The organism is Polyangium sp. y55x31 (genome assembly GCF_029946505.1).
Classification (GTDB): Bacteria; Myxococcota_A; Polyangia; order Polyangiales; family Polyangiaceae; genus Polyangium.
In genome coordinates this window covers 1-54957 of record NZ_JARZHG010000056.1, presented here as the reverse complement: position 1 = coordinate 54957, position 54957 = coordinate 1, and the positions used below count along the sequence as shown (strand labels likewise).

Genomic DNA, 54957 nt, shown 5'->3' with positions numbered 1-54957 from the left:
CGGCACGTTCACCGACTCGACCACGTGATCCTCGTTCGTGAGCTGGCCGTCGCCGTTCACGTCTTCGACGGCCATGTAGAGCGTCGCGGCCGGATCCTTCACGGGCAGGAAAAACGGCGTGAGTGCGGCTGCGTCGACCTCGGTCGGATCGACGCCGGCCGAGAACGTGATGCGGATGAAGGACGCGTCGTTCGGGGGGAACGTGGCGAACTCGAAGTCCGACGGCACCACGACTTTGCGCGGATCCGTGTTGCCCGCGACGCTGTCGTTCACGGCCGACGGGTAGAACACTGGGCGCTCGAGCGGGAGCACCTGCGCGAGCGTCACGCCCACGCCGAGCACGCGCACGCCGACTGCTGGGATCACGAGGTTTCCCTTGCCGTCGGGCTCGCCGACGTCGATCTCCGTGTACTTCGGCGCCGCGCCCATGAGCACCTCGGCCGCGTTGTCGATCGCGCCGCCGCCCACGTCGCCGGCCGTCGGCAGGTTCGAGATGGAGAAGGCCGGATCGAAGTCGCCGTCGCGATCATAGAACCCGCGGAACTGGTATGTCCCGCCGCTCAGCGGCGCGATCGTCCACGTCCCGCTCGCCGTGATGTTCGGCGCCGAAGGATCGGGGCAGCGGCGCTTGCCGTCCTTGTCGAAGACGAGTTTGTCGCGGATGCTCGAGAAGAGTACGTCGCCCGGGATCGCGTCGATGCTCCCGGCGCCCGTGCCGAGGCCTGAGGGCGGCGGCAGGAGGCGCTTGTCGAACGCGAGCACGATGGCCGCGCCGACGACCCGGCCGTTCTCCGTGCACGGCGGCGGGCCCGCGTAGGTCAGCGTTCCTTCGACGACGCCCGCCGGACCGCTGAACCCGGGGATATCCGGGACGAAGGTGTCGGGATCGCCGCACCCGGCGAGCGCGAGGAGCAGCAGGGCAGGGAAGGGAAGCGCGAGGGAGCGGCGCATCCAGGATAGGGGACCTCATCGACGCACGGCCGTCAAGCCGCGGCCGGTTTGTCGCTCGCGGCGCTCAGCCGACCGCGCGCTTCGACATGGCGTCGAGCACCTCCTGGATCTCTGGGAACCGGCCTGCCGACTGCTTGGAGAAGATCAGCTCGCCGTCGACGATCACGTCGAACTGACTGGGCTTGCCGATCTCGAGCTTGCTGTCGACGTCGAACGCATCCTTGATGGCGGCCGCGAAACTCACGGCCCGGGGCTTGTAGTTTCAGACGTGGCAGTACTTGATCACGACGTTCATGGACGCCTCCTCGGGAATCCATGGATGGCGGCGCGGGCGAGCGCAAGGGGCAAGGCGCTTCACGCCGAGGAACGATCGTCCCGCGCGAGCCAGAGAGCGAGGGCGACCGCGAAGGCGAGCGCCGTGGCCGCGACGATGACGCCGCGCGCGCGCTTGCCGCGGGAACGTGCGCGCGGTTTTTCGCGAGGGTTCTCTGCTGCGGGAAGAAGATCGGGCTTGGGCGCGGTGAACGAGAGCGTGCCGGGCTCGCCGTCCGCGGGCAGATCCTCGCGATCGAAGAGCGCGTCCTCGGCGAGCGCGCGTCGCACGTCCCGGTCGAGCCAGTGCGAGATCCACAGCCGTTTGCCTTCGGGCAGCCCGAGCGCGCGGCGCAGCTCGGGCGTCATGGCCCGCGCCACGTCCTCCGCTTTTGCCTCGAAATCGTGCAGCAGACGCGCTGACGTGGGCGGATCTTTCCACACGTATCGTGAGGGCCCGACGAGCACGAGGTGCGTGCGGCGCGCGGGCGTGCGCGGCGGTTTGAAGGCGAGATCCGCGGAGAACTTCCAGCCCTCGTCCGTCCGCGGGAACTGCCGCGCGCGGAGGATCGTGACGACACACCGCGCGAGCTCGCGTGTCGACTCGTCGGCGTCGCGCTCGCCTGGAGATCGCAACGAAGCCGTGTCGCCTTTCGGCCGGATCGAAGCCTCGATCGTCAGCTTCGTGGCCTCGGGGCGATGTTCGAGGAACCGCTCGTAACAGTCGAGGATCGGCCCGCTCCGCGCGCGGAGGACACGCGCGATCGCCTCGCCGCTCGGCGCCACGGCCTTCGGCTCGGCGCGCACCGACTCCACCACGAGCGGGAGCACCGCGCCTTCCTGCGCATCGTCCGGAGGCGGCTCCGCGCGCGCGGGCTCGCGGCGCGCGACGATCACGCGCGGCGTGACGAACGAGACGTGCGCGGCCGGCGTCATGATGTCCAGCGAGCCGCCCGGCGGCGTGGACACGTCGAGCACGGCGAACGAAAAATTCCGATCGACGTAGCTCTTCGTCCACGCCGCGTCGAACGGCTGCTCGCCCGCGGAGGGGCCAACGACGAAGCCCGAGAGCGTCGATCGATCCATCCCCCACGCCGCCGGAGGCGCTGACACGCGACCGCGGGTGCGTCGCTCGTACGGCTCGACGAGCGCATGCACGAGCGCCGCGAGATCGAGCTTCGGGAGAGGTTCGATCGTCGGCGTGCTCGGCGTCGGCAAGCCGAGGAGCACGCGCGGCGCGGCGGGCGCGAGGCGCGCGGCGAAGAGCACGTGCTCGAGGCCGCTCGCCTCGTCGTGGCTCACGATCACGTAGTCCTCGTGCACCACCGGAGGAGGCGTCGCGCCGCCCACGGCCACCGCGCTCGCCGGGCAAGCGACGGCCACGATCGAGAGCGCGACGAGCGGCGCGAGCGCCCTCATGACGCCGGGAACCAGCCGTGGCGCCCTTGCTGCTTCAGATCGTTCATCGTCCGCTGCATCGCGCTTCGTACGCGTTCGAAAAGATCTTCCACCGCCTCGGGATCCTCGGCCGCGGAGGGCGGCAGATCGGCGCGGATCGGCGCGAGGATCCGCGTGTGGATCTTCACGGGCGGCGGCAGGTGCGGCAGCGGAATGCCCGCGATGATCCCCCACGGCAGCGCCACGCCGAGCGGTGCCACGTTCGATCGCGCGAGCAGCGGCAGCTTGAGCGCCTCGGCGATGCGCCGCCCGTCGGTCCAGATGTAGAGCGAGTGATGCGCGCCCACGCTCACCACGGGCACGATCGGCACCTGATGCCGCAGCGCCGTGCGCACGAAGCCGCGGCGCTTGCCGAACTCGATCTCGTACCGTCGCGAGTACGGCTTGCACGCGTCGAGATCGCCGCCCGGGAACACGAGCACCGCCGCGCCTCGATCGAGCGCGCGCGCCGCGTTGTCCGGGCTCGCCGCGATCGCGCCCGAGGCGTTCAGCCACGCGCCCGCGCCGGGGAAGCGGAACGGCACGTCGTGCATCAGCCCGTACGAGAGCCGAGCGGGCGAGTAAAGCCTCCAGAACGCGAGCATGTGACAGAACATGTCCGGCGTTCCGGTCATCGCGTTGTGGTTGCCGACCACGAGCGCGGGACCATCCACGAACGGCTCTTCGAGCTCGGTCTCGGCGCGGAAGTAGTGGTCGTAGAGCATGCCGAGCAGCGGCATCGCGCGCTCGATGAAGCGCGGATCGCGGGCCCCGAGATCGTTCGGGCGCACCTTCACGCGCGCCTTCTCGGCGAGCGCGGCGAGCCCGTCTTTCAGCACGTCGACGGGAGGGACTGGCTCATGTGGAACGACGAAAGCAACCACGCATTCCTCGTATACCGAAACCAACAAAAGCGTGCCAAGACCCGCGCCCGGCTCCGGCATCGAAAGCCGTCGCGCGCCTCGCCCCTTCGTCCTTTTTTCCTCGAATTCGTGCGACGATGGCTCGTCGATACCCCGGCGCCGCGCCCCATCGCGCGGCAGGAGGATTCATGATGTCCGCGCGTTCGATCTTCGCCGTCGCTTGCTCGTTTCTCGCGCTCACCGTGTTCGCTTGCGCCAAAGGCTCGACCGGCGGCGGCTTCGGCGGAAGCGGCGGCGAAGGAGGCGACGACTGGGGGGGTCCAGGACCCGGATCGAGCTCGAGTAGCAGCAACTCCGGCTCCGGCGGGAGCGGAGGCGGCGTCGGCGGCGGATCGGGCACGTGTGACAACAAGGGCGTTTGCGGCGACTGCGCCGAGTGCTCCTCGAACACGGGGAGCTGCGTGAACGCGTACAACACGTGCAACGCCAACACGAGCTGCGTCAACCTCTCCGTTTGCCTCGGCGACTGCTTGTCCGGCGACACGGCGTGCGTCGACAACTGCGCCTCGACCTACTCGGCCGGCATCGACGACTTCGTCGCCTACCAGGACTGCATCATCTGCGTCGATTGCCCGATCGACTGCGACGCCGCGACGTACATGTGCCCCTGACGAGCCTTCAAATCCCTTCCAGACGCACCTTCTGGCCGGCGCGCACCCCGTGCCGCCGGCAGTACCCCGCGTTCACCTCGATCACGTAACGCGACGGACACGGCACCGAGAACGTCGAGTCGTTCATCGTCGGCGTGTTCTCCTCGATCCCCACGATCGTCCCGTCGGCGTCGACGAACAACATGTCGAGCGGGATGCACGTGTTGTGCATCCAGAACTGGTGCACCTCGTCCCGATCGAAGACGAAGATCATCCCGCGCTCCTCGTCCATGTGCTTGCGGTACATGAGCCCGCGGGAGCGCTCTCGATCACGCTGCGCGATCTCCACGGAGACCGTCTCGTCCTTCGCGTCGGTGAACACCACCTTGCCCTCGCGCAGCACGGGCGGCTTCGCGAGATCGTCGGGCGGACACGCCGGATCGGGGCCCTTTTGCGCGAGCGTGCGCTTGGGTTTGTCCTCGGTCGGGTGGATGCACCGCGCCTTCGAGGGGCGACTTTCCGAGGCCTGTGCTTCTTGCCCGATCGGCTCGGGGCGCACGTCGCGCGAGGGCGGTACCGGCTCCTCCACGCGCGGCTCGCAGGCCACGACCAGAAACCCGAGCGACAGGGCGATGCGCAGCTTCGTGACGGGCATGGCTCGGGCCCCTTCGTAGCACGATGCGAGCCCGCGCTTGACCTTCGCCTCGCCTCGCCGCAAGGGAAAGATCTCCTATGAAACTTCCCTCGATCCAAAGTCCCGCTTTCGCCGCCGTCGCCGCGGCTTCTGCCCTGGTCGTCACCGCCTTCGTGAGCGGCTGTGAGTCGAGCCCTCCCGAGCCCACGGCGGCGCCCGAACGCAAGCCCGAGGCCCAGACCCAGGCCAAGGAAGCGCCCGGCCAGCCCGAGAAGTCCTCCCGGCCCCGCATCCAGCTTCCGAAGCCCACGAAAAAGAAGGTCTCGGCCAAGCCCGTCGCCGAGGTCAAGCCGAGCGAGGACGATCCGATCAAGGGCAAGTGGACGCTCGCCGACGCCACGAAAGGCCTGCCCGCGGGCAAGAGCCTCGTGGCCACGATCGAGACGGACCAGGGCAGCCTCGAGTGCACGCTCTTCGAGGACAAGGCGCCCATCACCGTCGCCAACTTCGTCGGCCTCGCGCGTGGCCTTCGCCCGTGGAAGACGCCCGAGGGCAAGTGGGAGAAGAAGCCCGCCTACGACGGCACGATCTTCCACCGCATCATCAAGGGCTTCATGATCCAGGGCGGCGACGCCAAGAAGAACGGCACGGGCGAGGCCGGATACGTGATCCCGGACGAGATCTGGGAGGACGCGAACCACGATCGTCCGGGCCTGTTGTGCATGGCGAACCGCGGGCCGAACACGAACAGCGCGCAGTTCTTCATCACGGATGAGGCGGCCTTCCACCTCGACGGCGGCTACACGATCTTCGGCGAGTGCGCGCCGGTGGACGTCGTGCACAAGATCGCCTCTGTTCCCGTGGTCCGCGAGAAGCCGGAGAACCCGCCCGTCATCAAGAAGGTCACCGTCGCCCGCAAGTGATCTTTTCTGCGCCGATCCCGCCTCGTCTTCGCGGCGCGCGCGAAAAAATTCGGTTACGCTTCCGCCATGCAGAAGCGGCTTATCTTGGTGGCCGCCGCGCTTGGCCTCGTCGTCCCGGCCGCGGGTCTCGGCGGGTGCGGCAGCTCGATCGTGCGGGAGACAGAGGGCCAGGGCGGGGGCGGCGGCGAAGGCGGAGACTCGTCGAGCAGCTCGGTGACAGGCCCCGTCTGGGACGCGGGCAAGGACGCGTTCGACGAGTACATCGATCCCGGCTGCCCCTCCACGCCGGCGCCGATCGAGGACTTCCAGTGTGATCCCTTCGATCAACTGAACAGCGGCTGCTTCCCCGGCGAGGGGTGCTTCATCTTCGTCTCGTACCCGGACGAACCCTGCGGCCAGGAGATCTACGGCGCGTTCTGCTCGCCCGCGGGCTCCGGCGTGCAAGGCGATCCGTGCGGCAGCAATACGGGCCTCTGGTGCGCGGCGGGGTTTGCCTGTGTCGTGACCGGCTCGGGCACGCAGTGTGTTCAGCTCTGTCCACTCGATGGCAACGATGGCTGCCCGTCCGGCCTCGTGTGCGAGCCCATCGACGTCGAAGGGTTCGGCGGATGCCTGTGAAGCGTTTGCGGAAGGCGCGCGGCGGACGAAACCTGATCGGCCTGTCGCTCGCCGCGCTCTCGGGCACGTTCGTGGCCGCGGGGATCGTGGCGAGCGGCTGCGGCGCGCGCACGCCGCTCGACGTCGGCCCGCCCCAGCCACCTTGTTTCGTCGACTCGGACTGCCCCGGCCACAAGAACCTCTGCGAGCCCGTCTACTGCGACCTCGCGGCGGGCGCGGAGGCAGGTGCCCCGCGGAACGGCGGCCTCTGCGTCGACCTCCCGCCCATCGTCTGCGACGACAACGATCCCTGCACCGACGACGCGTGCGTCCCGAAGACGGGGCAGTGCACGTACGAGATCGCGACACGCGACAACGACGGCGACGGCTTCCGCGGCCCACGTCCCGGCATGCTTCCGGGTGAGCCGAACGCGTGCGGCGACGACTGCGACGACAAGAGCGAGCTCGCGTATCCGGGCGGCACCGAGGTCTGCGACGGCGTCGACAACGACTGCAACGGCGTCGTCGACGACGGCGCCGCGTACATCCCGCTCCTCAACGAGCCCATCCGCCTCTCGGGCGACATCGCGCCCGCGGGTCCCGGCGGCCTCGCGTGGAGCGGCACCTCGTACGCGGCAGCGTACACGGGCACCATCTCCGGCTTCTCGATGCGCCTCAACATGCTCGCACCGACGGGCGTTCCGCTCGGCTCCGAGGCGCCGATCGTCTTCCAGAACGGCGACAACGCCGGCGGCCCGATCGTGTGGGTCGGCGATCGGTACGGCATCGCGTGGCAAGATCGCCGCAGCGGCGACTACGAGGTGTACTTCACGCTCCTCGACGAGAGCGGCGCGAAGGTTCTGCCCGACACGCGCCTCTCCTTCGCCGACGGTTTTTCGATCAACGTCTCGCTCGGCTGGACCGGCGGCGAGTTCATCGTCGCATGGCAGGACGAGCGTGACGGCCTCTTCGACCTCTACGCGCAGCGCCTCTCCATCGACGGCGCTCCGATCGGCGGCAACGTCAAGCTCACGCAGGCCATCAACGTGGGCAACGAAGCGCCGCAGATGGCGGCCGGCCTCTCCTCGATCGGCGTCGCCTGGGCGCCCGGCGACGCGCTCCAGCACTTCATCCAGTTCCAGGTCTTCAACCAGGATCTCACGCCGCGATCGCAGGCCGTCTCCCTCACGCAGGGCACCAGCGACTCGGTCTACCCCACGGTCGTCTGGAACCAGGATCGGTACGTCGTCGCGTGGTTCGACAAGACCGCGAACCCCAAGGCCATCTACGGCGCCGTCGTCGACGAGGACGGGAACATCCTCGTCCAGCCCAAGGCCCTCACGAACCCCGGCGCCTTCCGCTCGCGTTACCCGAGCCTCAAGGCCCTCGGCGATCGCGTCCTGCTCGTCTACGCCGACGATCGCGACCAGAACGACGGCTACGAGCTCTACGCACTCATGCTCGATCAGGAGCTGAACCCTTCAGGCTCCGAGCAACGCGTCACGTTCGCCAAGAAGGACAGCATCTACCCGATCGCCACGTTCGGCCCCGACGGCAACGTCGGCATCCTCTTCCGCGACGACCGCGAAGGCCAGCAGCACGTGTTCTTCACACGGCTCGGCTGCATCGTGCCCTAGAGACAGGCGATTCTCGGGGAGGCCGCGTCGCCGGGGCGCTGCCCCGGACCCCGCGGGGGCTATCCGCCCCTCGACCCGGACCAGGGCAAGCCCTGGACCTTTGGTGGAAGAACTGCGCGATGCGCAGTTCTTCCAACGGCCGGTGGCAAGACCATGAAGGTCGTCGCATGCAGCGGCACGTTGCCCGTTGAAACGTCAGCGCTGCGGTCTTGGTTGGCAGGGTCGTCGTGATCTGGCCTGTTCGATGAACTGCGCATCGCGCAGTTCATCGACCCCGAGTCCAGCGCTTGCGCTGGTCCGGGTGCAGGGGCGGACAGCCCCTGCTGGGGCCTGGGGCAACGCCCCAGCGCAGCGGCCCAAGCTCAGCTCGGCCGACGCCGGAACGCGCCGGCCTTGTGCACCTTGCCCGGCAGCGGCCGACCGAGCACCCGCTCGGCAACGTTGCCCGCCTCGATGAGTTTGTCGAGGTCGATCCCTGTCTCGATCCCCATCCCGTGCAGCATGTACACGAGGTCTTCCGTCGCCACGTTCCCCGCGGCGCCCGGCGCGTATGGACAACCCCCGAGACCTCCCACCGACGCGTCGAAGTCACGCACCCCGAGCTCGAGCCCGACGAGGATGTTCGCCAGCGCCGTCCCGCGCGTGTCGTGCAGGTGCAGCGCGAACTGATCCACCCGCATCGCGTCGAGGCAACGCAGCACGATGTCGCGCGTCTGCTTCGGCGTCCCCACGCCGATCGTGTCGCCGAGCGACACCTGGTAGCAGCCGAGATCCAGGAGCTTCTTCGTGATCTCGACGCTCCGCTCCGCGGACACCGGGCCCTCGTACGGACATCCCCACACCGTCGACACGTACCCGCGCACCCGCAGACCAGCCTCGATCGCCGGCGGCACGATCTCCGAGAACACCCCGAGCGTTCGATCGATCGACTTGTTGATGTTCTTCTGGTTGTGCGTCTCGCTCGCGCTCATGAAGACCGCGATCTCGCCGAGGCCCGTGGCGAGCGCGCGCTCGAGCCCTTTCGCGTTTGGACAGAGCGCGCTGAAGCTCACGCCCTCGGGCGGCCGCATCTCGCGCGCCAGATCCTCGGCGTCGGCGAGCTGCGGCACCCACTTCGGCGACACGAAGCTCGTGATCTCGAGCCGCTTCACGCCGGCTGCGACGAGCGCCGCGACGAGCTGCTTCTTCGCTTCGAGTGGCACGACGACCGCCTCGTTCTGCAGGCCGTCACGCGGGCTCACCTCGTAGACCGACACCCGATCGGGCGCGTGGGCGAACAGATCGTGCGGGGCGACGCTCGAGCTCGAGGGGCGATCCGTCATGGGGTGACCATTGTTCGGCATGCGCGGGCGTCGTCAACGCCCGCGCGCGCTAGCCGTGCACGAGGCGCAAATGCCTCGATTTCGGGCTCGGGTTGAACGGCACCGGGTAGGTGCCCGAGAAACAGGCGGCGCAGTATCCGTTCTCGGCCGCTCCCCCGCTGCTCGGCGAGGCCGGCCCGTTCGGCGACGCCCCGTTCTGCTCGCTGTTCCGCACCGACGTGATGAGCCCTTCGAGCGACAGGTATCCGAGCGAGTCCGCGGTCACGTACTTGCAGATTTCGCCCTCGGTGTGCGTGGCGGCGATGAGCTCGGCGCGCGTCGGCGTGTCGATCCCGTAGAAGCAGGGCCAGCGCGTCGGCGGGCTCGAGATCCGGAGGTGCACCTCGCGTGCCCCGGCGTCGCGCACCATCTTCACGATCTTGCGGCTCGTCGTGCCCCGGACGATCGAGTCGTCCACGATCACGACGCGCTTGTTCGCGAGCGCCGCGCGGTTCGGACTGAGCTTCAGCCGCACCCCGAAGTGCCGGATCGACTGCTGCGGCTCGATGAACGTCCGGCCCACGTAGTGGCTGCGGATCAAGCCCATCTCGAAGGGCGCGCCGGCGCGCTCGGCAAAACCCACGGCCGCGGGCACCCCCGAGTCGGGCACGGGCACCACCACGACGTCGCCGGCCGCATTCCCGCCCGGGACAGGCGCCTCCTCGGCGAGCTTGCGCCCGAGTGCCTTGCGCACCTCGTACACGCTCGCGCCTTCGATGAGCGAGTCGGGCCGCGCGAAGTACACGTGCTCGAAGATGCAGAGCTTGCGCGCGCGCGGGGCGAAGGGCCGGAGCGATCGCGTCCCGTTCGCGTCCACGATCACCATCTCGCCCGGCTCGATGTCTCGCACGTACGTCGCGCCGATCAGATCGAACGCCGTCGGCTCGCTGGCGATCACCACCGCCTCGGCCCCGCCGTGCGCCAGCCGCCCCATGCAGAGCGGGCGGAAGCCCATCGGATCACGCACGGCGATGAGCTCGCGCTCCGTGAGGAACAGGATCGAGTACGCGCCCTCGACTTGCCCGAGCGCCTCGGTGACGCGGCTCTCCACGGTCGCCTGCGTGCTCGCGGCGATGAGGTGCACGATCACCTCCGTGTCGCTCGAGCTCTGGAAGATGCTCCCGCGCGCTTCCAGTCGATCACGCAGCGCCTCGTAGTTCGTCAGGTTCCCGTTGTGCCCGACCGCGACCGAGCCGCGCGCGTAGTCCACCGCGAACGGCTGCGCGTTGCGGATGTGCGAACCGCCGGCGGTCGAGTACCGCACGTGGCCGATCGCTCGGTCGCCGCGCAGCGCCGCGAGATCCGTCGGGGAGAACCCTGCTTGCACGAGGCCCATCGACCTGTGCGGCGTGAGCCGCTCCCCGTCGCTCGTGACGATCCCCGCCGCCTCCTGACCTCGATGCTGCAACGCGTGCAGCCCGAGGTAGGTGATGTTGGCGGCCTCGGGGTGGCCATAGATGCCGAACACACCGCACATGCGGCGTCTCTTTAGTACGAAAGCGGGAGCCGGCCACGCGAGGTGGCCTTTGCGGGGCGGGGAGGGGTGGAGAGGGCGGAAAGGCCGGGAGGAAACAGCGCTTGCGGGCGAGCGCTACTTCTTCGCGATGCCCCAGACCTTCGTGATGATGTCGCCCTCGAAGGGATCACCGTGGCACGTGCCGCACTCCATGTCCTTCTTGTCGGCGCGCGTGAGCTTGTCCTCGTACTGCTCGTCCATGAACTTCTCGAGCGCCTTCTTGTCGGAGTGATTGAGGTTGTGCTCGTTGCCGTCGTGGCACGTGTCGCAGAAGACCGCGCCGCCCTTCTCGTCGCGCAGCGCGACGACGAAGTTCTTCCACATGCCGCGCGTCACCTTGATGTTGCGCGTCTCGGCCTTGTAGTCGCCCTCGACGTGGCACCCGTTGCAGTCCTTGTAGCCGAGCGCCTTCTGGAAGAGCGGCATCAGCTTCTTCTTCTGCGCGAGGGCGATCTTCGGCAGGTCCTGGAGCTTGTCCGGGGCGAGGCCGATCTTCTTGATGTCCTCGAGCATCTGGCTCTGACGGATGTTCGTCGACGGCTTGCCGGAGGGAGCCGGAGGCGTCGCGGCCGTCCCGCCCGTGCCCGTGCCTTCGGGCTTCGCGTCGCCGGCGGGCTTCGCGTCACCGCCTTCGGGCTTCGCGTCGGTGGCGCCGCCCGTGTCGGCGGGCTTGTCGGTCGTGGTCCCGTCCGTCTTCTGATCGTTGGCGGTGTCGGGCGGAGGCGTCGAACCGCCGCCGCAGGCCGCGGCGACGCCCGAAAGGGCAAGAACGAAGGCGAGAGCGAGGTGTTTCTTGGCAGCCATGTTGTCTAGGCCAGACACTACACGACACGGCCGCGCGGACGGAAGTCCTCGGCGCGAAACTCGCGCCTTCGCCGTCAGAATTTGCCCGTGACCGTGAGGAACGTGAGCTTGTCGTTCGTCTCGCGGAGCCGTTGCGTCAGCATCCGAACGAAGCTCCAGAGAACCTCGTAGGCGAGGTCCTTGTGCAGGAAGAGGAGGTCCTCGAAGGCGTCCTTGGGCACCGTGAGCAGGCGGCAGCGCTCGTGGACGCGGGCGTCGGCCGAGCGCGGCGCCTCGTCGAGCAGGCTCATCTCGCCGAAGACCGAGCCCGGCCCGAGCACCGCGAGCGCCTCCTCGCCCATGCCGGGCACCTCGCGGCTGATGCGCACCTTGCCTTCGATGATGATGTAGAGCTTGTCGCCCGGATCTCCGTGCTGGAAGATCTTCGTCCCGAGCGCGTGGGACTCCTCGTTTGCGACGCGCGAGATCAGCTCGAGCGCCTGGGTGGTGAGCCCCTCGAACAGGGGCACCTTGCTGAGCTTCTCGATGCGTTCGGCGACGTCCACGTGTCCGCGGAGGATAATGAGGCGCCGCGCGGAAAGGAAGCGCGGCGACTCGGTCCCGGCGGATCGCGGGCCGCGCGTGAAGACCGTCAGCGCGTGAAGCGCACGCGGATCGGCGGCGTCGCGGCCACCATCGGGGTCCCGGTCCGGTCGAGCGCAGGCGTGTACCGCCGCGACAGTGCGCAGAGGCGCGCGGCGCGGCCGAAGCCGTAGCCCGGATCGTTCACGACCTTCACGGACTGCGGCGAGCCGTCTGCGCGCACCGTCACGATGATCGACACCACGGCCTGATCGATCTGCTCGGCGTCGGCCTCGGGCGGGAAGGGGCAATCCCAGGCCGAGCTACCCACGAGGCCCGCGGCCTTCGACATGTCCGGCCCCGTCGGCGCGGGCGGCGGTCCACCTTTGCCCGTGCCCGTGCCGCCTTCTTTCCCGTCGAGTGAGGCGGACTTGTTGTATGTCGGGGCCTTCCCGGTCCCCGCCGCGCTCACCATCCCGTAGCCCGGCCCCTCCCCGGTGCCGCTCACGAAGCCTTGCCCCGTCATGTCCACGGGCTCTTCTTCGTCCGGCTCTTGCGTGAGCACCTTCGCAGCCTGCGAGGGCGGCGGCGGCGGCTCCGGATCCTTGTCGGGGACCTCTTCTTCCGGCGCCTTCTCGGCCTTCGGCGCGGGCACCGGCGGCGGCGCCTCGGGCTCCGGCTCGGGCTCCGGGGGTTTTTCCTCGGGCTTCGGTTTGTCCTCGTTCTTCGGCGTCAGATCGATGTCGTACTCGGTCCAGAAGAACTCGTGCAGACCCTGACGCATCTCGACGACCGCGCGCCGCATGTCGAAGAGGGCGGTCATCGCACGCGCGGAGGCGTAGCCGTGCGAGAGCAGCGCGAGCACGAGCCCGATCGCCGTGCCCGTCTTCGCCGCGCGATCACCGAGCGCGACGACGGGCGCGAGCGGATCACGGTCGCGCTCGGCGGTGTGGTGGAACGGGCCTCCCCCCATCACGACTCTGTTCGCCGCCGAGCTCATGATCGATGTATCTCCAAGGTTCGGGCGTGGAGCTCCGCGTGGCCTGGCGGAGCCCCTCAAGAACGAAACGAAGCTATCACGGCGTCACGGGCGTGGGCGGCGGGGCCGGAGCCGCCTTGCCGTCCTCGGCGGGCACGGGCGTCACGCCGAAGGCGATCTTCGTGATCCCCGCGCGCTTCAAGAGATCGAGCGCGTGAAGCACGCGGCCGTGCTGGACCGTCTGCTCCGCGCGGATGACGGCGCGCAGATCGGGCGTCTTCGCCTGCGCCTCCTTCGCTTGCGGGAGCACGGCGTCGTCGTTCGGAAGCTTCTTGCCGTCGACGACCATGTCTCCGTTCGCGCGGAGCTCGACGCTGAAGACCATCTGCACTTCTTGCCCCGACGCGGCCTTCGGCAGGTCGAGCGGCAGGGCCTGCGACACGATGATCTTCGCCGTCACCATGAAGATGATGAGGAGCACGAGGGTGATGTCGACGAGGGGGGTGACGTTGATCCCCTCGACCATGTTGTCCTCGTTGTTCGAGCTCGACGCGGCCATCAGCCGTTCTCCTCGCTGGACTCGTCCTCGTCCTCGCCCTTCTTCGCGGCCTTCTTGTTCTGCGCGCCGTTCGTCTTCGCAGGCTTCGCCGCCTCGGACTTCCTCGCGGTCACGGCGAGGGCGATGTCCTCGACTGCCTCTTCGAGCGCGCTCTCCTTCTCGCCGTGCAGGTGCGCGAGCAGGACACGCGTCAGTGCATCGGTGTTCGCGATCGTCGAGCGGATGAGCCGCTGGAAGTAGTTGTTCGCGGCGACGGCCGGGATGGCGACCGCGAGGCCGACGGCCGTGGCGACGAGCGCCTCGGCGATGCTCGACATGACCTGCTGCGGGGCCATCGCCGCGGAAGCCGCCTGCGCCATCGGCTTCTCGGCGGCCTTGCCGAGCGCGTCGAACGCGCCGACGACGCCGATGACGGTGCCGAAGAGGCCGATGAACGGAGCGTTGTTGCCGAGGGTGCCGAGGTAGGCGAGGCGCCGCTCGAGCTTCATGCGCTGGAGGGCGAGCGCGCCGGCCATCGCCTCTTCGGCTGCCTTCGGCCCGCGATCGGCCTCGACGAGGCCTGCCTTCACGACGGCCGCCTCGGCCGAGGGCGAGGCCTCCATGCGCTTCTGCGCGGCCTCGATCGAGTCCTTCAGCGCATTGCGCAGGTCCCGCGCCAGCACGACCACGTCGTCCCGCAGCGACCAGAAGAACCAAGCGCGCTCGAGGATGATCGCGACGCTCACCACGGAGAGCCCGATCATGAGCCACATGACCCAGGCAGCGCCGAAGCCGACCATGATGCGCTGCAGCCACTCGATGAGATTCATCTTCCGGTTGTGCCTTTCAGTCGTGGGCCCTTGCAGCCCGGGCTTTGGATCTTGTTCACGCGCCCTCTCGACGAGGCTCGAGGCGGGCGCGAAGTGGCGCTAAGCGGAATCGGAAGGCTCGGAGGAGGACTCGTCGCCTTCTTCGCCATCGTCCGCGTTGCTGGCGCGTAACGTCGCATCGGCGATCTGACAAGCGGTGGCGAGGACCGTTGTGGCGTAGCCACCCTTCGGTAGCACAAAAGAAACGGTGAGCCCGCCGGATGCGTCAATCGGCCGCACCAGCATGTCGGCGACCATCAGCCGCAGCGGCCGCCGGGTGCCCTCGCCGAGGGCGCGGAAGGCATCGAGTCGGCTCGCGTCGGGCAGCACCGTGGCGAGCACCTCGCGCTCGATGTCCCGCGGCACGCCCTCGGGCCAGCGCATCTTCGCGCCGAACATCGGCCCGGTCGGCGAGATGGCCCCGGCCTCGGCCCGCGCCTTCGCGTCTTCGAGGTCCCGCCCCTCCGTCGGGACGGCAAAGATCCCGCCGGAGTCGTGCTTTTTCGCGATGTCCCCCGGCAGCACCGCGGCCCAGGTCCCGGCCTCTACCCGCCGCGCGAGCACCTGATTGAACAGCATCGACTGCAGGGCCGAAAACAAAAGCCGCTGGTCGCGCCGATCCCGCGGCCCCCGCTCCTCGCCGCGCAGCCAGGCGAGCGCCCGCGTCGGGTTCTGACCATCTCGCCCGAACCGTTGCGGTCCAAACGAGTTCGGCACACCCACCCGGCCCGCCTCCGTGAGCCGCTCCGCGACCCGGGCCGCGTCCTCGGGCGCGAGACCTCGCAGCGTGATCGTGAACCGGTTGCCCACGAGGTGCCCCGGCTTGAGCTTGTTCCCGTGTCGGGCCGCGGAGAGGATCTCCACGCCCGGCAGCGACACCTGCGCGAGCTTTGCCTCCGCGTCCTCCGCGATGGGCACCTGGATCGAGATCGTCTGCGTGGTGATCGCGTGCCGGTCCTTCATCCCGGCCCAGCCCGTGCTGCGCGGGTCGGCGCCGAGGGCGCGGGAGAGATCACGCACCACGTCGGGCGTGTTTTTGCCGGTCTTGCGCAGGGTGACGTAGAGGTGCTCGCCCTTGCCGCTCGGCGCGTACGCGGGGATCTCCTCGACGACGAAGTCCTCGGGGCTCGTACGGATCGTGGCGATCGGGAGGGGCGCCTGCATGGGCGGCAGAGGTTGACCGAAAACCGAGGCCCGTCCAAGCGGCCACGGCGGATTTGCCCTCGCCGGAAGCTTTCGGTATGAGTCGACGAGGCGGCTCGTTCGTCCTTCGTGGCGCCATGCGACCCTTCGTCTTTTTCCGCTCTCCTCCGGCTCTCGGGCTCGCGGCCGTCGCGCTCCTCGCGGCGACCTTGCCGGCGCCCTCGGAGGCCGAGGCGAAGGGAAAGAAGTGCCCCGAGGGCATGGTGAGCGTGGCTGGCAAGTACTGCATCGACACGTACGAGGCGCACGTCGTCGAGATCGTCGGCAAGAACAAGACGAAGTCGCACTCGCCGTACCAGCCGGTCTCCGGCCTGCGCGTGAAGGCCGTGAGCAAGAAGGGCAAGGTCCCGCAGGCGTACATCAGCCGCGATCAGGCCGAGGAGGCGTGCAAGAACGCGGGCAAACGGCTCTGCGCGGACGACGAGTGGATCGGCGCCTGCAAAGGCAAGAAGCCCACGACGTTCCCGTACGGCAGTGATCACGTCTCCGGCGCTTGCAACGACGGCGGTTTTTCCTCGTTCAACGCGCTCTACGGCGTCGGCGGCAATCCGCCGCCGCAGGAGGCGTACACGTTCGCGAACATGAACGACGAGCGCCTCAACCAGATGAAGGGCACGCTCGCGAAGAGCGGCGCCTACAAGAAGTGCAAGTCGAGCTACGGCGCCTTCGACATGGTCGGCAACCTGCACGAGTGGACGGCCTCGAAGTCGGGCACGTTCCGCGGCGGCTACTACCTCGACACGCACCAGAACGGCGACGGCTGCGACTACAAGACGACCGCGCACAACGCGCGGTACCACGACTACTCGACGGGTTTCCGCTGCTGTCAGTGACGCCCGATCACAGCTCGTGCGGCATGAGATCGCGCGGGCTCCGCCAGTATTGCAGCGGCGAGTAGGCCAGCATGTTCGACACGCGCGACGTGTAGATGCAGGCGAACTCCTCGACCTGATCGCCGAAGCTACTCGGCTCGATCGACTCCTTCAGCAGCGAGCCCCAGTAGGGGTGGAAGCGCTGATCGATCTCGCGCTCGAGCTTCGTCGCCTCCGCGTCCACCCCGCGCAGCATGCCGCGGATCCGCTCCACGGCGCGCTTCGCCCGGCCTCGCTCCGCCTCGTACGAGATCCCGTTCCCGTTGCTGCTCCCGTGTCCGTTTTTCTCGGCCTGCGCCGCGTCCTCGATCTTGCGCGTCAGGTCCTTGTATCGCTGCTGGTAGTACCGGAGCTGATCTTCGAGCTCGTCCCTTCGTTGTTCGAGCTCCGCGCTCTTCTGGTGCTCCTCGCGGCACATCTCGTGCGCGATCACCTCGGCTTCCATCTCCTGGATGATCATCGCCGTGCGCCAGGCCGACTCTTTCTTGGACCTCAAAATATCGCCGTAGATGTGATCGCCGACGTAGAGGATCCGGTCGCCGCCGATACCGAGGGCGGCTTCGAGGTCGTGGAGGTTGCCGCCCTCGTAGATCACGCCTCGTTCGAGCGGGTACGTCGCGGGGCGCAGGTTGTCGCCGTCGCGCTCCAAGAGCGGCCTGCGCTCCTGGAAAAACGCCGGCTTCTGCGCCGCCACGATGACCAGGTCGAAGTAGTGACGGAAGCTCGGGTACTCCGGCATCGCGTCGCCGAGCAGGTACGTCATCATCCGCTCGGTGTAGGGCCAGCGCGAGTTCGTCAGCAAAAACAGCCGTTTTCCCGCCGAGCGGAGCTTGTGCAAGGTCGGCGCGAGGAGCGGGTCGCGCTCGATGAACCGCGGCAGATCTCCGAGCACCACGTCCAGGATGGATCCGTCGCGATGCGCCTCGTCGATGCACTCGCGGATGTCCGTGAACAAAGTCGTGTAGTCGAGCTCGATCCGTCGCGCTTCGAACGCCTCCACGATCCCCGTGTAGAGCGCGACCTCGCTCAGCGCGTACAGCGTGTCGATGAAGTGGTAGCGGCCGGTGTTCGGCTTGACGCGCTTCTGGTGGTAGAGCGACCGGAGCTCCTCTTTCGTGAGCTCGCGCAGGCCGTGGTAGCCTTTGTGGACCACCTTGAAGCGGTCCATTTTGAGGACGTTCCCGGCCTTTTTGTCGATCAAGAGCCCGCGGATCGGGAAGTCGATCGGCCAGGTGATCCCGCGGAGGATGTCCTCGTCGTAGCCGCGCTTGGCGAGCTTGGGGATCACGGCTTCGATGGACAGCTTGTCCATCTCGACCTGGTTGTAGATCGCCAGGGTGTAGTCCATGTCGAACCCCACCCAGTCGATCCCCGCCATCTTCAGATTGCGGTTCACGAACACCCGTCGCGTGCGCGGAATTCGCGCCGGCGCGGTCGGGGTGAGGTGCCCCTCGAACGGTAGAGAGAGCTGTTCGAACGCCACGGGACCCACAACCATCCTACCTCATCCGCAGCACATAGGCGCGCCGTCCACGTTGCACGCGTGCGTTCTTGTTCCAGCCCGCTCCTCTTCGCTTGCTCGTTCGCCCTCTCCGCGAGCCCGTGCTCGCTCCGCCCCGGTGCGCTATCGTCCGCCTCCACCCTCCGTCCCAGGCAGTGATGACGAAGAACAGGGAGAGCGGTCCGCTCCGGCGCCCCACCTCGTGGTGGCTCGGCATGCTGAAAAGGCGGGCCGAGCGGATGTACGAAGAGAAGCTCGACCTCGGTGAACCCATCGTGTGGGCGTCCGAGGTGGAGCGGCAGGCGGCCATCGCCTTCTTCAACGCGGCCTTCCGCGCCGAGGAGTCGGGCCTGCGCCAGGCGCACGAGCTCGCGGACGAGATCGCCACGTGGGATCCCGAGCTTGCCGAGTGCCTGCGCCTCTACGGCAACGAGGAGGGCTGGCATCGCGAGCTCTTGACCGAGTTCCTCGCCTACATCGGCGGCGAAGTGCGCCCCATGGGCCGCGTCACCGGCACGTTCTACCGCCTCTACGGCCGGGCCAAGCGCATCGAGACGATCGTCCTCACGAACCTGATGTTCGAGACGATCGGCTCGACGACCTACCGCCTCGCCTTGCGCCGCGCGCGCCACCCGGCCGTGCGCCACATGCTCACGATCCTCACGCGCGACGAGTCCTTCCACGTCCCGCTGAACGTGCACTTCCTCCGCGAGACGCTCGCGCGAAACCCCGGCGTCTCGCGCCTGCGCCTGCAGGTGATCCACGACGTGCTCTACGTGGCCCTCTTGCTCTCGTCCTACGCGAGCCGCCGCCGCGCCGAGGCCTTCGATCACATCCCGTTCCGCGTCCTCTGCCGCGCCTACGCCGAGCACCTCGCGCGCCTCTTCGTGAAGGAGGACGATCTCCGCTTGCGCCCGCCGCGGCTCTTGCTGTGGCTCTTCGGCCTCACGGACGAGGCGCTGCGCGAGGGCGAGGACACGTCGGCCGTGAGCGTGCGCGCCGCCGAGGCCGCCGTGGATCGCGAGCGCGTCGCGGTCACGGCGCTGTGAGCGTCCCGGCCATCCGCACCCGCGGCCTCTCCCGCGTGCACGACGGCGGCCGCGACGCGCGCCGGGCCCTCGCGGACGTGGAGATCGTCGTCGAGGAGGGCGAGTTCGTCTGCGTCCTCGGCCCGAGCGGATCGGGCAAGAGCACGCTGCTCGCCGTGATCGGCGGGCTCGATCGTGGCTACCAGGGTGAGATCGAGCTCTTCGGCGAAGACATCGGCCGCATGAGCGACGCGGCCCTCGCGCGCCTGCGCGGCGAGCGCATCGGCTTCGTCTTCCAGCACTTTCACCTCCTGCATCACCTCACCGTGATCGAGAACGTCACGACGCCCGCGCTCTTCGATCCACACGGCGACGAGGAGGCTTGCCTCGCGCGCGCAAAACACCTCCTCGATCGACTCGGCCTCGCCGATCGTGCCGGCGACACGCCTGCGGAGCTTTCGGGCGGTCAGCGGCAACGTGTGGCGATCGCGCGCGCGCTCCTGCGAAAACCGAAGCTTTTGCTCTGTGACGAGCCCACCGGCAACCTCGATGCCGACACGGGCGCGCGCATCATCGAACTCTTCGAGGAGTTCCACCGCGAAGAGCGCCTCACGATCGTGGCCGTCACCCACGAAGAGCGCCTCGCGCGCGCCGCGACCCGCATCCTCCGCCTGCACGACGGCCGCGTGGACGCCTCGAACGAGGTGTCCGCATGAAGCTCGCTGCCCTCGTCCGCCTCGTGCGCCGCGACCTCGCCCGTGCGCGCCGCGCCCTCGCCGGCAGCGCCTTCGGCATCGCCGCGGGCACGGCCACGCTCGTGTTTTTCCTCGCCCTCGGCCTCGGCGTGCGCGCCGTTCTCCTCGGCGAAGTTTTTCCCATCGATCGGATCGAGCTCGAACCACCGAAGGCCAAGGATCCGGGCCTGCTCGGCTTGCTCCTCGGCGGCGGCGGCGAGCCCTCGGGCATCCGCCCCGACGACGTCGACGCGCTTGGCCGCGTCCCCGGCGTGAAACGCGTCCTGCCCAAGCTCTCCTTGGCCTTCCCCGCGAGCGCGCGCGGCGGACGCGAGATCCTCGGCCACGACGTCGGCGCGAGCGAGCTGCCCGGCGACGGCATCGATCCCTCGCTCGCCGCGGCCGACGTGAAGCCTGGCCTCTTCGTCGATCCGATGGACACGCCCGGCCCTGCCTGCACCGACGACGCCGCCTGCACCGGCGGCGCGTATTGCGAGCGCGCCGAAGGCGTCGCCGAGGGCCGCTGCTCCGCGCCCGTCCCTGCGATCGTCAGCCGTTACCTCGTCGAGATCTTCGACAAGAGCATCGCGCCTGCGCACGGCTTCCCGGCCGTCGGCGAGACGCTCCTCGGCCGCGCGCAGGGCATCACCTTCACGGTTCGCCTCGGCGAGAGCTTGCTCGGCCGCGCCAAGCAGGGCAGCCCTCGCACCATCAAGGCCCGCATCGTCGGCATCTCGGGCAGCGCCACCGACCTCGGGCTCACGTTTCCGCTCGGCGTCGTGCGCCGCTGGAACCGCGAGTTCGGCGGCGAACGCGCGGCCGAGCGGTATTCGAGCGCCGTCGTGGAGGCGCGCTCCGGGGCCGAGGTCGCGGACGTCATCGACGCGGGCGCGCGCATGGGTTTGTCCCCGAAGGACACGCGCGCCCGCGACGTCAGCGTCCTCGTCTCGGGCGTGATGGCCTTGCTCTCGCTCGTCGCGGGCGTCGTCCTCGTCGTCAGCGCGTCGAGCATCACGCAGACGTTTCGCGCGCTCGTCCTCGAACGACGCGGCGAGATCGCCCTCTACCGCGCGGTCGGGGCCACGGCGGGCGAGATTGGCGCGTGGACGGTCTCGCTCGCGGCCGTCGTCGGATTCTTCGCGGGCGCGCTCGGCCTCGTCGTCGCGCGGATCCTCGCGTTCATCGCCGACTGGGCCGCAGCGGAAAAACTCCCGGACTTCCCGTTCAAGCCCGACACCTTTTTCGCGTTCCCCTGGTGGCTCTGGCTCCTCGGCATGGGCTTTTCGATTCTGTTTTCGGTCCTCGGTGCCATTGGCCCTGCGCGCGCTGCCGCGAAGGTCGATCCGGCGCGGGCGCTCGCGGGCAGCTAGCAGGCTGCTTCGAACCACCCGGCGACGGGGTCCGTACCGGGTGGTCGGGTCACGAAACCACGCGGAAGGGGGGTCCGCACCGGGTGGTCGGGTCACGAAACCACTCGGAAGGGGGGGCCGTACCGGGGGGTCGGGTCACGAAACCACGCGGAAGGGGGGGCCGTACCGGGGGGTCGGGTCACGAAACCACGCGGAAGGGGGTCCGGACCGGGTCGTCGGGTGGTTTCGTCAGGGCGCCTCGGGGATCGTATCCACCTCGCCGGTGGTTTCCTTGGCGGCATGGGTGGTGCGCGTCCGGAGCACTGCCTTTTTCTCTGCGTCGCGGAGGGGCCCGAAGACCAAGGTGTCGGTCGGAGCGGGGAGCTCGGCGAGCTCGCCGTCGGCGACCAGGGCATTGACGACGCGAATCCACCGATTGCGCGCCTTCACGAGGGCGAGGCCCGAGGAGGCGTCGGACTGCTGCTCGGCGAGGAGGCGCCCTTTCTCGTCCTCGAGCCCTCCGAGCTTCTTGCCGATGGTGATCCACTCCTGGAGGTAATGGGTGAGTGATTTCTGCGAGGGCCCCTGGCCGACGAGAATGGCATCCGTGCGTGCCACGACGGCGGGGGTGAGCCGATCTTCGAGCTGAGCCGCCTGGCCAGCCTCGGCGCGATAGGTCTTCTGCATGCTGGAGAGCCCCTCGGGGATGAGGGTATCGCGGAGGGCCAAGAGCTCCGCCGCCGCCTCGCCGTCGAGCATCTCGGCGGTCGCGGTGAGGAGGCCGAAGACACCCCGAATGATGGAATCGTGCCGGACATCGAGCCTCGCCTCCTCGGCGCTGAGCGCGTTCATTCGAGGCAGCTTGGCAGGCTGAGCGGCGGCAGCGAGGCCGGCGTGTGCCTCCTCGATCCGAGGGAGTTTGCCGGAGAGGTCGGCGCTCGCGAGAATGGCGGCGCGGGCGGGGGATTGCGGGTCGATCCAGCTCGAGGAGACCTGGAGCATTTCTTCGGATCGAAGGTGCTTGTAAGCCATGGGAGGGACCGGGACGGTATCATGGGAGCAGAACGGGGAGCAATGTGGAGGTGATGGACGCAACCAAGAGCAATGATCCCGTTCTTCGTGAAGACGCCCGGTCGAAAGGTACGTGTGCTCAGCCCGGATCGGCTCGCCGCGCTCTGGGGAGCGCTCGATCGGGTCGCCGACGGGCCAAGCCCGCTCGACGATGCCATCCGAGAGGAGCGGCCGCACCTCCGGTACGAGAAGAACGGCGTCACGCACTGGCTCGCAAGCACGACCCCCGAAGGCACGAGCACGTACGATCTCTTCGAACAAGCGCTCGGTCTCGAAGAGTGGGTGGGCTCGGACGCCGAGAGAGAAAAGTTATGGTTGGAATCGCGCTGAAACGGGTCCCACGTCCCACAACGTCGGCTCGTCGCGCACCTCCGCGGGACCATGCATCGCTCTGTGCGGCGGCCCTGCGCATGCTCCTCCTGGCCTCGCTCTCGGCGTCGTGCCGGCCGGCATGGACATCCATACCGAGCCACTCGAAAGCGCGTGGCCGCCGTGCAGGCGCTCGGGCATCCGCAAGATCGACGTTCCAGCCACGGCCCCGGCGCGGTAGCCGGGCGCACGCCGGGTTGCCCTGAGGAACTTGGGCGGCTAAAGTCTTCGTTGCTCATTCGAGCCCTGACGAGGGCGACCCGTACCAGGAAGGAACGACGGGCCGTGGAGGTGTTCCATGGCCTGGTTTTTCCTGATCCTCGCGGGTGTTCTCGAAGTCGTCTGGTCGCTCGGGCTCAAGTACACGCAGGGCTTCACGCGCCCAGTTCCGAGCATCATCACCGGGACTGCCATCGTCGCGAGCATGGTCTCGCTCGCACGAGCCGCGCGCACGCTTCCGATCGGCACCGCGTACGCGGTCTGGGTCGGCATCGGCGTGGTCGGTGCTGTCATCGGCGGTGTCGTCCTCTTTGATGAGGCGATGCCTCCGCTGCGCATCGTCTTCGTCGTGCTCCTCGTCGTGTCGATCGTCGGCTTGAAGCTGACATCGGCCACGTAGCGGCTGCGTGAATTGCTCGAGGACCTATTGGTACCTGACACGGGCCCTGGGGAACGATGCCAGCATGAAGAGCTGAACCCGCGTCGTCACACTTCGCCCGGCTCCGCCGATAGGGGACAGCACCATGCTTCGATCCCTCCACGTCCTCCTCGTCCTCGCCGCCATCCTCCTCGCTGCCGCCTCGGCCCAGGCGGCCGAACCGCTCGTCGTCCAGGTCATCGTCCCTTTATGCTCGAATGACCAGATCGATTGCGGCAGCAACGTCGCCGGCGACCCCGACCGCCTCGACACGAACCTCTACTGGGGCGCCGCCTTCGGCCATCGCCGCTACTTCGACCGCAAGAAGAGCGGTTTTACCCGCATCGACGTCCTCCCTGCCGACGGCCCGCGCCTCGAACGCGTGGTCTACCGCCGCCTCGTCTCGGCGGAGCCTTTCGGCGGCAAACCCGGGGAAACCCTCGAACAAATCGTCGTCCTCGACGCCTACCACGGCGATTCCATCGACCGCGCCGTCGAAACGTTCTGGCGCCTCGCGACCCGCGGCGGACGCATTCGATTCCACGATGCCGGCAAAGAACGGGAAGTCAGCATCACCGTCGCCGGCTACGCGGGCCACAACCGCCTCATGGACGGCGTGCGTCTCCCACCGTCGCCCGGCGCCGATTCGCGCGGCCGCGCCATTCCCTCGTTCGTCCTGGCCTGCGACTCCGAGCCTTATTTCGGCCCCGCCTTGCGCGCCGCGGGCTCGGAGACGTTGCTCATGACCCGCTCGCTCATGGCCCCCGAGGGATACGTCCTCGACGCCGTCGTCCGTGCGATCGGCGAACACGCGCCGCCTACCTCCATTCGTGATCGCGCCGTGGCCGCTTATGCGAAATGGCAAAAGCTCTCCCGCCGCGCCGCGGGCACCATCTTCGCAAAACCCCGCTGATTACCGCCCGCCCCGCGGATTCTCCATCGCCACGCGCGAGGCGTTCGCCCGGACATACACCGTCCGCTCCAGGAACGCCTCGAACGCCTGCATCATCCGCGCCTCGACCTCGGGCCCCTCCAGGATTCCGAGCGCCCGCGCCACCGCCTCCATCGTCGACATCGTCCCCTCGCGCTCGCTGCGCCGGAGCGCCCCGAATCGTGTGGTTTGTCCCTCCGGAAGTTTTACCGTCAGGGCTTTTTGCGCGTCCGGATCCCGCCGCGAGATGCGCCGCGCTTGCCCCCACGTCCCGTCGGGCACCATCAAAATGGCGCGCTCTCCCTCCACGAGATCCGCCGAGAGTACACGCGCCTCCGCGTCCGGGAACAACACGAGCACGCGCCCCTCGGGCAAGGGCATCGCGGGCTCGCGGCTCGGATCGCCGTGCACGCGCACGATCGTCTCGGGAACCATCCGCGCCACGAGCCGCCCGGTATTCGAGCTCTTGAACCGCTCCAGGTGATGCACGAGCAAGACGAGCTGCGTCCGCACGGCCATCGGCGCGAGTTTTTCGCAAATGCACAAGGATGGCGGCAGCCAGCACGCCTCGCACCGCAGAATACGCCGCGTTCGTCTCGGCTCTTGCCCCGGGGGCGCCTCGGGCGGCGGGACGAATGCACTCATCGTCACCTCTTTTTGACCTCGAACAGATGCGCCCCGTAGGCCGGCAGCTCCACGTAGAGCCCGCGCCGATCGTCGAGCAGCTCGTCCCCGCTGCGCCGATATTCCTCACCCCCGATGCGATCGACGAGCAGCACGTTCCTCCCGGCGATCCCCGCGAGATCCAGCGCCAGCCTGCATTGCGCCCGCGACGGGCCGAAGTTCACCGCGACGATCACGGCGCTCGTCCGCGAATCCCAGCGATACGCGACGAACGATTCGAAGCTCGTGCTCCCCGGCCCGACCGCGTGCGGCGGCAGCAGCGCGAAGCGTCCGCGCCGGAGGACGTCGAGCTTCATCGCCTCGAAGAGCGACCGGTGAAACGCGATGCTCGCCTCGTCCACGCGCTCGTCCGCGCGCCGCGCGAGCTGCACCGGCGCCCGGATCTTCCGCCCTTCGAGCTGCCCCTCGTGGAAAAACCGCATCCCCGGCGCGGTCCCGAGCAGCACCGTGGCCGCCTTCCTCCGATCGGGCGGCAGCGCAGACGCTATCCGCGGCTCGTCATGATTCTCCAGAAATCGCGCCGAGCGCGCCTGATAATCGAACGACCCGCTCAGATGCCCGCGCACCGCGCTTGCCGACCCGTGCAGCAGCCGATCGTACATGCTCTTGTCGTACGTGTAATCGAACCCGAGCGTCTGCAGCCGCCATTCGAGGTCCCAGTACGCCTCGGCGAGCAGCACGAAATTCGGATGTCGTTCCCGCACCGCGTCGATCGCCTCGGCCCAGAACTCGCCCTCGGCCTCCCGCGTCCCCGCGGCCCGCCGCGCGTGCGCCCACGTCCGCCGAAACACGTCCGAGAGCACGAGCATCGCCATGTCGCACCGCACGCCGTCGCACCGCGAAGCGACGTCGAGGAGCGTCTCGATCGACGCTTGCCGCGTCTCCTTCACGCGGAAATCGAGCTGCGCCGTATCGGTCCACGGCGGGAAATACGGATCCTTTCCGCAGGCGATCTGCCCGTTCGCCTCCCTGACGAAGAGCTCCGGCCGCTCCGTGATCCAGTGATGATCCCGCGCCAGGTGGTTCGGCACGAAATCGAGCAGGAGCCCGATCCCCCGCGCCCGGAGCCTCTCCCGTAGCGCTGCGAGCGCCTCGTCCCCGCCGAGCGACGGATCGACCGCGTACCGCGCCACCGCGAACGGCGATCCGATCACGTCCGCCGGCCCGAGATCGGGCAGCGCCCGCTCGTATTCGGCGCGCAAACCCGGCGTCTCCCGCGCGATCTTCGGCCCCACCGCGCCGAGCGTCCACACGCCCATCAGGTACACGTAATCGAAGCCGAGCCGGGCCAGCCGATCGAGCTCCCCGTCGGGCACGTCCGCGAGCGTGACGCGCGCGCCCGCCGCGCGCCCGAGATCGTGGAGCCACATGCGCGCGAAGATCTCGTACAGGGCCGGGCTGTGGACGCTCGTATCACCAAGGATCATCGGTTCTTCCCCCGGATCAGGGACGCCATGTCCCGCGCGACCTCCGCCGGGACGAACCCGCGTTCGTCGAGGCCGCGCCGCGCATGATACGCCTTTATCGAGCGGGCGAACCCCTCGCGATCGATCCCCGCGCCCTTCGCGGCACCTCCCGGCAATTTTTCCTCGAAGAACCGCGCGGGCAGCGTGTCCTCCGCGGGCGTCCACCCCTCGCGCTCGTTGAACAGCCGCCGCACGAGCGTGATCCGCCCGCCCACGCGCACGAGCTCCTCTGCCTCGAACGGCAGCCCCGTCACGGCTCGCAGCATCTCCGCCGATTCCCCGAAAAAATCCTCCATCGCCCGACGCAGGAACTTGCACAGGATCAGCGCATCCATCACCGCCGCCCGATCCTCCGCCGCCACGGCGTGCGCCGCCGATTCCTCGCTCGCCTCGAACCGATTCACCTTCCCCGAAAAATCCGCCTCGTACGCCCCGCTCCGGTTGTGGTCCGCGCCGCGTGTCCCCACGGCGAACCCGAGCGCCATCGTTTGCAGCGCCCGCGGCTCGTAGCCCGGGATCTCCATCCCCTTCACGTGCGGCGCGAACGACGGCGCCTCCCCGCCCACGATCTCCGCCGCGCGCCGGCTCCCCTCCGCGAGCAAACGCCCGAGCGGCGTCCGCCTTCGCGCGATGTCCTCGAGCAACACGAGCATCCGCTCGCCCGCGCCGAACCGCAGATCCCGCGCCTCCTCGGCGAGCGGACCCGCAGGGAAGAGGCCTCGCTCGGCGCACTCCATGGCGAACGCGATCGTCCCGCCCGCCGAGATCGTGTCGATCCCGAGCTCGTCACACGCCGACGACGCCCGCAAGACCACCTCGGGATCCCCGATCCCGCAGAGCGGCCCGAGCGCGAACAGGTTCTCGTACTCCATTTTGACGGGCCGCTGCCCCGGACGAACCTCGAAGAAATGCTCGCAGCCGATCGTGCAGCTCTTGCACGAGCCCCGGCCTTGCGCGCGCGTCTCGTGCAGCGCCTCGCCTTCGATCTTCCGCGCCTCCTCGAACGTGCTCGCCTGAAAATTACGCGTCGGCAGCGCCGCGAGCCGGTTGAACGTCGAGAGGTTCGCCACCGTCCCGAGCGCTCGATATTTTTCCGTTGCAGGTCCAAGCGATCGGCGGGCCAGATCCTTCGCGATCCCGAGCGTCGCCTCCGCATCCGCGAGCGGCACGGGCCGGCTCCCTCGCACGCCGATCGCCTTCACGCGTTTCGCCCCGAGCACCGCGCCGAGCCCGCCGCGCCCCGCATGACGCCCCTCGTTCGCGATGCCCGCATACCGCACGAGCCGCTCGCCCGCGACCCCGATCACCGCGAATCGATGCTCTGGATACGCCTTCCCGAGCCGCTCGCTCGCCTCCGAAATTGTAAAATCACGCCCCCACAGCTCGGGACAAGGCACGACCTCCGCGCCCTCCTCGTCGACGAGCACGATCGACGGCTCCGCGGCCTCTCCGACGAGCACGATCGCATCGAGCCCCGCGCGTTTGCCCGCGATGGCGAACGACGACGACGAGAGCCCGTCCGAGATGCGCCCCGTGAGCGGTGATTTCGCCACGAACGCGAGCTTCGCCGAGGTCGTGAGCGGCGTGCCCACGAGCGGCCCGAACGCGAGCACGAGCGCGGCCTCGGGCCCGAGCGGATCAAAGCCCGGCGGCGTCTCGCGCGTGAGCAGGAGCGCGCCGAGCCCGACCCCGCCGACGACGGCGCGCCGCGTCGTCTCGTCGAGCGGCACGTGCTCGGCGCTCGGGCGACCGAGGTCGACGCGCAGGTATCGCTCGAAATAACCGCCGCGCCCCATGCTCGGTTTCTAACCGCCTGCGTCCGCGGACACCAGCACCACGACGTCCCCCTCGCCGAGCGGCGTCGCTAGATCGGCCGTGATCTGCGCGCCGTTCAAGGCCACGAGCCATCCCGGCGCGAGACGTCCGCCCGCGACGATGACGCGTTCGAGCGCTGGGCACGCGGCGCCGAGGGCCACGAGCGCATCGCCGAGCGAGCGCGCGTCGACCTCGATCACCTCGCGACCGGCGCGCAGCCGGGCCACGCCGTAGAGCTCGATGGTCACCACGCGGCAAACCTACCAGCACACCGCAACGCGCGCCTTCGACGCATGCGAGGTTTTTCCTCGGCTGGACCTTTGACGCATCCCGTCACGAACATCCTTGGAAATTCGTCGCTTGACGTTGCGTGGCTTCTCATGGTTTCACGTCAAACGAAGGCCGTGGGTCATTCCGGCAGCCCGCGCACGCGTTTTGCGGCCCGGGGCGGTCACGAAAGCCACCACCCCCATCGGCGGAGGTCAGCGCGATGCAACTTCGTAGGCGACAGCTTCCCCTCTTCCTCTCGATCCTCGCGGCTCTCTTCCTGTTCGGCACGGGCGCCTTCGCCGAGGACTGGAAACTCACGGGCACCGGGACCCGCGTGAAGACCGTGGTCCTCGTCGACGTGAACGTCTACCAGATCTCGCACTTCATCAAGGGCGCGGTCGAGAAGTCGAAGAAGGCCGTGATCGACGCCGACATCGACAAGAAGTTCGAGTGGACGATGAAGCGCGACGTCGACCACGAGAAGGTCGTGCAGACGCTGCGCGACGCGTTCGCCATGAACGGCTACGCGGACAAGGGCAAGATCGACAAGTTCCTCGCCGCCTTCTCCCGCGAGCTCAAGGAGAACTCCAAGATCTCGATCGTGTACGACGCGGCGAAGAAGTCCACGACGGTCACGGTCGGCGGCGGCGGCAGCGCGACGGTCGAGGGCGTCGACTTCATGAAGGGCGTCTGGGCCATCTGGTTCGGCAAGATCGACCAGCCCAAGCTCGGCGACGCGCTCATCAGCAAGCTGTGAACGAAACGCGGCGCCCGAGGCTCCGCGAATAGGCCGGCTGCTCGTCACCCTTGGAGACAAGGAGGCGAGGCCGGCCTTCGTTTTTCCCGGCGTCCTTGCTCGCCGCGCGCCCCGGCGACAAGCTCCGCGCCTCGCATGGCCCGCTTCACCCGGCGAACCGACTGGGATCGCACCGAAAATCCGCTGACCACCCTGCTCGCCGACGCAAAGCGCGCGGGTCGCGACCTCGTCGATCTCACGGAGTCGAACCCCACGCGCGCCGGCATCGTCGACACGACGCCGCTCGTCGCTCTGCTCGGCCATCCACGCGGCACAACGTACGCCCCGCTTCCGCTCGGCCACCCGAAGGCCCGCGCCGCCGTCGCCGCTTCGTTCCACGAGCGCGGCTTGCCGGCTCGTGAGGATCGCGTCGTCCTCAGCGCGAGCACGAGCGAGGCGTACACGTGGCTCTTCAAGCTGCTCTGCGAGCGTGGGGATCGCGTCCTCGTCCCGGCGCCTTCGTATCCTCTGTTCGAGTTCCTCGCCCGGCTCGAAGACGTCGAGCTCGCCACGTACCCGCTCGTGCGCGAGGAAGGTTTTCGGATCGATCTCGGCGCGCTCGATCGCGCCGCCGAAGAGTCCCGCGGCCACGCGCGCGCGATCGTCCTCGTGCACCCGAACAACCCCACGGGCACCTACGTGCGTCGCGACGAGGCGGACGAGGTTTCGCGCATCGCCGCGCGTCACGGCATGGCGCTCATCGTGGACGAGGTCTTCGCCGAGTATCCGCACGGCGTTTTGCCCGCGGATCGGCTCCCGAGCTTCGCGGGCGAGCGTGAGGCGCTCACGTTCGTGCTGGGCGGCCTCTCGAAGAGCCTGCTTTTGCCGCAATGCAAGCTCGGCTGGACGCTCGTCTACGGCCCCGACGCGCTTTGCGACGAGGCGATCGCGCGGCTCGAGCTCGTCGCGGACACCTACCTCTCGGCCTCGACGCCGGCGCAGCTCGCGCTCCCGGAGCTGCTCGCCGCGCGCGCCTCGGTGCAAGGGCCCGTCCGCGCGCGCACGGCGGAAAACCTCGCGGCGCTCGATCGCGCGCTCGCAGCGGCGGGCGAAGACGCCGCGGTCCGGCGCTTGCCCACCGACGGCGGCTGGTACGCGATCCTCGAAGTTCCGCGGACGCGCGACGAAGACGCCTGGGTTGAAACGCTCGTGCGCGATCACGGCATCGTCGTGCATCCGGGCTACTTCTTCGACATGGAGCGCGAGGGGTTTCTCGTGGTCAGCCTGCTGCCGGGCCCGGAGGACTTCGCGAAGGCGATCGAGATCGTCGTCACGTCCGTCGCGAAAGGTTGAGCGCCGCGACGGATCGCCTAGGATGCGCCGCATGCGCGAAGAGACGGAGGTCATCGTCGTGGGCGCCGGTCCGTCGGGGCTCTCCGTCGGGGCGTGCTTGCGGTCCCGCGGCATCTCGTTCGAGATCCTCGAGCGATCGGGCGAGGTGGGATCGTCCTGGCGGAACCATTACGAGCGGCTCCACCTGCACACCGTGCAGCGCTTCTCCGCATTGCCGGGCATGCCCTGGCCCCCCGGCACGCCGACCTATCCGTCGCGGGCGCAGATGGTCGCGTATCTCGACGCGTACGCCCGCGACTTCGAATTGCATCCCCGATTCGGCGAGGACGTCCGCTCGGCGCGGCGCGAGGACGGCGGGTTTGTCCTGCGCACCGAGGCGAACGAGTACCACACGCGCGCGCTCGTCGTCGCCACGGGGTACAACCGCGTCCCCAACATCCCGACCTGGCCGGGCGAGGCCTCGTTCGGCGGCTCGATCCTGCACAGCTCCCGCTACAAGAACGGCGATCCTTGGCGGGGCAAGCGCGTCCTCGTCGTGGGCGCGGGCAACTCCGGTGCGGAGATCGCGCTCGATCTTTGGGAGCACGGCGCGAAGCCCGCCCTCTCGGTCCGCGGCCCCGTGCACGTCGTGCCGCGTGATTTGACGGGCGTCCCCTCGCAGTTGAGCTCCCTCTTCCTCTTCTCGCGCCTGCCGCCCAAGGTCGCCGACGCGATTTCGCTTTTCGCCCTCGATCGGCTCCTCGGGGACCTCACGCCGTACGGTTTTACGCGACCGAAGCTCGGGCCGATCTCGCAGGTGATCGTCGAGAAGCGCATTCCGCTCATCGACGTCGGCACGCTGGAGCTCGTCAAGCAAGGGCAGATCGACGTGGTGAAGGACGTGCGCTCCTTCAGCCCCGGCGAGGTGCATTTCGTCGATGGAACCACGCGTCCGTTCGACGCGGTCGTGCTCGCGACGGGTTATCGGACCGGGATCTCCGACTATTTCGAGGACGCGGAGGGTTGGCTCGACGAACGGGGGTATCCGCGTTATTTCGGCGAGCCGGTGCCGGGGGCGCCGGGTCTCTTTTTCATTGGCTTCCGGAACCCGCTCACGGGCGCGCTCCACGACATCGCGGTCGAGGCCGAGCGCGTCGCGAACTACCTCGCGGGGGAGAAGCGTTGAAATGGCCGAGCTCGATCACTGGCACCCGGTGCTCTTCGCCGACGAGCTCGGCAAAAAGCCCGCGCCCGTGCGCGTCTGTGATCGCGAGCTCGTCGTGTTCCGCGCCTCGAATGGACAAGCGACGCTCGGCGCGCTCGCCGACGTCTGCCCGCACCGGGGCATGCGCCTCAGCGAGGGGCGCGTGGAGGGCGGGCGGCTGGTTTGTCCGTACCATGGCTGGTCGTTCGCGCCGGACGGCGAGGGCAAAAGCCCCGCCACGCCCGCGGCGCGGCCTTGCGCCGACGCCTTCGAGGTGGTCGAGCGATACGGCCTGATCTGGATCAAGCGACGCGGCGTGGATGCCGCTTTCCCCGCGCTCGACGTGAGCGGGTATCACTTCATCGGCAAGACGCGGCACCGGGCCGAGGCCCCGCTCGAGGTCACGCTCGACAATTTCATCGAGGTCGAGCACACGCCCGAGGTCCACGCGCTGCTCGGGTATCCGCGCGAGCGCATGGCGGAGGTCACGTGCGAGGTGACGAGCACGGAGAGGAGCGTACGCGTCTACAACGAGGGCCCACAAAAAGCGCTCCCGCGACCGCTGTATTCGCTCCTGCAGATCGAGACCGGTGATTCCTTCGTCGACGACTGGACCACGTGGTTTTCGCCGGTCTACACCGTCTACGATCAATACTGGTTCGATCCGGCGACGGGACAGCGGCGGCCGAACGCCTTGCGGATCGCGATCTTCTTCGTGCCCGTCACGGCCGGGCAGACGGACATCTTCGCGCTCTCGTACGCGCTGGCGGCGCCGTGGGAGCGTTATGGCCTCAATGCCTTCGCGTATCTCTTGACGCGCGCCTTCGTGGTGATGGAGCTACGGCGTGACGTCACGCTCCTCGGCAAACTCGCGGACAAAAGCCCCGAGCTTCGCGGCAGAACATTGAGCCGCTTCGACAAACCGCTCGGGCTCGCCAGAAAACGGATCGAGTCGATCTATCGCGGCCGCGGTTAGACCGCCCGATGCGCGCGCTTCACCTCGTCGGCCGCTTCGAGCGCCGCTTCCATCTCCTGCACGAGCTCGTCGGCGGCCTCCTGCTCCTTCGCGGCCTGCGCCTCCCGCATCGAGGCATCGAGCCGCGCCGAGGTTTTTCGCAGCGCCTCGGCGACCCGCTTTCCTTCCGCCGACGCCGCATCCACGCGGCGCTCGCGTAACGATCGGATCGCCGCGTCCACCGCGGGCGCGAGCGGCGCCGCCAGCACCGGATCGGCGCGCCGGAGCTGCTCCTTCACGCTGCGCGCGAGCGAGAGCATCTGCCCCGCCGGCGAGGCGTCGCGCTTCTTTTTCCACGTCCACGCCGCGAACCCGACCACCGCGGCGAGCGCCACGCCCGCGCCCGCCTGCAAATACGGCATCACGCCCGGCGCGACCTCCACCACGGGCGGCGGCGGCAGCACCGCCTCGATACCCTCGCCGACGAGCGAGCCCTTGAAATCCTCCCAGCCCATGAGCCGCTTTTGCAGGGCGATTCGCTTGTTCACCACGAGGCACGGCGCCTCGACGCCCGCCGCCCCGCACGCCTCCGCACCCGAGCCCGTCGCGACGAGCGTCACCTCGTGCGTGTCGACATTTCGTTTCGTCAGGTGAAACCCGCCCGACTCCACTTCGATGAGCCCCACCGGATCGACCGACGCCCCCCCGGGCGCCTCCTTGGGCCAGGTGGTCGTCGCCGCGTCGATGATCGAACCGTCGTGTTTCGACGTGTAGAACCCGCGCAGCGTGATGGTTTGTCCCGCCGCCACGTTGACGTGCACGGCGGGTTTGTCGAGCGGGATCTCGAGGACGATGGGATCGGACATGCGCGCCTCAGCCTACCGCAGATGCGAGCGGCTCGCGGTCTCGAGCAGCATGGCGAAGAGGAGCGGATCACCCATGCCCGTGCTCTGCGCCGCGTGCTCGCGCATGCGGGCGAGGCGATCGGCGTCCTTCAGGAAGAGCGGCTCTTCGAGGGTCTTCGCCGCCTCGCGCAGGATCGTCTCGCGCTCGGTGAGCAGGCTGATCGCATACTGCTTGTCGCCGCCGGCCACGTTCTGGGCCGCGCGCGCCAGCGTCTCGCCCGCGGCAAAACCCTGGATCGTGCGGGCCACGGAGCCGTCGATCGTCGCCCCGCTCGCCACGTCGGAGTCGGCCCACTCGATGTCGACCGGGAACTCCTCGGTCACGTTTTTCTTGGAAATGCGGTCCTTGTACTTGAGCTCGACCAGCGCGAGCTGCCCCTTGCCCACGCCGGCGCCCGCGCGGAGCTGGAAGAGCAGCGCGTGGCTGTCGCCCGCGGCGAAGGCCGGAATGAAGAACCGCATGCCGCCCTCCTGATCGTCTTTGCGGTCCTGCTTGATGTTGTCGCGCTTCGCCGCCTGCTCGTCCGCCGCGACCTCCTGCGCCCGCACGCGCTGCGCCTCGGCCTCGGAGAGCCGGCGCGAGCCGTAGACCTTGAGCAGATCGAAGCCCTTCTTCAGGCGCACGCGGACCTCGACGGCCGTCGCCGCCGGGTCGAGGCGTTTGTCGAGCTCGGTGCCGAGCGCCGGGGCGATCTGCGCCGCGTCGCGCAGGTAGTAATAACCGCCCGCGCCGTCCTCCGCGATCGCGCTCATGAGCGCGCCGTCGTAATCGGCGCCGAGGCCGAACGTGCTCGTTTGAATGCCCTTCTGGAACGCGTCGAGCGCGAGCTTCGAGATGCCGCTCGCCGACTTGATCCCGCTGTTCGCGCGGCCGTCGGAGAGCAAGAGGACGACCTTCACCGCGTCCTCGGGGATGGTCTTCGTCTCGGCCTGCGCATACCCGAGCTCGAGGCCGCTCGAAATGTTGGTGCCGCCGCCCTCCTTGATCTCGGCGATCACCTTCTTGATGGCCTCGCGGCGCGCGCCGACGGGGCCGTCGGGGATCTTGACCTCGGCGTCGGTCGAGAACGTCACGAGGGAAAAATCGTCGGTCGGCGCGAGCTTGTCGACGAGCGCGCTCGCGGCCTCGCGGGCCTGCTTGATCGACTCGCCCTGCATCGAGCCGCTCACGTCGAGGACGAGGTGCACGGAGAGGTGCGGGCGCTCGGCGGGTTTGTCGGGGCTCGATTTCAGCGTGAGGCGGAGGTGGAACGGGCTGCCCGAGGGCGGGAGTTTTCCGCGTTCGAGGCCGGCCTGGATGCCGAGGGCTTTGCCCTTCGGGACCTCGAAGCCCGTGACGTAGTGGGCGCCGACGTCCGAGACGAGCTCGCGCTCGCCCGGGGGGATGATGCCACGCGCGACGGCGGATTCGAACGCGGCGAGGTGGCCGCCGCCGGGACGGTATGTCGTGGCAAACCGGCCGTTCGGGTCGATCGTGGGCGCGTCGTTCGCGGAGGGCGGAATCAGCGCCTGGGTCGGCGCTGGCAGCACGCCGCCGCCGCCGGCCTTCGCGTCGGCCTTGGCGGCGGCCTCGCCCGGCGCGCGCGTCGCGCCGTCGCCGCCGCGGATGCCGAACGCGCGGGGCGCCTCGGCGGCGACGTCCGGGGTGCCCAGGTAGCCTTGCTCGCCCTTGGCCCGGGTATTCGGCTCCTCGGGCGCCTGTGCGGCCGCTTCCTCGTGGCTCGGGGCCGCCTTCGTGCACCCGCCGCCGACGAGGCCGCTCGCCAGGCAGAGGCTTCCGAGGATCATCGAGGTACCGCTCTTCGACATGCGCGACATGGTCATATCCCTCAGGCTCGAGACGTCGTGTTCGGTGCGGTTCGACGAAGCAGGGCCGCGGACGATCTACGGCGGCGCGCCTGATCTTCGCCGATTTTCGCGCACAAAGGGAGCGGGAACTCGCCGCGATGGGCGTTGTCGAAGCGTGGCCGGGCGGCTGCTCAGCGGGCGCCGAGGCCCATGGCCGTGTCGAAGGCGAAGAGGAAGCTTCCCTGCAGGGCGACGCCCGCGCCGGCGCCGCGGACCCAGTCGTTCTTGCCAAACCCGACCATCAAGGCCCCGGCCGTCACGTAAAGGACGTCGAGCCCCGCATTCACGAGGAAGATCGTCCGCGCCTTGCGGTCTTCGGCCTGCCAGTAGGAAAGGGGTTTGTCGAGGCCGCTCTGCTTCGCGAGGCCGCGGTAGCCGAACCCGGCGATGACGCCGTCGACCGCGCCCCAGGCGACGTTCTGGATGCCGATCGAGCGCGTGTAGTCGTCGCCGGCCGTGGCCCAGAGCGCGGCGCCCGTGGCGATGCTGGCGACGGCCCAGCTCGTGAGGACGGTCATCGCGCGCGTCTGCGTTTCGAGGTGCGCCTCTCGCGCGGCGATGGCCGCGGGATCCTGCCCTTTCGGCGCGGGCAGAGGCACGGGCGCGATCGCGGGCGGATCTGCGTGCGCGATCGCAGGCGCGAGGAGCAAGGTGAGGGCGTGGATTCCGAGGGCGCGCCGTGGCATCGTGGTTTGGAATGTACCAAGACCAAGCGCTCCCCCGAAGACCCTTCCTCGGCCTCGAACTACGGGCGCGCCCCGCGGAAGGCGCCTCGGAGGGCCTCGAGGTCGTTCGGGTGGCGGAAGGCGGGGCCGCCGCGCTCGCGGGCGTGCAAGCGGGCGATCGCCTGGTGGCGCTCGGTGATGCGACGGTGTCCGAGCCGCGCGCGCTCGTCGCGCTGGTGCGAGGCCTCGTGCCCGGCGCGCCGCTCCATTTCGAGATCGTTCGCGACGGCGCGCGCTTGACGCTCCCTGGCAAGGCCACGCCGCTGCCGATCGAGCGTATCGCCGGCGCGGAGGTTCGTCTGGGACACGTGACCGTGCGGGGATCGTGGCGGCAACGGACGCTCTTTGCGATTCCCACATCGAGCCGTCCACCGTTCACGACCGTGCTTTACCTCTCGGGCCTCGGTACGGCCTCGTGCGAGCTCCCGCAGGACCCGGACGATCCGATGCGCGCATTCCTCTCGGGCCTCGCGGATGCGGGCATTGCCACGATGCGCGTCGAGCGGAGCGGGGTGGGGGACAGCGAGGGTCCGCCCTGCCAAACCACGGGGTTTTTCGATGAGGTGGAGGGCTATCGGGCCGCGCTCGAATCACTCGCGCAGGATCCGCTGGTGGGGCGGATCGTGATCTTCGGCCATAGCCTCGGGGGCATGATCGCGCCGCTGCTCGCGGGCGAGGGGACGCAGGCGCGTGGCGTCGTCGTCTTCGGCACGTCCCAGCTCAAATGGGTCGATTGCATGGTGCGGGCGACGCGGCGGCAGCGCGTCCTCGCCGGGATGGAAGGCGAGGAGCTCGAAAGGTACGTCGCGGCTTGGAGCGAGATGCACACGAGCGTTTGTCGGGAAGGCATGTTCCCGCGGGACGTCTTCGCGAAGCGCCCCGAGCTCGCGTGGATCGAAGGGACCTCGTGCCACGGCGAGACGATGTTCGGCCGGCATGTTTCGTTGTTCCAGGAGATCGAGCGCCTCGATCTGCCCGCGCTCTGGAGGACGACGAACGTTCCCGTGCTCGTGCTGCACGGCAGCTACGATTATGCCGCGGCGCCGGAGGAGGGGCGGATGATCGCGGACGAGATCGCGGCGGCTTCGCCGGGGCGGTCGCATTTCGTGCTCCTCGACAAGGTGGGGCACGACATGCGCCGGCACGAGAGTTACGCGCAGAGCTACCAGAACCCCCGCGCCGGCGTATGGGACGATGGGCTCCTCCGCGCGATGCTCGAATGGCTCTCGCACGAGGGGCTCGGGCCCGGCTGATCAGCGCAGATCCTCGTCGACGAGCGCCCACGAGGCGCGATCGAACGGCAGCCCCTCGGCCGGCGCGACCCGCACGACGCGCTCGCGCTTGCCGAGGCGCTGCATTTCGAGGGCGCGGTGATGGCAATACGGATTGTTTCCCGGTTTGCCGAAGAGGGCCGTGGCCATCCAGGTGCAGCCGCCCCGACAAACCTCGCCGTAATAACACGTGCGGCAATACCCCCAGCGCTCCTCCTCCGTGCGATCCCGCATGTGGCGGAGCGCGGACGAGCGCTCCCAGATGTCGCGCAGCGAAGCGGATCGGACGTTGCCGCCGACCCAGGACTCCGTGGGCAGCGAGGGGCAGCCCTTGACGTCGCCGTTCGACTCGATGCCCAGCGTGGAGCGCCCGGCGCTGCATGAATCGGCGTGTTTTTCGGTGGTGTAGCTGCGCAGGAGGTGCTCGAACGGCCCGTAATAGCCGATGTTGTTGCCGGCGAGCATCTTGATGCGCGCGGCGTCGGCGCGCGCCTTGAGCGAGGCGAGGAGCGGGAAGAGCTCCAGGAGATCGTACGGCTGCAAAAGGACGTCCGGCTCGTCGGCGGCGCGGCCGACGGGGACCGTGAGCTGCACTTGCCAGCCGTGCGCGGAGACGTCGAGGATCAAATCGAAGATATGCGGGAGCTCGCAGAGGTTCAGGCGATTGACCTGCGTATTGACGGCGACCGGGATCCCGGCCTCGCGGGCATTGCGGAGCGCCTGCACGGCCGCGGCGTACGAGCCCGTGAGCCCGCGGAGCCGGTCGTGCGTGGGCTCGGTGCCGTCGATGGAGACCGCGATGCTCTGCACGCCGGCCTCTTTGGCCAACCGCGCGCGCTCCGGGGTCAGGCCGCGGCCGCCCGTGACGAGCGTGCTTTGCATGCCCATGCGGCGTATTTCCCGGACAACCTCGGTCCACCCCTCGTGCAGGTACACCTCGCCGCCGATGAGCGCGACCTCGCGCACGCCGAGCGCGGCCATCTGCCGGACGAGATCCGTGGCCTCCGCCGTCGTGAGCTCGTCCGGGCGTGACGCGCCCGCGCGCGAGCCGCAATGGCGGCAGGCGAGGTCACAGGCGAGCGTCAGCTCCCAGACCGCGTAAATGGGGCGGCATTCGAGATCGATCGCGCGGACCTCATCCGCGAGCGGGAGATGTTTGCCCCGCGCCTCGCTCGCCATTTGCCCGGCGCGTGGCAAGAGCGGCAGCCCCCGGGGCCGCGTCGCTTGCATGACGGCGCGGCGCTTTTCGGGATCGAGCGGATCGTTCGGCCGGTCTTCCACGGTCAAACGCGCAGGATGTCGCAGGCCTCGTCCGGGAAGACGCAGCCATAAGGTGGACAGACGTTGTTCACGCAGGGGCCGCCGCCGGGGTGGCGCTCCTGTTCCTCGTCCATCTGTTTCTGATGCGCCCTTTCGAGCTCCTCCTGCGTCTGGACGTCATTCGGATCCCGGGCGGGTTTCGTGTTGCACCCTGCGGCGACGGCGACGGTCGCGACGATCGCGGCGCCGACGAGATAACGCTGGCCGCGCGACATCTCGGGCGTCGGCGAAGGAGGCGCGGCGCCCGGATCGGCGGAAATGGCGAGGCCGCAGAAGGGGCACGAGGTTTCGCGCGGGAAGACGTGCCGCTTGCAAGACGGGCAGAGGACCATCGAGGGCATGGCGAGGCTCCTCGGGAGAGGACAACGCAGCGGGCCGCCCTTGTCAATCGGAAGCGATCGGCAACCTACGTCGCGGCGCGTCGCCGGCCGTCGGGCTCGCCGTCTCCGCGCCGAGTGGCTCCTCGACGAGCTCGAACAGGCCGAAGTCGTAGGGCTCTTGCGGCGCGTTCCTCCGCTTCTCGATGCGCTCGCGCACGCCGCGTTTTTCGAGCTCCTTCACGCGGTGATAACAGAACGGATTGTTCCCGCGCCGCCCGAGCGTGCAATGGGTAGTCCACGAGCAGCCTGCGCGGCAATACGGGGCGAAGTAACAGGTCCGGCAGAATCCCCAGAGCTCGTCTTCCGTCCGCTCGCGGGCAAATCCGATCGCCTCTCCGTGCTGCCAGATGGCGTCGAGCGAGAGCGCGCGCACGTTGCCGCCGGCATAAGGCGCCGTGGGCAACGAGGGGCAGCCCTTCACGGTCCCGTCCGATTCGATGCCGATGCCGGAAATGCCCGCGCGGCAGCCGCTCCAGTAGGCCTCCTGGCCGCCCGGACGCGAGCGGAGCAGGGCCTCGTGCGGGCCGTAATAGCCGAGGTTGTTGCCCGCCACGACGTCGAAGATCCACCCCTTGCCCTGGCCCTCGATCGCCGCCTCGCGCTGGATCGACGCGAGCGTGTCGATGATCGGCACGACGTGCCACGGCTCGACGATCCATTCGGGGCGATCGGCCGCGCGGCCCATCGGCACCGTGAGCTGCACTTGCCACGCGAGCGCGCCCCGGGCGCGGATCTCGGCGGCGATCTCGCGCAGGACGCCCATGTTCAGGCGATTGATCTGCGTATTCGCGGTGAGGAGGAGTCCGGCCGCGGCGCCTGCGTCGAGCGCGCGCATCGCGGCGGCGTGGCTGCCTCGATTGCCGCGGAGCTCGTCGTGAATCGGGGCCGTCCCGTCGACGGAGACGCCGAGCACCGTGAGGCCGGCGTCGCGCAGCTTTCGCGCTCGTTCGACCGTCATGGCGCGGCCGCCCGTCTGCATGACGACGCGGAGCCCATGCCCGGCGAGGCGCCCGACGACCGCGTGGATGTCCTCGCGGAGATACGCCTCGCCGCCGATGAGCACGACCTCGCGGCAGCCGAGGCGGGCGAGGCTGTCGGCGACGTCGAGGACCTCGTTCGTCGAGAGCTCGGCGCTTCTGGCGTGACCGGCGCGGGATCCGCAATGCTGGCAGGGCTGATCGCATTTCATCGTCAGCTCCCAGACGGCGAAGAGCGGGATGGGCGCGTCGCCGTCCTCGGGCCTGCGCGCGCGGGGGGCGGGGGTCGTCTCGGGGATCGCAGGCTCGGCCATGGGCGCCGAGCTTAACCGTTTCGTGCTTTCGTGTCGCGGGGCGCGAGAGCGCTTGACGAGGCCGCCGGGTCGTTGCGACCATCACGACATGCCTCCCAGCCTCGTCCTTTGTTCGGCCTGTGGGTGCCATGCGCGATCGACCGAGAGCAACTGCCCGCATTGCGGCGCTCGCCTGCGTGGTGAGGGCGGCGCGCCGCTGCGCAGCGCGGCGGCGCTTTTGCTCGGGCTGACCCTCGCGGCGGCGGCGGCCGAGGGCTGCGTGATGACCGCGGCCTATGGCGGTCCGCCGATCGACGGGCCGGGCGGGGGAGGCGGGGGCGGCGCGGGCGGAGCCGGAGGTGCGGGCGGCGCCGAGGATGCCGGGACGGATTGAGCGAGGGGACTCCGACCATGTCCAATGCGACCCGAACCTGCGTCATGTGCCGCGCCTCGACTTCACTCGAGGACCCTCATTGCCAGGTGTGTAACTGGTTTCTGGGATACACGGCGGAGAACCGCCCGCCCCCTCCTCCGCCTGAATTCTGGGAGAAGCTGCCGCCGGCTCCATTGGTCCCTCCTCCGTGGGATCCATCGAGCGGCGCGCCGCCGCCGGTTCCGGGGTATGGCGCGCCGCCGCTGCCGGCCAATGCGCCCGCGCCGCCCGGGTTCGGATTCGGCCCGCCGCCCATGCCGACGGAGCCTCCCACCTTGGGTCCCTCGCCGCCGGATTGGGTTCCGCCGGGGTTCATGCCCACGCCGAACCCCCCGGACGACGAGGGCGAGAACGACTCGTAGTTCAATCCGACACGCACGCGCCTGCGCTGCACACCTGACCGCTCGGGCAATCGCAATCCACCTGGCAGGGGATCTGCGGCGCGGGCGGGGCCTCGCAATATCCGCCGACACAGCTCTGGCCCGTCGGGCATTCGCACGACGCCACGCAGGCGACCTTGCACGCGCCGTCGATGCAGGACGATCCGCTCGGGCAATCACAATCGGCCGTGCATTCGACCTGCGCATAACCCCCTTCGCCGCCGGCGCCATTGCCGCCGGTGCCGTACCCGCCGGCGCCGCCGCTCGGAGCGGGGCTGCCGCCGGTGCCGTACCCGTTGCCGCTGCTGCTGTAGCCGCCGGCGCCGTCGTTGCCGGGGATGATGGACAGCGGCGCGCCCGGACAATCGTAGTCGTTGAGCGCCTCCACGCAGCCCGCCTCGATCACGCAGATGCTGCCCGTCTCCACCAGATAAGGCGTCGACGCGTGCTGGGCATTGCAACCGTCGATGCAGCCGGGGACCGCGCTCTCGTCGATGGTCCCGCAGCCGGCGAGGTGATTGCACATGTCGAAGCAGATCCCGGCCGGCCCGTACTCGCCCGACCCATCGGACCAGTCATCGTCCCACGAGCCGTTTCCGTGCTCGATGTAGCACCCGCCCGTCACCGTCACCATGGACAGAAACAACCCGAGAGCCCAAGCCTGGGCCGCGCGACGCGTCATCATTCATCACCTCGAACGGTGGTAGGTTTGTCCCGACGAAGACTCGCCACCCGCGCGCCTTCCGTCGATTCGTCCGTGGGTTCCCCGTCCTCCGCCGTTCGTTCAAATCTTTTCTGTTTGTGCGAGATGTCACAAGATGAAGAAACCCCGGAGGGTCCTCCCGGACCGGGTCGCCCCGGGGGCACGAAATCGACGTTGGACCTTGAACGAAGGGCATCCGTGCGGGCACGAAGGGGGGCGATGAGGGCCCTCGATCTGCTTGCGCCTCTCTTCTTCTCGCGCCCCACGGCCAGCGCCGCCCGGGCCGAGGAAGAGCTCGTCGAGCGGCTGCGTCGCGGCGAAAGCTCCGCGATCGCCGAGGTGTACGACGAGCACTACGCCACCGTGCGCGCCTTCGCCCGACGTCTCACCGGCGACGACGCGGCGGCCGAGGATCTCGTCCACGACGTGTTCGTCAGCCTGCCGAGCGCGGCGCAGCGGTTCCGCGGCGAGTCGTCGCTCAAGACGTTTCTCGTCTCGATCGCCGTGAACCACGCTCGCCATCACCTGCGCTCTGCAGCGCGCCGACGCGCGGCCCTGGAAAGGCTCGGCCGCGAGCCTCTGCCGGACGCGCCGAACCCGGAGCGGGACGTGAGCCGCGCCGCGCTGGCCCGCGCGCTCGACCGCGCCCTCGATCAGCTCCCCGTACAACAACGTGTGGCGTTCGTGCTCTGCGAGGTCGAGGATCGCAGCGCGCGCGAGGCCGCAGAGATCATGGGCGTGCCCGAGGCCACGGCGCGCACGCGCCTGTTCCACGCGAAGCAGAAGCTCAGGGCCCTGCTCGACGAGGAGGAGAGCCGATGAACGACGACGTGCTCCGCGCCGCGACCCGCGCGCTCCGCGAAGAGGCCGATGCATCGAAGGGCCGCGGAGCCGAGACGCGCGCCCGCGTGCTCGCCACGCTGAAGGCGCGTCGCGCGCGCAAGCTCGCGGCGATCCGCGTGATGGTCCCGCTCGCCGCCGTGCTCGTGGGCTCGGTCGCGTGGGCCGACGCGACGCACAGATTGCCGAGCGTCTGGTACGAGATCAAGCAGGATCTCGGATTCGGACGAGAAGAAGAGGAGGCGCCCGCGGAGGCCATGTCGAATCCCCCGGCGGCGGCTCCTGCTGCGAAAAACGTGAAGGGCGCAGCCCCGGCGGAAGCGCCCGCGGAGAAGGCGGAAGCGCCCGCGGAGAAGGTGGCCGAGGCCGAGCCCGAGGTTTCGCCGACGCCGAGCGAGCCCCAGGCTGCGCCCGTCGATGCCGTTGGTGCTCCAATGGTTGCGGCTCCAAAGATTGCGGCCGCAGAGCCTCCGAAAGCGAGCGCGCCGAGCGAGACGGCGGAGGAAGCCCCGGTCGCCGCGGCGCCTGCGCCTCGGGTTGACTCGGACGACGCGCTCTACCGCGCCGCCCACCAGGCTCATTTCGTCACGCGGGATCCCGCCGCCGCGCTCGCCGCGTGGGACGCCTATTTGCGAGCAGCGCCGCGCGGCCGGTTCGCGCCCGAGGCGCATTACAACCGCGCGCTCTGCCTCGTGCGGCTCGGACGAACGGCCGAGGCCGAGCGGACGCTCGAGCTCTTCGCTTCGGGCTCGTTCGGCGGTTATCGCAAGGCCGAGGCGAAAGCGCTGCTCGACGCGATGCGCGGCCCCACGCCGTGATTGCCTTCGAATCGTACGCGCCAAAAGAACGAATGCGACGCCTCCGGGCACGAAGTCCGCGATGAACCGAAACGACGCCGCCACGAGGGCCTCGCGAGCCATTCTCCTCGCGCTCCGCGTCTCCTTGCTCGCCGCGGGCCCGCTCGCCCTTTCCACGTACGCCGGCGCGGCGCTCGCCGAGGAGCCGACCAGCAGCGCCGTGGTCCTCGTCGTCGAGGGATTGCCGTGGGACGTGGATCCGGAAGCCGTGCGCGCGGCGATCGGTCGCGAGATTGGCAAGACCGTCGTCCTTTCGGGCGCGGCGCCCGCGGGAAAAGCATCCTTCGTGCTGCGCGGCGAGGGCGGGCGGCGCGTGACGCTGACCTATCGCGCGGAGGGCGAGGGAGCGATCGTCGGTCGCACGATCGATCTTCCGGACGATGCGGACCGCGCGGCGGAGACGTTGGCCCTGCTCGCTGGAAATCTCGCCCGCGACGAGGCCGCCGAGCTCGCGGCGTTGCTCGGCAAACGGCCCGAGGACAAACCCGCTGCCGCGCCGAGTGAAGCGCCGAGCGAAGCGCCGAGTGAAGCGCCGAGCGACGCGCCCGCCGAGCCCGAGCCTTCTCCCGTCGTGGAGACAAGCGAGCCTCCGGCGCAGGAACCACCCGCAAAGGCAGCGCCGCCAAAAAACGCCCCCGTGCCGCGAAAGGCAGCGCCAGCACCGGCCCACGCGCCCGCGGCCACGCCCCCCACCACGCCCACGCGGACACCTTCGCTCGAAGAGCTCGCGCCTTGCTGGCGTCGCGACGCCACGCAGTACTTTGCCGGCGCGAACGTGCTGTTTTGGCTTGGCACGTCGACGAGCCGAGGGGCGAACGTCGTGCACAATCTTTCGGCGAACTTGCTCGCCGGGTATGCCGCGGGCCTCGATGGACTCGAAGTCGGCTTGGGGCTGAACATCGAGCGCGAGTTCGCCTGCGGCGTGCAGCTCACCACCGTCGCGAACATCGTGGCCGGCCCCGTGCGCGGCGTGCAAGCGGCAGGCGGATTGAATCTCGCCACCTCGCTGCGGGGCGTGCAGATCGGCGGCATCGACATCGCCGCGGGTCCGGTCTTCGGCGTGCAGATGGGCGCCCTCGACATCGCGGGCGACGTGGTCGGCGCGCAGCTCGGCATGTTGAACATCGGAGGCGCCGTTTCGGGTGTACAGATTGGCGCCGTCAACGTGGCCACGGGCCCGGTGAAAGGCGTGCAGCTCGGGGTCGTCAACTACGCGGACCGCTCCACGCTATCGTTCGGCCTGCTCAACATCATCCGTCACGGCCGCCTGCACATCGATCTCTGGGGGCAGGAGACGGGCATCGTGATGGCCGGCATCGAGCACGGCGGCGATTACATGCACAACATCTACGGCATAGGCACGCGCGTCGTCGGTGCCGAGCGGCGCCTTGCGCTTTCCTTGGGCCTCGGCGGTCACGTGCAGATCTCGAAGCGATTTTCGGTCGACCTCGACCTCCTCGGGTATTCGCTCCACGAGACGCCGAGCCTCGCGCCCACCGCGTACCTCGTGCAGGCGCGCGCCGTCGCGGCCCTGGAGATCGGCGCGCGCCTCGGGTTTTTTGCGGGCCCGAGTTACACGGTCGTCAATGCGCGTTCCGTGGAAGATGCCCTGCTCGCTCCTTACGACAGCTCCGGCCTGGATCTGACCACCAGCCCGAACCCCATTCTCGGCTGGCCCGGCGTGACGGTCGGCATGCGAGTGTTTTAAGCGCGCGCCGCGACCGAGGACAAAACGCGCTCGAGCTCGGTCGGATCGATCGGCTTCGTCATGTGCAGATCGAAGCCCGCTTCCCGCGCGCGGCGGCGATCCTCCGCGTGGCCGTATCCGGTCTGCGCGATGAGGTACGCCCCCGCCGTCGCCGGATCGGCTCGCAGCGCGCGCGCCAGCGCATACCCGTCCATTCCCGGCAAACCGAGGTCGCAGAGCACGACGTCCGGCGCCAGCCTGCGCCCCACGTCGAGCCCCGAAGGTCCCGTGTATGCGACCTCGGCGCGATATCCGAGGAGGACGAGCAATTTCTTGAGGATGTCCGCGGTGTCGCGGTTGTCCTCGACCACGAGCACCCGCAATGTCTCTTCCCGCGAAGGAGAGGCGGGCCGGGCAGGCTCCGGTTGTCCCGTGGAATGCTCGGGCGCGGACGAGAGCGGCAGCCGCACGCGGAAGGTCGATCCGCGTCCCGGGCCCTCGCTGTGGGCCTCGACGGATCCGCCGTGCAGCGCGATCAGGCTCCGCACCAGCGAGAGCCCGAGCCCGAGGCCGCCGCGTTTTCGATCGAGGCTGCTATCGGCCTGGCTGAAGGTCTCGAAGACGCGCGGGATCATCGCGGGATCCATGCCGATCCCCGAATCCTCCACCACGATCGTCGCGCTGTTCGTCGCCGGATCCGTCACGAGGCAAGCGAGCACGTGCCCGCCCTCGTCCGTGAATTTGAGCGCATTGTGCAGGAGGTTGCCGATGACCTGCGCCAGGCGCGTGTGATCTCCGCAGGTCCAGACGGGCTCGTCCGGCAGCGAGACCAAGAGCTCGATGCCATTGCCCTGGAACGCAGGCCCGTAATCGTCGGCGACCTGGCGGACGATCCGCGCGAGGTCACACGGCTCCTTGCGCAGCTCGACCTTGCCGCGGGCGACACGCGAGACGTCGAGCAGGTCGTCGATCATCCGGGCCATGTGCGTCACCTGGCGCTGGATCATCTCGCGCGTGCGGACCACGTCGGGCGCGCTGCCGCCCGTGATGTCGAGGACCTGAATGGCCGTGCGAATGGGCGCGAGGGGATTGCGCAATTCGTGGGCGAGCATCACGAGGAACTCGTCCTTGCGGCGATCGGCCTCCCGGAGGGCCTGCTCGCTCTCGCGTAGCGCCTGCTCGGCCCGCTTTCTCTCCGTGACCTCCTGCACGACCACGTTGATGCCGAGCAACGTCGACGCCTCGTCGTGCACGGGATGGACGCTGACCAGCCAATGCCGATCCCCCTCGGGTCGCTCATGGCGGAGCTCGCAATTCGTGACCGCCTGCCCCGTCTCGAGGACCCGCTGGCATAACGCTTTGAACGGGGTGGCCTCGGGAATGAATTCGCCGAGCGTGCGGCCGAGGTGCTCGGAGATGGAGCGGCCGCTGATACGCGCGAGCGTCTCGTTGACGTGCACGTACCGGAGATCCCGGTCGAGGAAGCAGAGGCCCACCGGGGCGGTGGAATACACGTTCTGGAGGAGCGCGAGGTGCCGCTGCGCCGCCTGCTCGCTCGCCTGGAGGCTCTGGACCAGGCGATTGCGTTCGAGCACCGCCGCGACCTGATCGCTGAGGAGCTGCATGAGCTGGAGCTCGTCGGCGCGGAGGCGCGGGCGCCGGGTGGTGGCGAACGCCAGGGTGCCGAGCAGGCGGCCGTGCGACATGAGCGGATATCCCGCATATGCCCGAACGCCCGATTTTTTCAGCTCCGCGCTGCTGCCCAGGTTCGAATGCTGGAGATCGAAGGCGATGAGCGGCTTTCGTGTCGCGGCGACGGTCCCGCACATGTACTGGCCGAACGCGATCTGCCGGTATCGGAGCTCGTCCTCGGGCGAGATCCCGCCGGCTGATTCGAGGACGAGGGTGTCCGGCACGTCGCCGATCATGTAATTGAAGTAAAGCTCGACGCCGAGGTCGTTCGCCAGCTCCTCGAAGAGCGACCCGAGCAGCTCCGACGGGTTGTCGCAGAGGACCAATCGACTCGCCGCTTTCGCCAGGATGCGCAGGTGCGCGTGCTCGGCACGCGCGTGCCCGGGCGTCTGGGATGCAAGGGCGAATTTCCGGTGCGGATGCAATTGACCGATCAGGCGGCGCCGAGGATTTCCCCCGGTACGGTCCCGTTCCCTGTGCTGTCGAGTGTACTGCGGGGCAGGCGCAGCGCCACGTCGACGCTCGTGAAGGCCGAGGTGGGCCGGAGCGTATTGCCGCGATGCAAGAGATTCTCGTTTCGCCGGTTTTCGGCGTTCAGAGGTCCTTGCAGCAGCGGAAGCCGAGGTGGTAGTTCGCGTGGCTGTTCTCGCTCGCGAGGCGCGTCTCGTGCCAGCTCGGCGCGCGCCAGCGGCAATCGTCCTCGTGGGCCTCGATCGTCGCGAAGACGAACCAGCTCCCTTTCATTTCGGTGAAGCCGAGCCCTCCGCTCGCCGCGAGCTCCTCGGGCAGCGTGGGCAGGTTCATGTGCTCCGCGGCATTGCCGTGCATGTCGAAGACGCCGAGCGGGCTCCGGCAAGCCGGGAAGGCGCCGGCGGGATAGGTATTCGAACCACACTGGTCGTAGCCGCCGCCGGGACAACCAGGGGTGCGGCTGCTCGACGTGCCGCAGAGGGCGTGGTTCTTCGCGGCGCCGTAGGCCCAGACCTTTTCGCGTTTGTAGTTGTGGTACCAGGTCGCCTCGGCGCGCGGACGCCCCCATTCGTACTCGACTTCCGGTGTGTGGAGGGCGCCCGCGCAGGCGCCCTCCCATTCGTGCGTGTCGCAGATGCGCTTGCCGACCGCGCGGCAGAGCGCCGACGCCTCGCTCGCGCGCACGTGCACGACCGGATATTCACAGGGCAGGTTCGGGAATTCGAGCTGGTCGATGCAGACCCGCGCGTCGGCCTCGGTTTGGCCGGACGAAGGATCGTAGAGCGGGACCATGGAAGGAGCTCCGCAGGCAGGCACGTTCGCCTCCTCCACCCCGGCCTCGAGGCGGACGCGCCGGCACTCCGAGCGCGACATCGGGTGGCGCGAGATCGCAGGGTTGCCCTGGCCGAGCACGGGCGAGGCGTCGAAGACGGCGCGTACGGCGTCAATCTGCGTGTCCGACAAACCAAGGCCGGCGCGCATGTGATCGAGCAGGCGCGCGCGTTGTGCATCGAGCCTCTCGGGCTCCTGGTCGAGATCGTCCGGGGCGAGCGCGCGCGGCGGCGGAGGCTCGGGGACGAGCGACGCGAGCCTTCGCGCTTCGAGGCGGCGCTGCGGAGGGAGGGTGACCGAGAGGACGAGCGTCGCGGCGGTCCCGACCGCGAGGACGACGAGCGCAGCCTCGGCCACGGCGCGCCGTCCTGGGCGCGTCGCCTTCGGGGCCTCGACGAGCGTCGAGGCGAGCGGCGGCACGGAGTCGGGGCGGGGAGGATCGGGGGACGTCACGATCGCGCCCCTCATTGTGTCCACGCCTCCCCGGCGTGGCCAAGAGAGCGGCGATCTCGCCTAGCCGCGCGCGCGGACCGGGTTGCGCAAGGTCCCCACGCCCTCGACCTCGACCTCCACGACGTCGCCGGCCGCGAGAGGACCCACGCCGTGCGGCGTGCCGGTCGCGATCAGGTCCCCGGGTTCGAGCGTCATGACGCCGCTGATGTACGCGATGAGCCGCGCGATCGAGAAGATCATGTCGCGCGTGTTCCCGTCCTGCCGGATCTCCCCGTTCACACGGCAACGCACGGCGAGCGCGTTCGGATCGATGCCGGTCACGAGGAGCGGGCCCGTGGGGCAGAAGGTGTCGAACCCCTTCGCGCGTGTCCACTGGCCGTCCTTCTTCTGCAGATCACGCGCCGTGACGTCGTCGACGCACGTGTAGCCGAAGACGAAATCGAGCGCGCGTTCCTCCGAGACGCGACGGCAACGCGCGCCGATCACCACGCCGAGCTCGGCCTCGTGATCGACGCGGCTGCTCTCTTCGGGAAGCTCGATCCCTTCGTCCGCGGCGACGATCGACGAGGGCGGCTTGAAGAAGAGGAGCGGCTCGGCCGGGACGTCGTTGCCGAGCTCGGCGGCGTGCGCGCGGTAGTTCCGACCCACGCACACGATCTTGGTGGGCGTGACCGGCGCGAGCAGGCGCGCGCCGGCGAGCGGCACCTCCTCCCCGGTCTCGGAAGCTCGCTCCCAGGGCGCGCCTGCGAGCAAGCGGAGCCTGTCCCGGTCGAGGCGCGCAAAAGCCGCGCGCCCCTCGCCTCGATCGATGCGTGCAAACGTGGTCATCGTGCCTCGGCAGAGCGTAGCATGGCAGGTGATGTCGCCCGCTCGGATCACCACAACGTTTCTCCTCGCGTTCGGCGCGATGGTCGCAGGATCCACGCCCGTCCGAGCCGAACCCGTTCGTCGTGTCGTGGTCGATCGGATCGTCGCCGTCGTGGATCGCGAGGTGATCACGCTCGTCGAGCTGCGCCGCCGCGCCGCACCGCTCCTGCGCAAACTCGCCTCCGTCGACGAGGCGAGTCGGACCATGGCCGAGACCCACATGTACCGCGATCTCGTGAATCAGATGGTCGAGGAGCGTCTGATCGCGCGGCGCGCGCGGATGAGCTCGATCGTGGTGACGGCGAGCGAGATCGATGCCGCGCTCGACTCGCTCGCGCAGGCGAATCACCTCTCGCGGGAAGCCTTGCTCGTCGAGGTCCGTGCGGCCGGGGTCTCCGAGGCCGACTACCGGGACGATCTCCGCAGGCAGCTCCTTCTGTTCAAGTGCTTGCGCCTGCACCTCGCGGGGAAAAAGGTGAGCGGGGAGATGAACGACGCGCAGATGCAGGAGGCGTCGCGCGCGATGATGGAGGAGATCAAGCGCGACGTGTTCGTCGAGGTGCGGTTGTGATCACACGCGCAGGCTTGGTCGTCGCGGCGCTCGTCGCGCTGGGCACGACGGCATGCGGGGGCGCGGGCGAGGGGGCGCACACGCGGGCGCCGGCCAAGGACGCGAGTACGAAGAACGAACCTGCTCGCGCACAGGATCCCGTGCTCGTTTGTGCGGACACGCGCGAGAGCGTGCCCGCCGATCAGATCGCGCGGATCGAGATCCAGGGCGCGCGTGTGCCCCAGGAGCTCTGCACCCGCGTGAAGCACGGGATCGGCAGACCTCTGGACGACCAGCGCGTCGACGACGACGTCCGCGCCCTCTACGCGGATGGCCGGGTCGAGGACATCATCGTCCTCCGCGAAGAGGGCGCGCGCACGGTGCTCGTCTATTCGGTGCGGATGCGTCCTCCCATCGTCACCTTCGAGATCCAGGGCGCGGATCCCTCGGGCGCCTTGCCTGCGGGCGTGGTCCTCGAACGACCCGAGGTCGCCGATCCCGGGATCGTCCGCGCGATGACGTCCGACGCGACCCGCGAGATGCGGGGCGCCGGCTACCTGCATGCCACGGTCGACTTCGAGATGACGCCGCGCGAGGGCGGCGTGGCCCTCGTCCTTCGTGTCGCGCCCGGGCCACGCGCGATCGTACGCGCCGTGCGATTCGAGGGACCCTCGTCCGATCGCGCGCGAGAGCTCTCCGCCTCGATGCGAACGACCGCGGGAAAGCCGCTCGAACGCCAGGCGCTCGAGCGCGACGTCCTCGTGATCCAGGCCGACGGCTACGACAAGGGCCGCCTCACGACGACCGTCGCAGAGCCCGAGCTCGTCGAGTCGGACGGCGGCGCCGCCGTGGAGATCGTCCTCCGCGTGAACGAGGGCCCGGTCTTTCGGCTCGGGAAGGTTTCGTTCGAGGGAGACCTCATCGGCCCGGTGAAGACCTACGAGCGCGACTTCTGGACCTCGAAGCCCGGCGCGATCTTCTCGCGCACGGTCGTCGCGACGGACATCGAGCGCATCCGCGCGTTCCACGAATCCCGCGGCAGCATCGTCGACGTGAACCCCTCGGTCGAGCTCGACGCCGCGCACGAGAAGGTCGACGTGAAGGTCCGCATCGAGCAGCGGCGCTAGCGCTCGCTCGACGCAGCTTCGCTAGCATGCGCGGCCATGCGCAAGCTCCACGCTTCCCTCGCTTCCCTCTCCATCATCTTCTTCGCCGCCGCCGCGAGCGCGGCCGACATCGACGCGGATCCGTCGAACTACCGCGACCTCCTCGACACGTTGAAGCCCGGCGACACGCTCGTCCTCGCCCCGGGCACGTACACGCAAGGCCTGCCGATCACGAACCTGAATGGCACCGAGGCCGCGTGGATCACGGTCCGCGGCCCTGCCTCCGGCGCGCCGGCGATCTTCGAAGGCGACGCCTGCTGCAACACCGTCGAGCTCGTGAACGCCTCGTACATCGCGGTGGAGAACATCACCGTCGACGGCAAGGGCATCGACGGCGTGTTCGGCGTCAGCGCCAAGAACGGCACGAACAACGTCGTGCACCACGTGCGCATCGAGGGCTGCACCTTCGTCGGCCAGAACGGCTCGCAGCAGACCGTGGCCATCTCCACGAAGACCCCGACCTACGGCTGGATCGTGCGCCGCAACGTCATCGACGGCGCAGGCACGGGCATGTACTTCGGCAACTCGAACTTCGCCGATCCCTTCGTGGGCGGGGTCATCGAGTACAACCTCGTCAAGCGCACGATCGGCTACGGCATGCAGATCAAGAACCAGAACGCCTGGCCTGCGCATGCCGCGCTCCCGAACGTCGACGCGCCACGCACGATCATCCGGCACAACGTCTTCCTCAAGGACGACCAGCCGAGCCCGGACGGCGTGCGGCCGAACCTGCTCGTCGGCGGCCCGCCCCCGAGCGGACCCGGCGCCGGCGCGCTCACGGAGGTCTACGGCAACGTCTTCGTGCACAACACGAGCGAGTCGCTCGTCCAGGCGACCGGCCGCGTCTCCGTGCACGACAACCTCTTCGTCGACGTCGCGGACACGGCCCTTCGGCTCACGCAACACGAAGGCTTCCCGCTCCTCTACGCGCGCGTCTACGGCAACACCTTCTACGCCGCGAAGCGCGCCGTCGTCTTCGGCAGCGAGGCGACCGAGGGAGATCTCGTCGCGGGGAACCTCGTGTTCGCGGACGAGGCCGTCTCCGGGCCGAGCACGGGCACCGGCTCGAACCTCGTCGACGTCGCGGCGAACGCAGCCAACTACATGCAGAAGCCTTCGATCGTCCTCGGCGACATGGACTTCTACCCGCTGCCCGGCAAGGCCGAGACGAGCCCGCTCGACACGACCGAGCTCGTCGACGATCCCGAGCACGCGTGTGACTTCAACGGCAGCCCTCGCAAGGACTTCGCGTTCCGTGGCGCGTACGCGGGTGAGGGCACGAACCCCGGATGGAAGCCGGCCGAGGCCATCAAGCCGACGATCGTCTGCGAAGGCGGAAGCGGAGGCGCGGGCGGGAGCGGAGGCGGAAACGCGAGCGGAAGCGGAGGCGGAAGTGCAGGCCCGGGCGGCGGGAGCGGAGGCGCGGACGGGGGCGGAGATGCGGGAGACGCCGGGGGCTGCGGATGCCGTTGGAGCACGAACGAGCCGGCGGGATCTCTGGCGTCTGCGTTGCTCGGCCTCCTCTTGATCCTCGGCCGCCGCCGTCGTCGCGCCTCGGCTTGAGCGCCCGTCACATCGCGACGACCTCCACGGACACGTTCCGCTCCTTTCCTTCGCGGATCACGGTGAGCTTCACCTGGCGGCCTGGCCCGACGTGATCGAACGCGTCGAGCAGCTCCTCGTTCGTTTTCACGCGCTTGCCGTCGATGGCCACGATCACGTCGCCGAGCACCACGCGCTTGCCGCGGGTCACGCGCACGCCTTCGAGCCCGGCTTTCTCCGCGGGCGAGCCCTCGATCACTTCGTAGATGACGACGCCCTCGATCCCTGCGCGCCGCGCTGCGCGATCCAGGGTCGGGCTCACCTGCACGCCGATGCCGGCGACCGAAGCGCGACCCTTCTCGATGAGCTGAGGGATCAGCCGAGCCACCGTGTCGACGGGGATCGCGAAGCCGATGCCCGACGACGCGCCGCTCGGGCTGTAGATCGCGGTGTTCACGCCGATGAGGCGGCCGCTCGAGTCGAGCAGCGGGCCGCCGGAGTTGCCGGGGTTGATGGCCGCGTCCGTCTGGATGACGTCGCGGATCTTCCGACCGATCGGCGACGTGAGCTCGCGGCCGAGCGCGCTGACGACGCCGACCGTGAGCGAGTGATCGAGACCGAAGGGGTTCCCGACGGCGAGGACGCGCTGACCGACGAGCAGATCGCGCGACTTGCCGACGGGCAGGGGGACGAGCTTTTGCTTGGGCGCTTCGATCTGGAGAACAGCGAGGTCTTTTTCGGGCGCCGTGCCGACGACCTTCGCGTCCCACTCCGACTGATCGGCGAGCGTCACGGAGAAGCGATCGCCCTGCTGGATCACGTGGAAGTTCGTGACGACGTGACCAGCGTCGTCCCACAAGAAGCCCGAGCCGGTGCCTTGCGGGATCTGCATGACGTCGAAGGAGAAGAGGTTGCGCTGGACCGCGATGCTCGTGATGAACACGACGGACGAGGAAGCGCGGCGGAAGACGTCGATGTCACGGCGCTCGTCGCTGGTGAGCTCCTCGGGGATGGGCAGTTGTGGAGGCGCGGGCTCGGCGGGGGGCGCGAGCTCGTAAGGAGGAGGGGGCGAGCTCTGACGCGAGCGCCCGATGAAGAAACCGAGGCCGAAGACGAAGGCGACGAGGAGCAGAACTCCGAGGGCTTTGGATGCGGTTTTCATGCGGTTTTCGCGGAAGCGATCGAGGTGAGCGGGAGGCCTAGATCCTGGCTCTCTGGGGTGTGCCGGGCAACCGAGCAGCAGAGATCGAAAGGCCTCCGGACGATTTCCTTGACAGGCCTGAGGGGGGGAGTATGTTCCGCCTCCCCGACGCGCCCGGGACGACGGATCCAGGGCAAGACGGGGCAGGCCCCCCGGGTCAAGCGTCCCAGCCGGTCACTCATTAGAGAGAGCGGCTGGGACGAAAAAAAGAAACGGGGAGCTTGACAGGCGGAACGAAGTAAGTAGAGTCCGCCTCCCCGACGCGCCGGAGGGCAAACCCTGAAGGCGCTGGATCGCGAGGGAAACGCGAGCCGAATAGGCGAGCGAGGCCAAAGCGAGAGGGGTTGCCGAAGCAAAGCTGAAAGAAAGATTCAGCGAAGCGGAAGCAAAAAAAGGTTGACAGGGCGAACGAGACGCTCTAAAACAACCGACCTCGCCGCAAGGAACGGCGTCGCGAAAGCGGCCCGGACGAACGGCGAGACGACAGAACGAAGGAATGGCAGGAGACTCTGCCGAAAGCCTTCGGCTCGGTCCTTGAAAACTGGATTGTACGCAACACGCAATAACGTGTGGTGACGTGGCCCTCGCGCTCGAACTGCGCAAGCACGGTCGAGGCAACACGTCATGCCAATAAGGCATGAGCCGTCATCCGGTCTTTAGCCGGACCGAGGTGACCTCCAGAAAGTTTAACTGGAGAGTTTGATCCTGGCTCAGAACGAACGTTAGCGGCGCGCCTAACACATGCAAGTCGTGCGAGAAAGGGCTTCGGCCCCGGT

General features: G+C 68.9%; 53 protein-coding genes, 1 rRNA gene and 1 pseudogene (1 of these 55 only partly in view). 25 read left to right on the top strand and 30 right to left on the bottom strand.

Annotated elements, in window-relative coordinates; genetic code table 11:
- From QHF84_RS47045 to QHF84_RS47030, 4 genes and pseudogenes are all read right to left on the bottom strand, one after another.
- On the bottom strand, positions 1 to 951 hold the 5' portion of the coding sequence (locus QHF84_RS47045; protein WP_281320189.1) for a hypothetical protein. 624 nt of this gene lie to the left of the window's left edge; 951 of the gene's 1575 nt are visible here — the first part of the coding sequence; its start codon is at positions 949 to 951; its stop codon lies beyond the left edge, outside the window.
- A 64-nt stretch (positions 952 to 1015) separates the two neighbouring features.
- Positions 1016 to 1201: pseudogene (locus QHF84_RS47040) on the bottom strand (Rdx family protein); the annotation flags it as partial.
- A 104-nt stretch (positions 1202 to 1305) separates the two neighbouring features.
- Positions 1306 to 2682, bottom strand: coding sequence for a hypothetical protein (locus tag QHF84_RS47035; RefSeq protein WP_281320188.1), 1377 nt, complete (start codon positions 2680 to 2682; stop codon positions 1306 to 1308).
- Entirely contained in the window at positions 2679 to 3584 is a 906-nt protein-coding gene (locus tag QHF84_RS47030; protein ID WP_281320187.1) for a lysophospholipid acyltransferase family protein, read from the bottom strand. Before QHF84_RS47030 ends, QHF84_RS47035 begins: the two co-directional genes overlap by 4 nt.
- Before the next feature lie 167 nt (positions 3585 to 3751).
- Between QHF84_RS47030 and QHF84_RS47025 the strand changes: the two genes are divergently transcribed.
- Positions 3752 to 4234, top strand: a complete 483-nt coding sequence (locus QHF84_RS47025; protein ID WP_281320186.1) for a hypothetical protein — start codon at positions 3752 to 3754, stop codon at positions 4232 to 4234.
- Positions 4235 to 4241: 7 nt separating this feature from the next.
- On the opposite strand, the gene QHF84_RS47020 is transcribed toward QHF84_RS47025, so the two are convergent.
- Positions 4242 to 4868, bottom strand: coding sequence for a DUF192 domain-containing protein (locus QHF84_RS47020; protein WP_281320185.1), 627 nt, complete (start codon positions 4866 to 4868; stop codon positions 4242 to 4244).
- Between the two features lie 77 nt (positions 4869 to 4945).
- Here QHF84_RS47020 and QHF84_RS47015 point away from each other — a divergent pair, with 77 nt between their 5' ends.
- From QHF84_RS47015 to QHF84_RS47005, 3 genes are all read left to right on the top strand, one after another.
- Entirely contained in the window at positions 4946 to 5770 is an 825-nt protein-coding gene (locus QHF84_RS47015) for a peptidylprolyl isomerase (protein ID WP_281320184.1), read from the top strand.
- 66 nt (positions 5771 to 5836) lie between these two features.
- A complete protein-coding gene (locus tag QHF84_RS47010; RefSeq protein ID WP_281320183.1) occupies positions 5837 to 6388 on the top strand; it encodes a hypothetical protein in 552 nt (183 codons plus the stop codon).
- Positions 6379 to 8004: a putative metal-binding motif-containing protein gene (locus QHF84_RS47005; protein WP_281320182.1), complete on the top strand. Its 1626-nt coding sequence runs from the start codon at positions 6379 to 6381 to the stop codon at positions 8002 to 8004. Before QHF84_RS47010 ends, QHF84_RS47005 begins: the two co-directional genes overlap by 10 nt.
- Positions 8005 to 8366: 362 nt before the next feature.
- Here the strand turns inward: QHF84_RS47005 and QHF84_RS47000 are convergent, their stop codons facing one another.
- From QHF84_RS47000 to QHF84_RS46965, 8 genes are all read right to left on the bottom strand, one after another.
- Positions 8367 to 9326: a hydroxymethylglutaryl-CoA lyase gene (locus QHF84_RS47000; protein ID WP_281320181.1), complete on the bottom strand. Its 960-nt coding sequence runs from the start codon at positions 9324 to 9326 to the stop codon at positions 8367 to 8369.
- A 49-nt stretch (positions 9327 to 9375) separates the two neighbouring features.
- Positions 9376 to 10842, bottom strand: a complete 1467-nt coding sequence (gene purF / locus QHF84_RS46995; protein WP_281320180.1) for an amidophosphoribosyltransferase — start codon at positions 10840 to 10842, stop codon at positions 9376 to 9378.
- Between the two features lie 114 nt (positions 10843 to 10956).
- Positions 10957 to 11685, bottom strand: coding sequence for a hypothetical protein (locus tag QHF84_RS46990; protein WP_281320179.1), 729 nt, complete (start codon positions 11683 to 11685; stop codon positions 10957 to 10959).
- 74 nt (positions 11686 to 11759) lie between these two features.
- A complete protein-coding gene (locus tag QHF84_RS46985; RefSeq protein WP_281320178.1) occupies positions 11760 to 12230 on the bottom strand; it encodes a cyclic nucleotide-binding domain-containing protein in 471 nt (156 codons plus the stop codon).
- Between the two features lie 86 nt (positions 12231 to 12316).
- Entirely contained in the window at positions 12317 to 13246 is a 930-nt protein-coding gene (locus QHF84_RS46980; RefSeq protein ID WP_281320177.1) for an energy transducer TonB, read from the bottom strand.
- A gap of 76 nt (positions 13247 to 13322) precedes the next feature.
- Complete coding sequence (locus QHF84_RS46975) at positions 13323 to 13784, bottom strand: biopolymer transporter ExbD (RefSeq protein WP_281320176.1); 462 nt, start codon at positions 13782 to 13784, stop codon at positions 13323 to 13325.
- Entirely contained in the window at positions 13784 to 14593 is an 810-nt protein-coding gene (locus QHF84_RS46970; RefSeq protein WP_281320175.1) for a MotA/TolQ/ExbB proton channel family protein, read from the bottom strand. Before QHF84_RS46970 ends, QHF84_RS46975 begins: the two co-directional genes overlap by 1 nt.
- A gap of 99 nt (positions 14594 to 14692) precedes the next feature.
- Positions 14693 to 15796 carry a tRNA pseudouridine(13) synthase TruD gene (locus QHF84_RS46965; RefSeq protein ID WP_281320174.1) on the bottom strand — a complete coding sequence of 368 codons (1104 nt, stop codon included), beginning with the start codon at positions 15794 to 15796 and terminating at the stop codon, positions 14693 to 14695.
- Between the two features lie 116 nt (positions 15797 to 15912).
- Between QHF84_RS46965 and QHF84_RS46960 the strand changes: the two genes are divergently transcribed.
- Entirely contained in the window at positions 15913 to 16668 is a 756-nt protein-coding gene (locus QHF84_RS46960) for an SUMF1/EgtB/PvdO family nonheme iron enzyme (RefSeq protein WP_281320173.1), read from the top strand.
- Between the two features lie 7 nt (positions 16669 to 16675).
- Here the strand turns inward: QHF84_RS46960 and QHF84_RS46955 are convergent, their stop codons facing one another.
- Complete coding sequence (locus QHF84_RS46955; protein WP_281320172.1) at positions 16676 to 18190, bottom strand: HAD-IG family 5'-nucleotidase; 1515 nt, start codon at positions 18188 to 18190, stop codon at positions 16676 to 16678.
- 176 nt (positions 18191 to 18366) lie between these two features.
- On the opposite strand from QHF84_RS46955, the gene QHF84_RS46950 reads away from it, so the two are divergent.
- From QHF84_RS46950 to QHF84_RS46940, 3 genes are read left to right on the top strand one after another with little or no spacing between them, the layout of a single operon-like run.
- Positions 18367 to 19257: a ferritin-like domain-containing protein gene (locus QHF84_RS46950; protein ID WP_281320171.1), complete on the top strand. Its 891-nt coding sequence runs from the start codon at positions 18367 to 18369 to the stop codon at positions 19255 to 19257.
- Positions 19254 to 19952: an ABC transporter ATP-binding protein gene (locus tag QHF84_RS46945; RefSeq protein ID WP_281320170.1), complete on the top strand. Its 699-nt coding sequence runs from the start codon at positions 19254 to 19256 to the stop codon at positions 19950 to 19952. The genes QHF84_RS46950 and QHF84_RS46945 overlap by 4 nt, the downstream gene beginning before the upstream one ends.
- Positions 19949 to 21340 carry an ABC transporter permease gene (locus QHF84_RS46940; protein ID WP_281320169.1) on the top strand — a complete coding sequence of 464 codons (1392 nt, stop codon included), beginning with the start codon at positions 19949 to 19951 and terminating at the stop codon, positions 21338 to 21340. The genes QHF84_RS46945 and QHF84_RS46940 overlap by 4 nt, the downstream gene beginning before the upstream one ends.
- A 228-nt stretch (positions 21341 to 21568) precedes the next feature.
- Here QHF84_RS46940 and QHF84_RS46935 read toward each other — a convergent pair whose 3' ends face one another.
- Positions 21569 to 22351, bottom strand: coding sequence for a hypothetical protein (locus QHF84_RS46935; RefSeq protein WP_281320168.1), 783 nt, complete (start codon positions 22349 to 22351; stop codon positions 21569 to 21571).
- A gap of 72 nt (positions 22352 to 22423) precedes the next feature.
- Between QHF84_RS46935 and QHF84_RS46930 the strand changes: the two genes are divergently transcribed.
- The 3 genes from QHF84_RS46930 to QHF84_RS46920 all read left to right on the top strand — a co-directional run bounded on the left by QHF84_RS46930 (position 22424) and on the right by QHF84_RS46920 (position 24309).
- Positions 22424 to 22720, top strand: coding sequence for a hypothetical protein (locus tag QHF84_RS46930; RefSeq protein ID WP_281320167.1), 297 nt, complete (start codon positions 22424 to 22426; stop codon positions 22718 to 22720).
- A 337-nt stretch (positions 22721 to 23057) separates the two neighbouring features.
- Positions 23058 to 23378, top strand: a complete 321-nt coding sequence (locus QHF84_RS46925) for an SMR family transporter (RefSeq protein ID WP_281320166.1) — start codon at positions 23058 to 23060, stop codon at positions 23376 to 23378.
- 124 nt (positions 23379 to 23502) lie between these two features.
- On the top strand, positions 23503 to 24309 hold the full coding sequence (locus QHF84_RS46920; RefSeq protein WP_281320165.1) for a hypothetical protein: 807 nt from the start codon (positions 23503 to 23505) through the stop codon (positions 24307 to 24309).
- Here the strand turns inward: QHF84_RS46920 and QHF84_RS46915 are convergent, their stop codons facing one another.
- The 4 genes from QHF84_RS46915 to QHF84_RS46900 are packed head-to-tail and all read right to left on the bottom strand — an operon-like array spanning position 24310 to position 28543.
- A complete protein-coding gene (locus tag QHF84_RS46915; RefSeq protein ID WP_281320164.1) occupies positions 24310 to 24972 on the bottom strand; it encodes a tRNA-uridine aminocarboxypropyltransferase in 663 nt (220 codons plus the stop codon).
- 2 nt (positions 24973 to 24974) lie between these two features.
- Positions 24975 to 26438: an alpha-amylase family glycosyl hydrolase gene (locus QHF84_RS46910; protein ID WP_281320163.1), complete on the bottom strand. Its 1464-nt coding sequence runs from the start codon at positions 26436 to 26438 to the stop codon at positions 24975 to 24977.
- Positions 26435 to 28273, bottom strand: a complete 1839-nt coding sequence (locus QHF84_RS46905) for an aldehyde ferredoxin oxidoreductase C-terminal domain-containing protein (protein WP_281320162.1) — start codon at positions 28271 to 28273, stop codon at positions 26435 to 26437. The genes QHF84_RS46910 and QHF84_RS46905 overlap by 4 nt, the downstream gene beginning before the upstream one ends.
- 9 nt (positions 28274 to 28282) lie before the next feature.
- Positions 28283 to 28543, bottom strand: a complete 261-nt coding sequence (locus QHF84_RS46900) for a MoaD/ThiS family protein (RefSeq protein WP_281320161.1) — start codon at positions 28541 to 28543, stop codon at positions 28283 to 28285.
- 239 nt (positions 28544 to 28782) lie between these two features.
- On the opposite strand from QHF84_RS46900, the gene QHF84_RS46895 reads away from it, so the two are divergent.
- From QHF84_RS46895 to QHF84_RS46880, 4 genes are all read left to right on the top strand, one after another.
- Complete coding sequence (locus tag QHF84_RS46895) at positions 28783 to 29319, top strand: chalcone isomerase family protein (RefSeq protein ID WP_281320160.1); 537 nt, start codon at positions 28783 to 28785, stop codon at positions 29317 to 29319.
- Between the two features lie 135 nt (positions 29320 to 29454).
- On the top strand, positions 29455 to 30651 hold the full coding sequence (locus QHF84_RS46890) for a pyridoxal phosphate-dependent aminotransferase (protein ID WP_281320159.1): 1197 nt from the start codon (positions 29455 to 29457) through the stop codon (positions 30649 to 30651).
- 31 nt (positions 30652 to 30682) lie between these two features.
- Positions 30683 to 31816 carry an NAD(P)/FAD-dependent oxidoreductase gene (locus QHF84_RS46885; protein WP_281320158.1) on the top strand — a complete coding sequence of 378 codons (1134 nt, stop codon included), beginning with the start codon at positions 30683 to 30685 and terminating at the stop codon, positions 31814 to 31816.
- Position 31817: 1 nt separating this feature from the next.
- Positions 31818 to 32810, top strand: coding sequence for a Rieske 2Fe-2S domain-containing protein (locus QHF84_RS46880; RefSeq protein WP_281320157.1), 993 nt, complete (start codon positions 31818 to 31820; stop codon positions 32808 to 32810).
- On the opposite strand, the gene QHF84_RS46875 is transcribed toward QHF84_RS46880, so the two are convergent.
- The 3 genes from QHF84_RS46875 to QHF84_RS46865 all read right to left on the bottom strand — a co-directional run bounded on the left by QHF84_RS46875 (position 32807) and on the right by QHF84_RS46865 (position 36228).
- Positions 32807 to 33655 carry a hypothetical protein gene (locus QHF84_RS46875; protein WP_281320156.1) on the bottom strand — a complete coding sequence of 283 codons (849 nt, stop codon included), beginning with the start codon at positions 33653 to 33655 and terminating at the stop codon, positions 32807 to 32809. The genes QHF84_RS46880 and QHF84_RS46875 overlap by 4 nt on opposite strands.
- 12 nt (positions 33656 to 33667) lie before the next feature.
- A complete protein-coding gene (locus QHF84_RS46870; RefSeq protein WP_281320155.1) occupies positions 33668 to 35512 on the bottom strand; it encodes a VWA domain-containing protein in 1845 nt (614 codons plus the stop codon).
- Positions 35513 to 35673: 161 nt separating this feature from the next.
- Complete coding sequence (locus QHF84_RS46865; protein ID WP_281320154.1) at positions 35674 to 36228, bottom strand: hypothetical protein; 555 nt, start codon at positions 36226 to 36228, stop codon at positions 35674 to 35676.
- Between the two features lie 11 nt (positions 36229 to 36239).
- Here QHF84_RS46865 and QHF84_RS46860 point away from each other — a divergent pair, with 11 nt between their 5' ends.
- The gene (locus QHF84_RS46860) at positions 36240 to 37520 is read left to right on the top strand and encodes an alpha/beta hydrolase (RefSeq protein ID WP_281320153.1); all 1281 of its coding nucleotides are present in this window, start codon (positions 36240 to 36242) and stop codon (positions 37518 to 37520) included.
- Here the strand turns inward: QHF84_RS46860 and QHF84_RS46855 are convergent, their stop codons facing one another.
- From QHF84_RS46855 to QHF84_RS46845, 3 genes are read right to left on the bottom strand one after another with little or no spacing between them, the layout of a single operon-like run.
- Complete coding sequence (locus QHF84_RS46855) at positions 37521 to 38819, bottom strand: radical SAM protein (protein ID WP_281320193.1); 1299 nt, start codon at positions 38817 to 38819, stop codon at positions 37521 to 37523. It abuts the gene before it with no gap.
- Between the two features lie 2 nt (positions 38820 to 38821).
- A complete protein-coding gene (locus QHF84_RS46850) occupies positions 38822 to 39199 on the bottom strand; it encodes a hypothetical protein (RefSeq protein ID WP_281320152.1) in 378 nt (125 codons plus the stop codon).
- A gap of 43 nt (positions 39200 to 39242) precedes the next feature.
- Entirely contained in the window at positions 39243 to 40529 is a 1287-nt protein-coding gene (locus QHF84_RS46845) for a radical SAM protein (RefSeq protein ID WP_281320151.1), read from the bottom strand.
- 88 nt (positions 40530 to 40617) lie between these two features.
- Between QHF84_RS46845 and QHF84_RS46840 the strand changes: the two genes are divergently transcribed.
- Complete coding sequence (locus QHF84_RS46840; RefSeq protein ID WP_281320150.1) at positions 40618 to 40902, top strand: hypothetical protein; 285 nt, start codon at positions 40618 to 40620, stop codon at positions 40900 to 40902.
- Between the two features lie 17 nt (positions 40903 to 40919).
- A complete protein-coding gene (locus tag QHF84_RS46835) occupies positions 40920 to 41303 on the top strand; it encodes a hypothetical protein (RefSeq protein ID WP_281320149.1) in 384 nt (127 codons plus the stop codon).
- Between the two features lies 1 nt (position 41304).
- On the opposite strand, the gene QHF84_RS46830 is transcribed toward QHF84_RS46835, so the two are convergent.
- Positions 41305 to 42006: a hypothetical protein gene (locus QHF84_RS46830; protein WP_281320148.1), complete on the bottom strand. Its 702-nt coding sequence runs from the start codon at positions 42004 to 42006 to the stop codon at positions 41305 to 41307.
- A 237-nt stretch (positions 42007 to 42243) separates the two neighbouring features.
- Between QHF84_RS46830 and QHF84_RS46825 the strand changes: the two genes are divergently transcribed.
- From QHF84_RS46825 to QHF84_RS46815, 3 genes are all read left to right on the top strand, one after another.
- A complete protein-coding gene (locus QHF84_RS46825; RefSeq protein WP_281320147.1) occupies positions 42244 to 42846 on the top strand; it encodes an RNA polymerase sigma factor in 603 nt (200 codons plus the stop codon).
- The gene (locus QHF84_RS46820; protein ID WP_281320146.1) at positions 42843 to 43682 is read left to right on the top strand and encodes a hypothetical protein; all 840 of its coding nucleotides are present in this window, start codon (positions 42843 to 42845) and stop codon (positions 43680 to 43682) included. The genes QHF84_RS46825 and QHF84_RS46820 overlap by 4 nt, the downstream gene beginning before the upstream one ends.
- A gap of 61 nt (positions 43683 to 43743) precedes the next feature.
- On the top strand, positions 43744 to 45429 hold the full coding sequence (locus tag QHF84_RS46815) for a hypothetical protein (RefSeq protein ID WP_281320145.1): 1686 nt from the start codon (positions 43744 to 43746) through the stop codon (positions 45427 to 45429).
- Here QHF84_RS46815 and QHF84_RS46810 read toward each other — a convergent pair.
- The 3 genes from QHF84_RS46810 to QHF84_RS46800 all read right to left on the bottom strand — a co-directional run bounded on the left by QHF84_RS46810 (position 45426) and on the right by QHF84_RS46800 (position 49683).
- The gene (locus tag QHF84_RS46810; RefSeq protein WP_281320144.1) at positions 45426 to 47525 is read right to left on the bottom strand and encodes an ATP-binding protein; all 2100 of its coding nucleotides are present in this window, start codon (positions 47523 to 47525) and stop codon (positions 45426 to 45428) included. The two genes, QHF84_RS46815 and QHF84_RS46810, sit on opposite strands and share 4 nt — an antisense overlap.
- Before the next feature lie 169 nt (positions 47526 to 47694).
- The gene (locus QHF84_RS46805) at positions 47695 to 48855 is read right to left on the bottom strand and encodes an SUMF1/EgtB/PvdO family nonheme iron enzyme (protein ID WP_281320143.1); all 1161 of its coding nucleotides are present in this window, start codon (positions 48853 to 48855) and stop codon (positions 47695 to 47697) included.
- Positions 48856 to 48915: 60 nt separating this feature from the next.
- Complete coding sequence (locus QHF84_RS46800; RefSeq protein ID WP_281320142.1) at positions 48916 to 49683, bottom strand: fumarylacetoacetate hydrolase family protein; 768 nt, start codon at positions 49681 to 49683, stop codon at positions 48916 to 48918.
- 31 nt (positions 49684 to 49714) lie between these two features.
- Between QHF84_RS46800 and QHF84_RS46795 the strand changes: the two genes are divergently transcribed.
- From QHF84_RS46795 to QHF84_RS46785, 3 genes are read left to right on the top strand one after another with little or no spacing between them, the layout of a single operon-like run.
- Positions 49715 to 50293, top strand: a complete 579-nt coding sequence (locus tag QHF84_RS46795) for a SurA N-terminal domain-containing protein (protein WP_281320141.1) — start codon at positions 49715 to 49717, stop codon at positions 50291 to 50293.
- A complete protein-coding gene (locus tag QHF84_RS46790; protein WP_281320140.1) occupies positions 50290 to 51399 on the top strand; it encodes a POTRA domain-containing protein in 1110 nt (369 codons plus the stop codon). The genes QHF84_RS46795 and QHF84_RS46790 overlap by 4 nt, the downstream gene beginning before the upstream one ends.
- A 36-nt stretch (positions 51400 to 51435) precedes the next feature.
- Positions 51436 to 53001: a hypothetical protein gene (locus QHF84_RS46785; RefSeq protein WP_281320139.1), complete on the top strand. Its 1566-nt coding sequence runs from the start codon at positions 51436 to 51438 to the stop codon at positions 52999 to 53001.
- A 7-nt stretch (positions 53002 to 53008) separates the two neighbouring features.
- Here QHF84_RS46785 and QHF84_RS46780 read toward each other — a convergent pair whose 3' ends face one another.
- Positions 53009 to 54142, bottom strand: coding sequence for a trypsin-like peptidase domain-containing protein (locus QHF84_RS46780; RefSeq protein WP_281320138.1), 1134 nt, complete (start codon positions 54140 to 54142; stop codon positions 53009 to 53011).
- A 726-nt stretch (positions 54143 to 54868) separates the two neighbouring features.
- On the opposite strand from QHF84_RS46780, the gene QHF84_RS46775 reads away from it, so the two are divergent.
- Positions 54869 to 54957: ribosomal RNA gene (locus tag QHF84_RS46775) — 16S ribosomal RNA — on the top strand; the annotation flags it as partial.

What these genes read in the sequence shown, in the direction of transcription:
- QHF84_RS47035 (WP_281320188.1), bottom strand. Translation starts at nt 2,682, where the DNA reads ATGAGGGCGCTCGCGCCGCTCGTCGCGCTCTCGATCGTGGCCGTCGCT.
- QHF84_RS47025 (WP_281320186.1), top strand. Translation starts at nt 3,752, where the DNA reads ATGATGTCCGCGCGTTCGATCTTCGCCGTCGCTTGCTCGTTTCTCGCG.
- QHF84_RS47020 (WP_281320185.1), bottom strand. Translation starts at nt 4,868, where the DNA reads ATGCCCGTCACGAAGCTGCGCATCGCCCTGTCGCTCGGGTTTCTGGTC.
- QHF84_RS47015 (WP_281320184.1), top strand. Translation starts at nt 4,946, where the DNA reads ATGAAACTTCCCTCGATCCAAAGTCCCGCTTTCGCCGCCGTCGCCGCG.
- QHF84_RS47010 (WP_281320183.1), top strand. Translation starts at nt 5,837, where the DNA reads ATGCAGAAGCGGCTTATCTTGGTGGCCGCCGCGCTTGGCCTCGTCGTC.
- QHF84_RS47005 (WP_281320182.1), top strand. Translation starts at nt 6,379, where the DNA reads ATGCCTGTGAAGCGTTTGCGGAAGGCGCGCGGCGGACGAAACCTGATC.
- QHF84_RS47000 (WP_281320181.1), bottom strand. Translation starts at nt 9,326, where the DNA reads ATGACGGATCGCCCCTCGAGCTCGAGCGTCGCCCCGCACGATCTGTTC.
- purF (WP_281320180.1), bottom strand. Translation starts at nt 10,842, where the DNA reads ATGTGCGGTGTGTTCGGCATCTATGGCCACCCCGAGGCCGCCAACATC.
- QHF84_RS46990 (WP_281320179.1), bottom strand. Translation starts at nt 11,685, where the DNA reads ATGGCTGCCAAGAAACACCTCGCTCTCGCCTTCGTTCTTGCCCTTTCG.
- QHF84_RS46980 (WP_281320177.1), bottom strand. Translation starts at nt 13,246, where the DNA reads ATGAGCTCGGCGGCGAACAGAGTCGTGATGGGGGGAGGCCCGTTCCAC.
- QHF84_RS46975 (WP_281320176.1), bottom strand. Translation starts at nt 13,784, where the DNA reads ATGGCCGCGTCGAGCTCGAACAACGAGGACAACATGGTCGAGGGGATC.
- QHF84_RS46970 (WP_281320175.1), bottom strand. Translation starts at nt 14,593, where the DNA reads ATGAATCTCATCGAGTGGCTGCAGCGCATCATGGTCGGCTTCGGCGCT.
- QHF84_RS46965 (WP_281320174.1), bottom strand. Translation starts at nt 15,796, where the DNA reads ATGCAGGCGCCCCTCCCGATCGCCACGATCCGTACGAGCCCCGAGGAC.
- QHF84_RS46960 (WP_281320173.1), top strand. Translation starts at nt 15,913, where the DNA reads ATGCGACCCTTCGTCTTTTTCCGCTCTCCTCCGGCTCTCGGGCTCGCG.
- QHF84_RS46950 (WP_281320171.1), top strand. Translation starts at nt 18,367, where the DNA reads ATGACGAAGAACAGGGAGAGCGGTCCGCTCCGGCGCCCCACCTCGTGG.
- QHF84_RS46940 (WP_281320169.1), top strand. Translation starts at nt 19,949, where the DNA reads ATGAAGCTCGCTGCCCTCGTCCGCCTCGTGCGCCGCGACCTCGCCCGT.
- QHF84_RS46935 (WP_281320168.1), bottom strand. Translation starts at nt 22,351, where the DNA reads ATGGCTTACAAGCACCTTCGATCCGAAGAAATGCTCCAGGTCTCCTCG.
- QHF84_RS46930 (WP_281320167.1), top strand. Translation starts at nt 22,424, where the DNA reads ATGATCCCGTTCTTCGTGAAGACGCCCGGTCGAAAGGTACGTGTGCTC.
- QHF84_RS46925 (WP_281320166.1), top strand. Translation starts at nt 23,058, where the DNA reads ATGGCCTGGTTTTTCCTGATCCTCGCGGGTGTTCTCGAAGTCGTCTGG.
- QHF84_RS46920 (WP_281320165.1), top strand. Translation starts at nt 23,503, where the DNA reads ATGCTTCGATCCCTCCACGTCCTCCTCGTCCTCGCCGCCATCCTCCTC.
- QHF84_RS46915 (WP_281320164.1), bottom strand. Translation starts at nt 24,972, where the DNA reads ATGAGTGCATTCGTCCCGCCGCCCGAGGCGCCCCCGGGGCAAGAGCCG.
- QHF84_RS46910 (WP_281320163.1), bottom strand. Translation starts at nt 26,438, where the DNA reads ATGATCCTTGGTGATACGAGCGTCCACAGCCCGGCCCTGTACGAGATC.
- QHF84_RS46905 (WP_281320162.1), bottom strand. Translation starts at nt 28,273, where the DNA reads ATGGGGCGCGGCGGTTATTTCGAGCGATACCTGCGCGTCGACCTCGGT.
- QHF84_RS46895 (WP_281320160.1), top strand. Translation starts at nt 28,783, where the DNA reads ATGCAACTTCGTAGGCGACAGCTTCCCCTCTTCCTCTCGATCCTCGCG.
- QHF84_RS46890 (WP_281320159.1), top strand. Translation starts at nt 29,455, where the DNA reads ATGGCCCGCTTCACCCGGCGAACCGACTGGGATCGCACCGAAAATCCG.
- QHF84_RS46885 (WP_281320158.1), top strand. Translation starts at nt 30,683, where the DNA reads ATGCGCGAAGAGACGGAGGTCATCGTCGTGGGCGCCGGTCCGTCGGGG.
- QHF84_RS46880 (WP_281320157.1), top strand. Translation starts at nt 31,818, where the DNA reads ATGGCCGAGCTCGATCACTGGCACCCGGTGCTCTTCGCCGACGAGCTC.
- QHF84_RS46875 (WP_281320156.1), bottom strand. Translation starts at nt 33,655, where the DNA reads ATGTCCGATCCCATCGTCCTCGAGATCCCGCTCGACAAACCCGCCGTG.
- QHF84_RS46870 (WP_281320155.1), bottom strand. Translation starts at nt 35,512, where the DNA reads ATGTCGCGCATGTCGAAGAGCGGTACCTCGATGATCCTCGGAAGCCTC.
- QHF84_RS46865 (WP_281320154.1), bottom strand. Translation starts at nt 36,228, where the DNA reads ATGCCACGGCGCGCCCTCGGAATCCACGCCCTCACCTTGCTCCTCGCG.
- QHF84_RS46860 (WP_281320153.1), top strand. Translation starts at nt 36,240, where the DNA reads ATGTACCAAGACCAAGCGCTCCCCCGAAGACCCTTCCTCGGCCTCGAA.
- QHF84_RS46850 (WP_281320152.1), bottom strand. Translation starts at nt 39,199, where the DNA reads ATGCCCTCGATGGTCCTCTGCCCGTCTTGCAAGCGGCACGTCTTCCCG.
- QHF84_RS46845 (WP_281320151.1), bottom strand. Translation starts at nt 40,529, where the DNA reads ATGGCCGAGCCTGCGATCCCCGAGACGACCCCCGCCCCCCGCGCGCGC.
- QHF84_RS46840 (WP_281320150.1), top strand. Translation starts at nt 40,618, where the DNA reads ATGCCTCCCAGCCTCGTCCTTTGTTCGGCCTGTGGGTGCCATGCGCGA.
- QHF84_RS46835 (WP_281320149.1), top strand. Translation starts at nt 40,920, where the DNA reads ATGTCCAATGCGACCCGAACCTGCGTCATGTGCCGCGCCTCGACTTCA.
- QHF84_RS46830 (WP_281320148.1), bottom strand. Translation starts at nt 42,006, where the DNA reads ATGATGACGCGTCGCGCGGCCCAGGCTTGGGCTCTCGGGTTGTTTCTG.
- QHF84_RS46825 (WP_281320147.1), top strand. Translation starts at nt 42,244, where the DNA reads ATGAGGGCCCTCGATCTGCTTGCGCCTCTCTTCTTCTCGCGCCCCACG.
- QHF84_RS46820 (WP_281320146.1), top strand. Translation starts at nt 42,843, where the DNA reads ATGAACGACGACGTGCTCCGCGCCGCGACCCGCGCGCTCCGCGAAGAG.
- QHF84_RS46815 (WP_281320145.1), top strand. Translation starts at nt 43,744, where the DNA reads ATGAACCGAAACGACGCCGCCACGAGGGCCTCGCGAGCCATTCTCCTC.
- QHF84_RS46800 (WP_281320142.1), bottom strand. Translation starts at nt 49,683, where the DNA reads ATGACCACGTTTGCACGCATCGATCGAGGCGAGGGGCGCGCGGCTTTT.
- QHF84_RS46795 (WP_281320141.1), top strand. Translation starts at nt 49,715, where the DNA reads ATGTCGCCCGCTCGGATCACCACAACGTTTCTCCTCGCGTTCGGCGCG.
- QHF84_RS46785 (WP_281320139.1), top strand. Translation starts at nt 51,436, where the DNA reads ATGCGCAAGCTCCACGCTTCCCTCGCTTCCCTCTCCATCATCTTCTTC.
- QHF84_RS46780 (WP_281320138.1), bottom strand. Translation starts at nt 54,142, where the DNA reads ATGAAAACCGCATCCAAAGCCCTCGGAGTTCTGCTCCTCGTCGCCTTC.